Below are 57,671 nucleotides of genomic sequence, written 5' to 3'. Positions count from 1 at the left end.
CCGGTCTGGTTCCAGTATGCCCCATGACGGCGTCAAATGCGCCCTGTGCTGCGTCATGCATCGAGCCCCCAGGCCGCCCCTGCTCAACCGGATGGATTTTTTTCTAGCGTTGGCAGAACGTTGCAGGATTGACGTCCACACCGTCATCTTTTTGTCAACTGGGGTATAGTAAAAGGGCAGTGTCGCGCAGCGTCCTGGATGCCGGCACATTCACTGCATAGGAGAATCGATCATGCGTAATGTCGAAAGGTTATCCTCCGTCAAGAGTGAACTCCTCGACATCTTCATGAGCATGGAAGTCGCCGAACACGAAAGGCGCTCCCGCACCGCGGCCCAACGTAACCTGCGAGCCCGCCGCGGCATCGAGCTTCATCGGGAATTCAAGCGTCTATCCGAAGACATCGCCGAACTGCCGGAAGACGGCAACGACGACGAAATGCACTGACCCGGTAGACTGAACCAGCACGCGTGGCCGCCGGCCCGACGTGCGCCAGACCGCCAACAACGCGGGTCTGTACCATAATTCGGGGCCTGGCCGCTGGCTCGAGCGACGGCCGGCCCATCCCTTGCGAGAATCGCACCGACGAGACTCGCCATCAGGTGTCTGTCGCCTGAAAGCCCCAGGCGCGTCAAAGGCACCGCCAAGCGTCCCTCCTGGCATGCTCTCCCAAATGCATGTCTTTGGCTGCAGGCATCAATGAACAAGCACTGACGTCTCGTTGGGCTCCCGCTGAGGCCCCACTGCCACCTCGTTGACGTCCCCCTTTGGTCACTCTGTACGGGCAGTCTTGCCCTGCCGCCCGGTTCCGATGGATCGTCTGGCATTGCCTGTCAACGCAGAGACCCGGCACAAGGCCGGGTCTCTGGTCTGGCATGCAGCAATGACGCCTGTTACAGGCTGGAGATGAACACCACCGCCACACCGATGGGCGCCACGAAGCGGGTCAAGGCGACCCACAGGGCTTCCTTGCCACCGGACAGACCGAGGTCTTCGGCCACGCCTTCGCGGTTGAGGAACCAGCCCGCGAACAGGATGGCACCCAGGCCGGTCAACGGCAGCATGAACTTGCTGGTCAGCTTGTCCAGCAGGTCGAACACCCCGAGGCCAAACAGTACCGGGTCACTCCACACGTTGAAGGACAGCAGAGCGGCGATACCCAGCGCCCAGGCGCCGATGCCGGAGACCACCGCCGACGCGGAACGCGACAACGGCGTGCGCTCTTCGACAAACTCGACCACCGGCTCGAGCAGCGAAATGGCCGAGGTCAGGGCGGCGAAGGTCAGCAGCAGGAAGAACATCAGACCCAGGATCAGGCCACCGCCCATATTGCCGAAGGCCAGCGGCAGGGTGACGAAGATCAGGCTCGGGCCGGAGGCCAGGTCGAGCTGATTGGCAAACACGATCGGGAAGATCGCCAGGCCCGCGCCGAGTGCGATCACGGTATCCATGATCACCACGGTGCGTGCGGTCTTGATCAGGTCGACCTTCTCGCCGAGGTAGGAACCGTAGGCGATCATGATGCCCATGCCCAGTGACAGGGTGAAGAAGGCGTGTCCCAGCGCTGCCAGTACCACCTCACCATTGAGTGCGGACCAGTCCGGGTTGAACAGATAGTTCAACGCCTCACCGAAGTGGCCGGTGGTCATGCCGTAGCCCACCAGCACCACCAGCAGCAGCGCCAGGGCCGGCATCAACACGTTGACCGCGCCTTCCAGGCCCTTGGTCACGCCGCGAGCAACGATACCGATGACCAGCAGCATGAAGATGGAGTGCCACAGCAGCAGCAGACCGGGGCTTGCCAGCATGCCGCTGAACAAGGCGCCGATACCGTCGGCGTCCTGGCCGCTGAAGTCACCGGTCACGCTGCCGAGGGTGTAGTACAGCGACCAGCCACCGATCACGCTGTAGAACGACAGGATCAGGAAGGCACCGATGACCCCGGCGACGCCGACCAGGGCCCAGACCTTGGGCTGACCGGCCTTGGCCGCGACGCTGGCCATGGCATTGACCGGGTTGCTTTGCCCACGCCGACCGATCATCCACTCGGTGACCAGGATCGGCAGGCCGATCAGGCCGATGCACAGCAGGTAGACGAGCACGAAGGCGGCACCACCGCTCTCGCCCACCATGTAGGGAAACTTCCAAATATTACCAAGCCCGACAGCGGAACCGGTGGCGGCGAGGATAAAGGAAAAGCGCGATGACCACTGCGCGTGTGTCGTTTTGGACATAAATCACCCTTCGGATACGTGTCGTCATCGATCGATCGGATGCAATGACGGCGTTGTGTTTGTAGTCGCCACGTCCTCGATGGTCCGGGTCACGGATCCACCGATGTACAAGGGGTCTGACGGATGTCAGCAGGATCACTGCCGGCACACCACTCTTCCCCAGCGCAGGGTTCGCGCTGGTCGAGACCGGTGGGTCCAGGCGAGTCACCATCCAAGGATAAGGAGGCGACCGTCTCTGGCCCGTGGCAAGTGACGAACAGCCGACAAAACTAGCGTATGACAATAACAAACGCCAGCCAACAATGGTCAAAGCAGCTGATTCTGTCGATCTCCCGGAAACCCGGGCAATGCCTGCCACCCCATTCTATCGGCGACTCTGGCGTACAGGTTTCTGGCCAGTTCCGGAGCCTCGCGATTATCCGCCGTATGCACAAAAAGAAAAGGGGTTTTCCCCTGTTTTATCCACAAGGCGAGCTGGTCTATCCAGGGGGTGAAATAGTGCTCGTTGATGGCGCTGTCAAGATGGCCAATGAAACGTATCACAGGAAATTTTGCTGTAGAGATCACGTGTAGTGGGCGTCTTGGCTTTTCCGCACGAGCCTGGATCAATCCCGAATGGGCCTCGGGCGGTCCGGAAAACAACGGCCTGACATCCAGCATCACGCGATCGGCGCCATGACTTATCAACAGGGCGTTGATATCTCTCTCGGCGCTCCCCTTGTGGAAAAATTCACTGTGGCGCAGTTCTACTGCGCAGGGTACGTCTTGTGGCCAATCTCTTAGAACCTTCTCCAGAGCAGGCACCTCCTCAGGACCAAAGTCCCTGGGGAGCTGAATCATGACCGGCCCGAGGCGGTCCTTCAGTGGCCACAGGGCCTCGACGAAGTCGCCCACATCGGTCTCGACCTGGCGCAATCGTTTTGCATGTGTCAGCGCCTGGGGCAGCTTGAAGCAGAAGCGAAAGCCCGGTGGCGCCTGGCGGGACCAACCTTCCACCGTCCGTGGCCTGGGCGCCCCGCTGTAGAAGGTGGTATTTCCCTCGACGGCGTTGAATACGGCGGCGTAGTCGTCGAGCCAACCCTCGCGCCCGGCGTGGGGTGGATAGAGACCACCACGCCAGTCGGGATTGGCCCACATCGGCAGACCAATGTACATGGGTGGTTGCGCTGATCGATCGTTCAAGAAGGCAGACTCGACGGTTTCAGGGGCGCCAGCATAGCATCGCCCCGCCCGGTGTTGCCGAACGGGGCGATGCTGACAAGCTGCAAGCGGCGCCGAGCGCCGGAGCTTCTCGCCCTCAGCCGGGACTCTGTCCGAAAAGCCGACGGACACAGGGGATTTTCAGCCTCCTAGAAGTCGTACTTGGCGGAGAACTGAACCCTGTCCAGGTCGAAGGTATCGCCGTCCACCTCATCCAGGTCGTAGCGCTGATACTCCGCCGACAGTGTGGTATTGGCAAAGGGCGACCACATCAGGTTGAGAAAGAAGCTGTCGTAGCTGTCGGTGTCATCGCCGGTACCGTTGCTGTCGAGTTCAGTCGCCGAGTAGGCGATGCTCGAGCGCAGCGTGTCGGTCCAGTAGTGACGATAGATGGCCGAGGCGCCCCAGGACTCCACCATCTTGATCTGGCCGTCCTCCACCTTGGCGTTGGGGTAGGCGCCCAGCGCCATGTAGCGTCCCAGGTTGCCATAGTTGGCCTGCAGCATGAGGTCGTCTTTTTCGAACACCGGGAATCGTCCGGTCAGGCTGTAACCGGCCCCCCAGCGACTGTCGTCGTCCTCGGCGTCATCCAGGCTGAAGCGCCTGACCACGGTGGCCGCTGAAACATGCCCCCACTCCTGGTCCACATTGACCCGGGCCACCATGTCCGGGGTGTCCTGGTCGTCGTCGCCGTCCTCGGGGTTCTCCACCGCGAACTGCAGGCTGCCCCAATCCAGCGGATAGGTATAGCGAAGCTGTGGCTGGCGCACGAAGATCGAGCCGGTATGGGTACTGAAGGCGTCGATCTCGCCAAGCCCCTTGAGATCCATGAAGGTTGACCAGTACTGCCCGGCCAGCCAGTTGCCCCAGCTCAGGTAGGCGTGGCGCAGCCGCGGCGCGTAGGAGTGCGAAACAAATTCGTTGGCTTCGTCGTCGGCGCCATAGAAGTCCGTCTCGATATAGGTCTTCATGGTATCGCCACCCAGCGGTGTACTGGTACCAAAGCTCAGACGCGTTTCCCGCGCACTGAAACTGACGCGGTTGTCGGCGTCATCGTCGGTGGCGCGCAACAGCCCCGCCGTCACCGTCTCGTTGGCCTTGCCGTCGCTGAGCCCATTGTCGGAGAACGCCGCCTGAGCCTTGATGTAGCCGCCAAAGGACACCGTGGTATCTCCCACCAGGAAGTCGCCACTATCGGTGCGCTTGACCACGTTCTCGCTGACGTCGGCGACGTCCTGCTGCATGCTGGCCTGCTGGTTGATCAGGTTATCGATCTGGGCCTGCTGCTGTTCAACCAGTTGCATGGCCGCCTGCTGTTGGGCCTTGAGCTGTTCGATCTGGGCCTTCAGGTCATTGAGTTCCTGCATCGACGTCTGCGCCTCGGCCGCGATCGGCATCAGCAGACAAAGGCCCGTTCCCGTCAGCAAGGCGCTTGTGGATCGTAATCCGCTCATCGCCGTCCCCCTTCATTATCGTTGTCGTGGCGGTCGTCATGGCGGCTGTCGCTGAACTGAATCACCGACGCCTGCACGCTCGGAGACTCAGGCATGGCCGGCAAACCACTCGCAGGAATGGCGACCACGTATAACCAAGCGCTTAACTAACGAATATAGGAATGAAGGTTAGAGAACGGTGTTTGATATTGTGCCCAATGAAGCACGAAAAAGAAGCGTCCGAATTAGCAAAACAATAGAAATATATCTTACAAATTCATAATGCTAGAACCGGAAAATATGGAAAATTACGAGCTTTCTTCTTTATCAAGTACCGGTACAGCATATATCGATAGGCAGTAGAAGCGGCGCCTGGCCGACCTCAAGAAAATACCACTGCATCAACGTGCTGTTTTTGTGATCTGGTTCTCGGACCGGCAGCGCGGAGCCTGTCAACACAGATGACACTTGAAATGATTCTGACTCTTTAACACCCTGCCGCCAGGGGCGCCGCATTCCTCTCGGGATTCAGGTGCACTACCTCTGGCAGGCCGAGGTTTCCGATGTCCCAGGACCAACACTCCGGATAAAGCTGCTTTGTCGCCTCAAGACTTCCCGGCGCTGCGCCAGGATACCTTTGGCCTCGCAGCTATGACGCTGACTCGTCGCGCCGTCGGCGATACCTCTCGGCCGACATCACTCTGGAAAGAGCTCTTCGTCACTTCATGTGGATTTGGGCTGCCGGCACCGATCGCGTCACGCTTCTAGCGCCTATCTAGAAAAACTGTGTTCATTACCATCAATGACTTGAACATTGATCTATCGAGCTAGGGGGAGCCATACCCCGGTAGACGGAATATCGCGTTGTCCTCGACCGCACCTCCTGGATCTGCGGCGACACTTGAGCCTACGCTTCCCTCAGCACTACACAACAGGAAGGGAACAAGCCCGACCTCGTGAGGCCGGGCAAAGCTGGATGCAGCAAAACGGGGTCAGTCGACGTTGTTGTGCCAGCAGATAGAGCATCTACAACCAAAGAAAGCCGACAGATTTCGCATGATGAGAGGACTCAGCCACCCCGACGGCGTAACTGACGAAGCTCGCCGTTCAGCGCCTTGATGATGGTGTAGCACATCACAATCATCACCACCGAGAAGGGGATCGCGGTAGCCGTGACTCCGGCCTGGAGCGCCGAGAGTCCGCCGCCGATCAGCAGTACGATGGCAATCAGGCCTTCCACCGTGGCCCAGAACATGCGCTGAGGGCGCGGTGCATCGATCTTGCCACCGGCGGTGATGGTATCGATCACCAGCGAGCCGGAATCCGACGAGGTGACGAAGAAGATCAGCGCCAGGATAATGCCCAGGGTCGACATCAGGCCCGACAGCGGCAGCTCGTTGAGCATGGCGAACAGCGACAGCTCGGGGCTGTAGCTGTCGATCACGTATTCCTTGACCAGGCTACCGGCCGGATTGGCATATAGCTGGTCGAGGGCGGTGGCGCCGAACACGCCCATCCAGATGAAGATGAACAGACTCGGGATCACCAGCACACAGATCACGAACTCACGCACCGTGCGCCCCCGGGAGACGCGGGCGATAAACATGCCGACGAAAGGCGCCCAGCTGATCCACCAGGCCCAGTAGAAGATGGTCCAGGATTGGCGATAGGCGTCGTCCTCGCGGCCGAAGGGGGCCGACAGCGGGATGAACTTCGTCACGTAGGTCTCAAGGCCGGCCCAGAAGCCGGCGAGCGCTGCCAGGGTCGGGCCGGCGAACAGCACGAAGAAGAAGAACAGCACGGCCATTCCCATGTTGATCTCGGAAAGCCGCTTCACGCCACCTTCCAGACCGCGCCACACCGAAACCAGCGCCACTGCGGTGACGGCTGCGATCACGACCACCTGAGTGGTGATGCTGACGTCCAGGCCGAAGACGAAGTTCATGCCGGCGTTGGCCTGCTGAGCGCCGAGGCCGAGCGAGGTGGCCAGGCCAAACAGGGTCGAGAATACCGCCAGGATGTCGATGACGTGGCCCCACCAGCCCCAGACGCGGTCACCCAGCAGCGGGAAGAACGCCGAACGGATGGAGAAGGGCAGGCCCTTGTTGTAGGTAAAGATGGACAGCGCCAGCGCCATCACCACGTAGACGGCCCAGCCGTGGATGCCCCAGTGCAGATAGGTGCCGGCCAGCCCCATGGCGGTGGCGTCGGCGATGGCCTCAGCGTTCAGTTCCCCGTCGCTGCCGAAGGGCGAGGGCGTGCCTAGCGGCGAGGAGACGTTGGCGTGATAGACCGGTTCCAGCACGCCGAAGAACAGCAGGCCGATGCCAATGCCGGCCGCGAACAGCATCGCAAACCAGGACAGGTAGCCATACTCCGGCGTGGCGTCGGGGCCGCCCAGGCGGACCTTGCCGTATGGCAGCACGACCAGTGCCAGACAGAACAGGATGAAGCCGTCCACCACGATCATGAAGTAGCTGTCGAGGGTGCCGGTGGAGAAGCTGACAATGGACTGAAATAGATTACCGGCTCGCTCGGGGAACAGCAGCGTCAGCACGATGAAGACAATCGAGGCCAGCGCCGAGATGGCGAAGACCCGGTTATGTATATCGAAGCCGATAGGCCCCAGGCTGCCCTCGAAGTTGTCCTGCCCGACGGTATAGTCCGTCTGCATGTCGTCCGAAACCGGGGTTGGAGCCTGCTCGCTTTGAGTACTCATGAATGATGCTCCTGTGGATGGAAACACACTGGCCGAGTGAGTCTCGCACACGTCAGCTGTTGCGTGTGACAGGACAAGCGATGAGAGCTGAGGCTCCCTTACCAGTAGCGGAAAGATTGAGCTCTCGGCGTCAATATGTGCACCGGAAACAGCAGCCCTCCCCTGAAACCCTCTACCCCGTGCAGGTCAGCACAACAGGGGGGACCGCAAATAACGCGTGGAAATATCAACGAAAGCGACGCCGCTTTCCGTTCAACGCCTTGATCACTGTATAGCACATCAGAATCATCACCACCGAGAACGCAACGAGATATCGTCAAATCCGGTGCCGGGCTATTTGGCGGCAGTCCTGTCTGATTGATCGGTGACTTGCTCTCCATCCCTGAACTGAAGTGGACCCCATTCCCAAGCAAAAAGAGCGCGGGACACCGGGGTGTCACCGCACTCTCTTTAGCCTCCAAGAACAAGAACGGACTGCATCAACACCTTCTCTGGAGTTGATGGGAAGATTTCCCTTCCGTCACGCCGAGTCTGCGACCGCTGCCATACTATCGCCCGACGGTATGTCTACTCCACCGTCACCGACTTGGCCAGATTGCGCGGCTGATCGACATCGGTCCCCTTGAGCACCGCCACGTGGTACGACAATAGCTGCAGCGGCAGGGTGTAGAGGATCGGCGCCAGTGCCTCGTGGACGTGGGGCAGGTGCAGCACCTGGATGCCCTCGCTGGCGTTCAGGCCGACATTCTCGTCGGCGAACACGTACAACTCGCCGCCTCGAGCCTTGACCTCCTGCAGGTTGGACTTGAGCTTGTCGAGCAATTCGTCGTTGGGCGCCACCGAGATCACCGGCATCTCGCTGTCCACCAGCGCCAGAGGGCCGTGCTTGAGCTCGCCCGCCGGGTAGGCCTCGGCGTGAATGTAGGAAATTTCCTTGAGCTTCAAGGCGCCTTCCTGGGCGATGGGGAAGTGGGCGCCACGTCCCAGGAACAGCGCATGGTGCTTCTCGGCGAAGGCCATGGATAGCCGCTCGATGGCCTCGTCCAGGCCCAGCACCTGGCTGCACAGCGCCGGCAGGGTCCGCAGAGCGGCGACGATCTCGGCCTGCTCGTCCTCGTCCATGCCCCGCACCCGGCCAAGCGCCAGGGCGAACAGCATCAGCGCGGTCAACTGGGTGGTGAAGGCCTTGGTGGAGGCCACACCGATCTCGGGGCCGGCCTGGGTCATCAGGCTCAGGTCGGCCTCGCGCACCAGCGAGCTGCCCGGTACGTTGCAGATACCCAGGCTGCCCAGGTAGTTGTCCTGCTCCATGGCAAACCGCAGCGCGGCCAGGGTGTCGGCGGTCTCGCCGGACTGGGACAGGGTCACGAACAGGGTGCCCTGGGGCACCACCACCTGGCGGTAGCGATACTCGGAGGCGACCTCCACCTGCACCGGGATGCCGGTGTAGCGCTCGAGCCAGTAGCGCGCCACCATGCCGGCGTGATAGCTGGTGCCGCAGGCCACGATATGGATCTGGCGGACCTGCTGGAACAGTCCCTCGGCATCGGGGCCGAAGCTTTCCACCAGCACCGAGCGGTCGCCCAGGCGGCCTTCCAGCGCCGCGGCGATCACCGCCGGCTGTTCGTGGATCTCCTTGAGCATGAAGTGGCGGTACTCGCCCTTGCTGGCGGCGCCGTCACCATGCTCGAAGGTCTGGACCTCACGCTCGACGGCGGTCCCCTCGGCATCGAAGATCTCGATGCGACCATTGGCGGACAGGCGCACCACGTCGCCTTCACGCAGATAGATGAAGCGATCGGTCACCGGCAGCAGCGCCAGCGGGTCAGACGCCAGGAAGGCCTCACCGATGCCGACGCCGACCACCAGCGGGCTGCCCTTGCGCGCGCCGACCACCACATCGGGCTCGTCCACCGCCATGACCCCCAGGGCGTAGGCGCCATCGAGGCCGGCGACGACCCGCTGGAAGGCGCTGAGCAGATCACCGTCGAGGCGAGACTCACGCTCCAGCAGGTGGGCGATCACCTCGGTATCGGTCTCGGACTCGAACACATAGCCCTGATCGGTGAGTTCCCGACGCAGCTGCTCGTGATTCTCGATGATGCCGTTATGCACCACCGCCAGGCGATCACGCGACTGGTGGGGATGGGCGTTGGGCTCGCTGGGGCGACCGTGGGTCGCCCAGCGGGTGTGAGCAATACCGCTGAGCCCCGGCAGCGCCGAATCCTCCAGTCGCGCCTCGAGCGCGGCCACCTTGCCCACCGCGCGCTGGCGCACCAGTTCTCCCTCGGGGCTGCGCACCGCCATGCCGGCACTGTCATAGCCGCGGTACTCGAGGCGCTTGAGGCCTTCGAGCAGAATGTTCTGTACGTTGCGCTGGGCCACCGCGGCGACGATGCCACACATAGGGGTCACTCCTTGAGAGATTCGTTATTGGCTACCGCTGACCAGCAATCGAGAGGGGGCCGCAACGGCAGAATCGGGCGGAAGCGTCCGTCAATCCTCGTCCTTGGTCGGCCGCGGCCAGTTGGCCTTGGCGATCTGGCGGGACCTCGTCACCGCCAGGCTATGATCGGCGACGTCGCGGCTGATGGTGGAGCCGGCACCGACGGTGGCGCCCTCGCCGACACTGACCGGGGCTACCAGCGCCGAATTGGACCCGATGAAGGCGGCGTCACCGATCTCGGTGCGGTGCTTGTTGGCACCGTCATAGTTGCAGGTGATGGTGCCGGCGCCGATATTGACCTCGCGTCCCAGGCGGGCGTCACCCACGTAGCTCAGGTGGTTGATCTTGCTGCCCTCGCCCACTTCGGCGTTCTTGGTTTCGACAAAGTTACCGACCTTGGCCTTGACCGCCAGGCGCGAGCCAGGACGCAGCCGGGCGAAGGGACCGATCTGGTTCAGCCCGGCCAATACTGCACCGTCGACGATGCTGTGGGCCTCGATGACGCTTTCGGCGCCAACATGGCTGTTGCGTACCACCGAGTAGGGGCCGATGCGCACACCTTCTCCGAGCTCCACCTCGCCTTCGAACACACAACCCACGTCGATGAAGACGTCGTGCCCGCAAGTCAGCTTGCCACGCACGTCGAGACGGTCTGGGTCGGCCAGGGCCACGCCCTTTTCCATCAGCGCCTCGGCGATGTCACGCTGGTATGCTCGCTCGAGACGCGCCATCTGGGCGCGATTGTTGACGCCTTCGACCTCCATCGGCCGTGCCGGCTGGGCAGTGGCCACCTCAATGCCCTCGGCGGCGGCCATGGCGATCACATCGGTCAGGTAGTACTCGCCCTGGGCGTTGTCCGACGACAGCTCAGGCAACCAGCGCTTCAGCTGGGCGCTGGTCATGGCCATGATGCCGGTGTTGCACTCGGTGATCGCAAGCTCGCTTTCAGAGGCATCCTTCTGCTCGACGATGGCCACCACCTTGCCTTGGTCGTCACGCACGATGCGGCCGTATCCCGCCGGGTCGTCCAGGGTCACGGTCAGAAGCCCCATATGGCGCTCGTCCACCTGCTCCAGCAAGGCCGCCAGCGTTTGCCGACGGATCAGCGGCACGTCACCGTAGAGCACCAGCACCTTGCCATCGCCAAGCTGGCCCAGCGCCTGGGCGACGGCGTGACCGGTACCCTTCTGCTCGGCCTGATGGGCAAAGCGAACCTCGCTGTCGGCCAGGGCATCGCGAACCCGCTCGCCACCGTGCCCGATGACCACGTGGGTGCGATCCGCATCGAGACCCCGGGCAGTATCGACCACATGACGGACCATCGGCTTGCCCGCCAGGGTATGCAGCACCTTGGGCAGGCTCGAGCGCATGCGGGTGCCCTGTCCGGCGGCGAGAATCACCACATCGAGGCTCATCGTGACTCCTTGTCTAAAACAAAAGATCGAAGCAAATATCGCAACAGTAGCGAACCGACCAACGGTTTCAGTGATCCGTCGTGAGAGGCCAGCGCTACTATTCTAGCGGGGTGTCGACATCCGTCACCACCGTCAGCCCCAGGGTATCGACCATCTCCTGCCCAAAGCGCGTCACAAAGGCGGGGCTGACCCGACTTTCCCAGCCCTCACCCTGACGCACCAGCATCACCACCGGCAACTCCTGGTCGATGGCGGCCTGCATGCCTTCCTCTTCGCCCATCACGCTCAGCGCGGTGGCCCAGGCGTCGGCCCAGGCATTGGACGGATGCACCACCGTCACCGAGGCCAGCCGATGGGTGATGGGGCGCCCTGTGCGGGGGTCGATGGTATGGGAGTAGCGCTTGCCATCGGCCTCGAAGTAGTGACGGTAGTCACCGGAAGTCGCCACCGAGACGTCATCGAGGCCGACCACGTGCTGAGCCTTGGGCGCACCGTTCTCGGGCACCTCGATACCGATGCGCCAAAGCCCCTTGCCACCGTCACGGCGCCCCTTGACCTTGACCTCTCCGCCAAGGTTGACCAGGTAGTTGGCGATACCCTGGCGATCCAGATAGGCCGCCACCTCGTCGGTGGCGAAACCCTTGGCCACCCCTGACAGATCGATGTAGACGTCACGCAGGCGACGGGCCTGGGCCTCGGCGGTGTCGATCTCGAGCGCGTCCATGCCGACCTGAGACAAGCGCTGCTCGAGTACCTCTTCCTCGGGGATTTCCCGGGGCCGGGCCTCGGGGCCAAAACTCCACAGATTGACCAGGCTACCGACGGTGACGTCGAAGGCGCCGTGACTTTGCTGGTTGACCGACTGGCTGATGGCCAGCACCTCCATGAATTCGTCGGAGATCGGCTGCCATTGCCCCAGCGGTGACTGATTGAAGGCGGACAGCTCCGAATCCTCGCGCCAGGTCGACATGGAGGCGTCGACCGCGTGCATCTCGTCGAGTACGCCCTGCTCGATCTCCTCGACCTGCTCGCGTGTCAGCGGATCGGCCAGGGTGATCTGGTAGAAGGTGCCGAAGATGTCGCCTTCCAGGGTGATCGGCGAACGGGTAGTGGTCTCTTCGCTGCAACCGGACACCAGCAGTGCCATCAGGAGGGGCGCCAGCCAGGTTGTCAGCCATCCACGCCGAGCGGTCTTGAATCCAGTCATGAGGGGTCTCTTCAGATATATCAGCCAAACAGCCAGATCAGGGCGATACCAAGCAGCAGGCGATAGACGACGAAGGGCTGCATGCCGATGCGCTTGATGAACGACAGGAAGAAATGGATGCACAGGTAGGCGCTGACGCCGGACAGCAGCGTGCCGAGCGCCATGTCACCCCAGTGCACATCGACACCCGTCTGAATCAGCTCGCAGGCCTCGAGCCCTCCCGCCAGCACGATCACCGGAATCGACAGCAGAAACGAGAAGCGGGCCGCCGCTTCACGCCCCATGCCCAGCATCAGTGCCACGGTGATGGTGATGCCGGAGCGCGAAGTGCCGGGGATCAGCGCCAGCGCCTGGCCGATGCCGATCCACAGGGCATCGCTCCAGCGCAGCTGATACTCGCTGCGCGAGCCCCTGAAGCGCCAGTCGGCCAGCCCCAGCAGCAGGCCGAAGAAGATCAGACCGAACGCCAGCACCATGGGCGAGCGGGCATACTGCTCGATGACGTCCTTGAACAGCAGTCCGGCCAGCCCCACCGGAACGGTGGCGAGGATCACCCACCAGGCCAGCCGAGCGTCCTGATCGGTGCCGCGACCGGCGACGCTGGCACACCAGCTCGTCAGCATGCGCAGGATCTCGTCGCGGAAATAGATGACCACCGCGCCAAGGCTACCCAGATGCAGCGCCACGTCGAAGGCCAGTCCCTGGTCCGGCCAGTCGCTGAACACGGGGACCAGTATCAGGTGGGCGGAGCTCGATACCGGAAGAAATTCGGTGATTCCCTGAATCAGGGAGAGAACGACAATCTGTAGCCAATCCATGGAGTGACCCGTAAGCGAGGGGTAACAGGCAAAACGCCCGCAAGAGCATACACTCCACGGGCGTTCTTGTCCGCTGTCAGGGGGCCCCTGGCCGCCCCCGCTGCGGTCGATCAAGTTCCCATCAGTACCAGCGTGGCGATGGAAAAGTAGATGACCACCCCGGAGGCGTCGATCAGGGTGGTGACCAGCGGTGCCGAGGCGGTGGCCGGATCCCAGCCCAGCCGATCGAGCACGAACGGCAGGCACATGCCGAGCAGGCTGCCGAACAAGACGATGCAGATCATGCTGATGGCCACCACCAAGGCCACCGCCTCACCACCTCTAATGACCCCGATGGGGGCCACCGCCAGGGCCATGGTCAGTCCCAGCGAGCCTGCCACCAGCAGTTCTCGGCCGAGCAGCTTGCTCCAGTCCTTGATGCCGACGTCACCGGTGGCCATGCCTCGCACCATCAGGGTGGCGGCCTGGGCGCCGGCATTGCCACCGCTGCCGATCAACAGCGGCAGAAAGAACACCAGGGTCACCTGGGCGGCGATGGTGTCCTCGAAGTGGGCGATGCCGGCTCCCGAGAAGAGGTTGCCGAACACCAGCAATACCAGCCAGATCACTCGCTTGCGATACAGGCTCCACAGCGGCACCCGGGACACGCCACCTTCCAGCTGACCGATCGACATGCCCTTGTGGATGTCCTCGGTGGCCTCGGACTCGACCACGTCCATGGCGTCGTCGTGGGTGACGATGCCGACCAGTCGCTCGTCGGTGTCCGTCACCGGCAACGCCAGCAGGTCGTAGCGTGCCACCACCCGGGCGACCTCTTCCTGCTCGGCGTCCACACCGATGCTGATGACGTCGTGGATCATCAGCTCGTCGATGATCGCCTGGGGCCGTGCCACCATCAGCTGTCTCAGTGACATGGTGCCGGCCAGGCGGCCGTGCTCGTCCACCACGTACAGCTGGTAGACGGTCTCGGCGTCGGGAGCGGTCTGGCGCACCCGCATCATCGCCCGGGACACGGTGAGCCCCATCGGGATCGCCACATAGTCGGCGGTCATCAGGGCGCCGGCGGTGCCCTCTTCGTAGCTCGCCAGGCGCTTGAGCGCCTCGCGCTCGCGCCGCGCCATGCGCCGTAACAGCGCCTCCTTGCGATCATCTCCCAGCACCTTGAACAGGTCGGCACGTTCATCCGAGCCCATCTTGTCGAGGATTCGCGACAGCCAGGCGTCCTCGATGCGAGACGCCATGGCATCCTGGGCCTCGAATGGCAGGTGACCGAACACGCTGGCCTGGCGCCCCACCGGCAGGCAGGCCAACAGCGCCACGGCGCTGTCCAGGCGGTCCTCATCCTCGATCAGTCGCTCGAGGATCTCGGCCAGATCCGCCGAGCGAATCTCGGGCAGGCGGGCTTCCAGCGTCTTGCTGTCGCGGGGATCGAGGGCACGCAGCAGCACCTGCTTGTGCGCACCCAGGCTGGGGGTCAGATTCATGGACGTCTCCTCATGGCCGGCGTCCTTGCCGCAAATCGCTGAGGCGCAGTGTCCCCAAGAGACGACCTATCGGGGCTGCTCGAAAAGGCGACATGATGCCATGTCTGGATGAACATTAGACACAAGGCAAGCATTGAAGAAGCGTCAGTCGCGGTTCGCTGCCGTCATCACCAACGAAAACGCCCCCCGAATGTCAGCCATTCGGGGGGCGTGGGGCATCGGCGCCAGGGAACTTAGCCCTTGCCGGCCTTCCTGCGCAGCTGCTGGATGGTACGCAGCTGGGCCAGGGCCTCGGAGAGTTCCGCCGCGGCGCGGGTGTAATCCAGCTCCGCCGACTTGTCCTCCATGGCCTTGATGGCCTGCTTGCGGGCCTCTTCGGCGGCCGCTTCATCCAGATCGGATGCGCGAACCGCCGTGTCGGCCAGCACGATCACCTTCTCGGGCTGCACTTCGATAAAGCCGCCGGAGACGTAGAAGTGCTCCTCGCTGCCTTCGTTGAGCACCCGCACAGGGCCCGGAGCCAGCTCGGTCAGCAGCGGCGTGTGGCCGGCCAGGATGCCAAGATCCCCCAGGATGCCAGCCGCCACCACCTGCTCGGCACTACCGGAGTAGACCGAGGCTTCGGCACTGACGATCTCGCATTGGATGGTTTTCGTCATGATGACGTCTCCCGGTTAGAGGGATTACTTCATCTGGTTGGCTTTCTCGACGGCCTCGTCGATGGTGCCGACCATGTAGAAGGCCTGCTCGGGCAGCTCGTCGTACTCGCCGTCCAGGATGCCCTGGAAACCACGGATGGTCTCCTTCAGCGACACGTACTTGCCGGGAGAGCCGGTGAACACCTCGGCAACGAAGAACGGCTGTGACAGGAAGCGCTGGATCTTACGCGCACGTGCCACGATCTGCTTGTCTTCGTCGGACAGCTCGTCCATACCCAGGATGGCGATGATGTCCTTGAGCTCCTTGTAGCGCTGGAGCACGCCCTGAACACCGCGCGCGACGTTGTAGTGCTCGTCGCCCACCACCAGCGGATCAAGCTGGCGAGAGGTGGAGTCCAGCGGGTCGATGGCCGGATAGATACCCAGCTCGGCGATGGAACGCGCCAGCACCACGGTGGCGTCCAGGTGCGAGAAGGTGGTCGCCGGAGACGGGTCGGTCAAGTCATCCGCGGGCACGTAGACGGCCTGCACGGAGGTGATCGAGCCGGTCTTGGTGGAGGTGATACGCTCCTGCAGAACGCCCATCTCCTCGGCCAGGGTCGGCTGGTAACCCACCGCGGACGGCATACGGCCCAGCAGTGCGGACACCTCGGTACCGGCCAGGGTGTAACGGTAGATGTTGTCGACGAACAACAGTACGTCACGACCTTCGTCACGGAACTTCTCGGCGATGGTCAGACCGGTCAGGGCCACACGCAGGCGGTTCCCGGGCGGCTCGTTCATCTGGCCGTAGACCAGTGCCACCTTGTCGAGAACGTTGGACTCCTGCATCTCGTGGTAGAAGTCGTTACCTTCACGAGTACGCTCACCGACACCGGCGAACACGGAGTAACCGCTGTGCTCGGTGGCGATGTTACGGATCAGTTCCATCATGTTGACGGTCTTGCCGACACCGGCACCGCCGAACAGACCGACCTTGCCGCCCTTGGCAAACGGGCACACCAGGTCGATGACCTTGATGCCGGTCTCGAGCAGCTCGTTGGTGGCCGCCTGGTCGGCGTAGCCCGGAGCCTCGCGGTGGATCGGCATGCGCTCCTGCTCGCCGATCTCACCGGCCTCATCGATCGGCTCGCCGAGCACGTTCATGATGCGGCCCAGGGTTTCCTGGCCGACCGGGACGGAGATGGCCGCGCCGGTGTTATCGGTGTTCATGCCGCGCTTGAGCCCTTCGGTCGAGCCCATGGCGATGCAGCGCACCACGCCGTCGCCCAGCTGCTGCTGGACTTCGAGGATGGTCTCCTTTTCGGTGACCTTCAGCGCGTCGTAGACCTTGGGAACATCGTCCCGCGGAAACTCTACGTCAATCACCGCGCCGATGATTTGTACGATACGTCCGCTCATCTTGGTTCCTCTCTAATACCTGCAAATGAAACCTGCATGCCTTAAACAGCGGCGGCACCGCCAACGATCTCGGAGATTTCCTGGGTAATGGCCGCCTGACGGGCCTTGTTGTACACCAGCTCCAGATCGTCGATCAGATTGCCCGCGTTGTCGGTCGCGCTCTTCATGGCAACCATGCGTGCCGCCTGCTCGCACGCTGTGTTCTCGACCACCGCCTGATACACCTGCGCTTCAACGTAGCGCACGAGCAGGCTGTCGAGCAGCGCCTTGGCATCCGGCTCATACAGGTAGTCCCAGCTGCTGGGACGCTTGTTCTCGTCGTCTTCCTCGACCTTTGCGGTGTCCTCGGTCAGCGGTAGCAGCTGACGGACGACCGGCTTCTGGGTCATGGTATTGACGAATTCGTTGTGCACCACGTAAAGACGATCCAGCTTGCCTTCATCGTAGGCATCCAGCATCACCTTCACGCTGCCGATCAGATCATCAAGACTCGGCGTTTCCCCCAGGCCACTCTTGGCGGCGACCAGGCTTCCCCCATACTTGCGGAAGAAGCTGCTGGCCTTGCTGCCGAGGGCACAGAAGTCGAGCTCGGCGCCCTTCTCGTGCCACGCCTGAGCGTCCTTGACCGTCGCCTTGAACAGGTTGACGTTCAAGCCGCCACAGAGACCACGATCGCTGGAGACGACGATGTAACCGACGCGCTTGGCCTCACGCTCTTCCATCCACGGATGCTTGTATTCCGGGTTGGCCTGGGCGAGATGACCCACCACGTGACGGATCTGTTCGGCGTAAGGCTTGCTCGCCGACATCCGTTCCTGGGTCTTGCGCATCTTCGACGCCGCCACCATCTGCATCGCATTGGTGATCTTCTGCGTGTTCTTGATGCTCGCAATCTGCGTGCGAATCTCTTTTCCGACTGCCATGGCGATCTACCCTTGTTCGGTGACCCTCAGAATCCTGTTCGACCACCTGGCCCGCCTTGCGGCGGGCCAGTGGACGTTTACCAGCTCTGAGAGGACTTGAACTTCTCGAGACCCTGCTTCAGGCCGTCCTTGATCTCGTCGTTGTAGTCGCCAGACTCGTTGATCTTGTCGAGCAACTCGCCGTGCTCGGACTTCATGTACTCGTGGAGCGCATGTTCGAAGTCCAGCACCTTGTTGACGTCGACGTCGTCCAGGAAGCCTTCGTTGGCGGCAAACAGGGAGATCGCCATCTCGGCAACCGACATCGGCGAGTACTGCTTCTGCTTCATCAGCTCGGTGACGCGCTGACCGTGCTCGAGCTGCTTGCGGGTGGCTTCGTCCAGGTCGGAGGCGAACTGGGAGAAGGCCGCGAGCTCGCGGTACTGGGCCAGAGCCAGACGCACGCTGCCGCCGAGCTTCTTGATGATCTTGGTCTGTGCCGAGCCACCCACACGAGACACCGACAGACCGGCGTTGATGGCCGGGCGGATGCCTGAGTTGAACAGGTCGGTCTCGAGGAAGATCTGACCGTCGGTGATCGAGATCACGTTGGTCGGAACGAAGGCAGACACGTCGCCGGCCTGGGTCTCGATGATCGGCAGTGCGGTCAGCGAGCCGGTCTTGCCCTTCACTTCACCGTTGGTGAACTTCTCGACGTAGTCGGCGTTGACACGCGCGGCACGCTCGAGCAGACGGGAGTGGAGGTAGAAGACGTCGCCAGGGAAGGCTTCACGGCCCGGCGGACGACGCAGCAGCAGCGACACCTGGCGGTAGGCCACGGCCTGCTTGGACAGATCGTCATAGACGATCAGCGCGTCTTCACCGCGGTCGCGGAAGTACTCGCCCATGGTGCAGCCGGAGTAGGCGGCGAGGAACTGCATCGGGGCCGGATCGGCGGCGCCGGCGGCGACCACGATGGTGTGCTCCATGGCGCCGTGCTCTTCGAGCTTGCGCACCACGTTGGCGATGGTCGACTGCTTCTGACCGATGGCCACGTAGACACAGGTGACGCCGGTGCCCTTCTGGTTGATGATCGCGTCGATGGCGATCGCCGACTTACCGATCTGACGGTCGCCGATGATCAGCTCACGCTGACCGCGGCCGATCGGCACCATGGCATCGATGGACTTGAAACCGGTCTGGATCGGCTCGTCGACGGACTGACGAGTGATGACGCCAGGTGCGACCTTCTCGACCGCGTCGGTTTCCTTGGTGCCCAGGTCGCCCTTGCCGTCGATGGGGTTACCGAGGGCGTCGACCACACGGCCGCGCAGTTCGGGACCCACCGGCACCTCGAGGATGCGACCGGTACACTGGGCAGTCATGCCCTCTTCCAGCTGCAGGTAATCACCCAGAACCACGGCACCGACGTTGTCGCGCTCGAGGTTCAGGGTCATCCCGAAGATGCCGCCGGGGAATTCGATCATCTCACCGAACATTGCGTCGGCGAGGCCGTGAATCTGCACGATACCGTCAGATACGCTGACGATCGTGCCCTGATTACGGGCTTCGGATGCGACGTCAAGCTTCTCGATACGCTGCTTGATGATGTCGCTGATCTCGGAAGGATTCAGTTGCTGCATGCCATGTCCCTCAGACTCAGGCGGAAAGGGCTTCCTGGAGGCGGTTCAATCGACCACGTACCGAACCGTCGATGACGGTGTCGCCGGCACGCAGGATCACGCCGCCCAGGAGCGTCTTGTCCACCTGAGTGGTAATGGAGATTTCGCGGTTCAGACGCTTGGCCAGTGCACTCGCGAGCGATTGTTCCTGGGCTTCGGCCAGCGGGAAGGCAGAAACAATTTCCACCTCTACCCGCTTTTCCTGCTGGGCCTTGAGCACCTCGAACTGCTCGGCGATGGCGCCGAGCGCCGCCAGGCGACCCTTCTGGCCGACCAGGCGAACGAAGTTCTTGAGGTCGTCATTGACGGCGTCACCACAGACGTCGACGACAACATCAGCCTTCTGTGCGCTGGACAGCTTGGGATTGCCGAGCACCCGGGCGCGCATGTCGTCGTCGCCGACGACCTGCGCGACCCTGGCCAGCATGCCGGACCATTCGTCGAGCGCGTCCTTGGCCACGGCGTGCTCAAAGGCAGCCTTGGCGTACGGGCGAGCGATAGTTGACGTTTCCGCCATGGGGCACCTCCTCAGAGCTCTTTGGCGAGTTTGTCGACGATGGCAGCGTGCTGCTTCTCATCGATGGAGGACTCCAGGATTCGCTCAGCGCCCAGGACCGCCAGACGGGACACCTGTGCGCGCAGGTCTTCCTTCGCGCGTGCCACTTCCTGCTCGATCTCGGACTTGGCCTTGGCAATCATGCGCTCGCCTTCAAGGCGGGCGTCTTCGCGTGCCTGCTCGAGCTTCTGGTTGGCCTGTTTCTGGGCCTGTTCCAGGATCTCGGCCGCCTCTTGCTTGCTCTTGCGCAGGGTCTCGTCGGCCTCTTTCTCGGCCACCTCGAGATCACGCGCCGCACGGCTGGCAGCATCCAGACCATCGGCGATCTTCTTCTGGCGTTCCTGCAGAGCTTGCATGACCGGCGGCCATATAAACTTCATGCAGAACCAGACGAAGAACGCAAAGGCGATAGCCTGGCCGACTAGGGTAAGGTTCAGGTTCACGCCAGCACCTCTCGCGTTACGGGTTTGGGGTTAACGGATCGACGGCTCGGGACGAGCGGTCGGACATTAACCGACAAACGGGTTAGCGAAGGTGAAGAACAGCGCGATACCAACACCGATCATGGTCACGGCGTCCAGCAGGCCGGCGACGATGAACATCTTGACCTGCAGCATCGGAACCATTTCCGGCTGACGTGCAGCGCCTTCCAGGAACTTGCCGCCGAGGATACCGAAGCCGATGGCGGTGCCGAGTGCACCCAGGCCGATCAGCAGGGACACGGCGATGGCGGTCATACCCAGAACTTGTGCTTCCATGGTGGTCTCTCCAGTTTTTAGTTGAAACTAAGGTTTATCAGTGGGTTAGGGTTAAGGGTTTAGGGTTGAAGCGAAACCGTCAGTGCTTCTCCACCGCCATGCTCATGTAGACGATGGTCAGCATCATGAAGATGAAGGCCTGCAGGGTGATGACCAGGATATGGAACACCGCCCAGGTGAAGTGCAGCGGCAGCTGCCACAGGCCGATCATCGCGATCAGGATGAAGATCAGCTCACCGGCGTAGAGGTTGCCGAACAGTCGCAGGGCCAGGGAGATCGGCTTGGCGATCAGGGTCACGGTCTCGAGCAGGAAGTTGACCGGGATGAACAGCGCCTGGACCAGCTTGTTGGGTGAGTTGAACGGGTGCAGGGTCAGCTCACCGATGAAGCCGGAGAAGCCCTTGGCACGAATGGTGTAGAAGATGATCAGGCCGAACACGGACAGCGCCATGCCGAGGGTGGCATTGACGTCGGTGGTCGGCACCACCTTGAAGTAGACGTGGGCCGGGTCCGCGCCGAACAGGGCGCCGATCTTGGCCGCCAGCAGCGGCAGGAAGTCCACCGGCACCAGGTCCATCAGGTTCATCAGGAAGACCCAGCAGAAGATGGTCAGCGCCAGCGGCGCGATCAGCTTGCTCTTGCCGTGGAAGGTGTCCTTGACCGAGTTGTCGACGAACTCGACCATCAGCTCGACAAAGTTCTGCAGCGCACCAGGCACGCCGGTGGTAGCGGTGTTGGCCGCCTTCTTGAACAGCCACAGGAAGATCAGACCGAGACCGACGGACCAGCCGAGGGTATCGAGGTGAACGGCCCAGAAGCCCATATCGGAAGCTTCCTGGGCGGAATGGGCGATCGACCAGCCATTGTCCGGGTGCAGCCCGAAGGTCAGGTTCTGCAGGTGGTGCTGGATATATTCCGTCGGAGTCGGATTCGTGCCTGCCATGTCTGCCTCGTTGTCAGGTGTGCGACGGTCGTTTCACCAGCCAGGGCCCCAGCCAATGAACGAACAGCGTCACCACATAAGCGCCAAAGAAAAAAGTCGGGTTTGAGGGAGGCACTGCGATGAACACCAGGGTGAACAGCGCCGCCGTCAAACCGAACTTGCCGGCTTCCGCACGATAGAAATTGTTGACGATGGCCTTGGAGTAGCGCGCGCCCTGCGCCCGGAACACACACCAGGCAAAGAACACATTGGGCAAAAAGGCCACCAGCCCGCCCAGGGCCGCCGAGGAAGCGCCGGAGATACCGTCGATGCCAGCCGCCGCAACGCTGGTCAGCGCCAGCACAGCGAGCTGTGCCATCAGCAGGCGCTGCACCTGGGGTCGTTGGATCCTGGCCGCCAAGTGTTTCTCCCGACGCGCCTCTTGGCGCGAACTCGTCATCCATCGTGATCGCCGGCGACAGACCACCGGCAGACTCCGGCGCGATTATAGGGAAGCCCCCTAACGGCTTCAACCAAAGACGTGACGATTTGTCGTCACTTCGCGCTGGCTTACGACCAAATGCGGAGAAAAGGCCGCTAAAGTGATTAGCGACCTAAGTGGTTTACTGCGCTGATACGCGCAACCCGGTCGCTGTCTCTGGTCGTCGCCACTCAGCGGATGTGGCCCAGGATGCCGTCGAGCTCGTCGAGGCTCGAGTACTGGATGGTGACCTTGCCCTTGCCGGCCTTGCCGTGGCTGATCTTGACCGGGGCGCCGAGCAGATCTGCCAGACGGGTCTCCAGCCGGGCCACGTCCTGATTCGGCGCAGTCTTGGCGGCCTTTGGCTTGCCATTGGCCAGTTGCTTGACCAGCGCCTCGGTGGCGCGCACGGTCAGGTCCTTGTTGACCACCTCATGGGCCGCCTTGCGCTGCTTGGCCGCCGGCAGGGTCAACAGGGCGCGGGCATGGCCCATGTCCAGGTCACCGCGTTCGAGCAGCGTCTGCACCTCGGGGTCCAGCGCCAGCAGGCGCAGCAGGTTGGTCACCTGGGTACGCGAACGGCCCACGGCGTCGGCGACCTGCTGCTGGGTCAGTTCGAATTCGTCGAGCAGACGCTTGAGCGCCAGCGCTTCCTCCACCGGGTTGAGGTTCTCGCGCTGGATGTTCTCGATCAGTGCCAGCGCCAGGGCCACCTCGTCGGTCACCTCGCGGATCACCGCCGGGATGACGTCCAGTTCGGCCAGCTGGGAGGCCCGCCAGCGGCGTTCACCGGCGATGATTTCATAGCGGTCGGGACCGATCGGACGCACCACGATGGGCTGCATCACGCCCTGGGCGCGGATCGAGTCGGCCAGCTCCTCCAGCGCTTCGGGCTGGATATCGCGCCTTGGCTGGTAGCGTCCACGGCTGAGCTGGCCCAGCGGCAGGCGCTCCAGACGTTCCTCCGGCGCGGGAGGCGGCACCACCGTGGCGTCTTCGTCGCCGTCGGTCGTCAGCTCGGCATCCACCTCGGGCAGATCGAGGCTCTCGCGGCGGCGGGCACCGGCCCCGATCAGCGCATCCAGTCCTCGTCCCAGGGCGCGTTTGCGCGTCATCGATTCATCCTCATCACAGCACGCTCAAAAATTCGACACTGCTGGCCCTTGCCACCCTGGCCGGGGCTACAGCGACAGCCGACGAATCAGTTCCTTGGCCAGCACCCGGTGGGCCTGGCTGCCCCGCGAGAAGCGTGCGTACTTGGTGACCGGCAGGCCGTGACTCGGCGCCTCGGCAACCCGCACGTTGCGTGGAATGGTGGTCTTGAGCAGGGCATCGCCGAAGTAGTCCCGCAGCTGCTTGCTGACGTCCCGGGTCAGGCTGTTGCGGGCGTCGAACATGGTGCGCAGGATCCCGAAGATCTCGAGGCCCGGGTTCACGCTGTCCTTGATCTGCTCGACGGTGTCGAGCAGCGCCGACAGGCCTTCCAGGGCATAGAACTCGCACTGCAGCGGTATCAGTACCCCATCGGCGGCGGTCAGCGCATTGACGGTGAGCATGTTCAGCGACGGTGGGCAGTCGATCATCACCACGTCGTACTCGCCGGCGACTTCGTCCAGCGCCTTGGCCAGCGCCCGCTCGCGGCCTTCACCACGATCGAGCAGCTCGACCTCGGCGGCGGTCAGGTCGCCATTGCCGGGCAGCAGGGCGTAGCCCGCCTCGGGGCAGTCGAGGATGACCTCCACCGGGCGCTTGTCGCCCAGGATGACGTCGAGCACGCTGCCCTCGAGGCTGTGCTTGTCGACACCACTGCCCATGGTGGCGTGGCCCTGGGGATCGAGATCGACCAGCAGTACGCGGCGATCCAGCGACGCCAGACTGGCGGCCAGGTTGACGGCAGAGGTGGTCTTGCCGACCCCACCCTTCTGGTTGGTCAAGGCGATGATTTTGGTCACGACGTCATCCTTGCGTGGAAATTCTCGGGTGGCTGGTGGCGGCAAAATCGTGAAACCGAACCCCAAGCCCGAGCCTAGCGGCCCCCGGCCTCGGGTTCCAGCATAACCAGTTCTCGACCCGCTGACTCGTACGGCACCCTCAACGCATGGCGCGAGACACAGCGCACGTCGTCCTCCAGGCGTTCGAGCTCGCCGTCCACCGCCGGCCCCTTCATCGCCAGCCACTGGCCGTGGGGCGCCAGCAGCGGCCGGGTCAGCTCGACGAAGTCCTCGAGGCTGGCAAAGGCCCGCGAGATCAGTTGATCGAACCCGCCGTCGGCCGGGGTATAGGCTTCCACTCGCGCCTGGATCGGGGTCACCCGGGCAAGCCCGAGTTCCATCACCGCCTGACGCTGAAAGCGTACCTTCTTGCCGTTGCTGTCGAGCAGGCTGACGTCGAGCTCGGGGTTGAGGATCGCCAGCACCAGGCCAGGCAGGCCAGGCCCCGCGCCCACGTCGAGCACCCGTGGGCCCTTGACCCAGGGCAGCACCGCGGCGCTGTCGAGCACGTGGCGAGAGACCATGTCCAGCGGATCGCGTACCGCCGTGAGGTTATAGGCCCGGTTCCACTTGTGCAACAGACCCACCAGGGCCAGAAGCTGGTCAAGCTGGGCGGCGGTGGCCGTGATCTCGAGGGCGGCAAGGCCCTCGCTCAAGCGCTCGTGCAGTCGCTGCTGCAGGGCCGGGGACATCGCCTGACTCATCCGCTGGCTACCTCGCGATCATCGAGCAACCGGCGTTTCTTGAGGTGAATCAGCAGGATCGATACCGCCGCCGGGGTCACCCCGCTGATCCGCCCGGCCTGGGCCAGGGTCTCGGGGCGCGCCTCGGCGAGCTTCTGGCGAATCTCGTGGGACAGCCCCTCGACTCGGCTGTAGTCGAGATCGGACGGCAGGGCCATGGACTCGTGACGCTTGAGCTTGTCGATCTCGTCCTGCTGACGATCGATGTAGCCCTGGTACTTGGCCTGGATCTGGACCTGTTCGGCGACCGTCTCGTCGCTCACCGGCTCACCCTTGGCCGCAGCCACGTCGGCATAGCCGAGTTCCGGGCGCTTGAGCAGGTCCATCAGGCTGTACTCGCGGGCCAGCGGCTTGCCGGTGATTCGCTCGATGTCGGCGGCGGCATCGGTCCCGGGCTGCACCCAGGTGGCCTTGAGGCGGGCGCTCTCGCGCTCCACCGCTTCACGCTTGTCGCTGAACCGCGCCCAGCGCTCATCGTCCACCAGCCCCAGTGCGCGACCGTGTTCGGTCAGGCGCATGTCGGCGTTGTCCTCACGCAGCAACAGCCGGTACTCGGCGCGGGAGGTGAACATCCGGTAGGGCTCCTTGGTGCCCAGGGTGATCAGGTCATCCACCAGCACCCCGAGGTAGGCCTCGTCGCGGCGCGGACACCAGGCGTCGAGCGCCTTGGCGCGACGCGCGGCGTTGAGCCCGGCGAGCAGCCCCTGGGCCCCCGCTTCCTCGTAGCCGGTGGTGCCGTTGATCTGGCCGGCGAAAAACAGGTTGTGGATAAATTTGGTTTCCAGCGAGTGCTTCAGGTCCCGCGGATCGAAGAAGTCGTACTCGATGGCGTAGCCCGGACGGGTGATATGGGCCCGCTCGAGACCGTCGATGGAGCGCACCACCTGGAGCTGCACGTCGAAGGGCAAGGAGGTCGAAATACCATTTGGGTATAGCTCATGGGTATCCAGACCTTCCGGCTCGACGAACACCTGATGGCTGGTCTTGTCGGCGAAGCGGTGGACCTTGTCTTCGATGGACGGGCAGTAACGCGGCCCGACCCCTTCGATCACCCCGGAGAACATCGGTGAGCGATCGAGATTGTCGAAGATGATCTCGTGGGTGCGCTCGTTGGTGTGGGCGATGTGGCAGCTGACCTGGCGCGGATGCATGTCCCGCGATCCCAGGTAGGACATCACCGGTGTCGGACTGTCGCCCGGCTGCTCCTCGAGGCGCGAGAAGTCGACGCTCTTGGCGTCGATGCGCGGCGGGGTGCCGGTCTTCAGGCGATCGACCCGAAACGGCAAGGCGCGCAGACGTTCGGCCAGGGCGTTGGAGGGCGGATCCCCGGCACGACCACCACGGCTGTTGTCCAGCCCGATGTGGATCACCCCGCCGAGGAAGGTGCCGGTGCACAGCACCACGGTTTCGGCCAGGAATCGCAGTCCGGTCTCGGTGACCACGCCGCGCACGGTGTCCTGGTCGACGATCAGGTCGCCGGCGGCCTGCTGGAACAGCGTCAGGTTCGGCTGGTTTTCCAGCATGCCACGAATCGCGGCCTTGTAGCGCACACGATCGGCCTGGGCACGGGTCGCCCGTACCGCGGGGCCCTTGCGGGCGTTGAGCACGCGAAACTGGATCCCGCCCAGGTCCGTCGCCAATCCCATGGCGCCGCCGAGGGCGTCGATTTCCTTGACCAGATGACTCTTGCCGATCCCGCCGATGGCGGGATTGCAGGACATCTGGCCCAGGGTCTCGATGTTGTGGGTCAACAGCAGGGTCTGGCAACCCATGCGGGCAGAGGCCAGGGCAGCTTCCGTTCCAGCATGGCCACCGCCGATGACGATGACGTCAAAGCGGTCGGGATACTCCAAGGTTCACCTCGTTCGGCGCAGCGCGCCAGCGGTCTGGATATTGGGTTCGTACGAAAAATAGCCGGCCAGTATAAACCCTCCTGTGGGTAAACGTCAGGGTTTTCCACACCCCGTCTGTCAGGCAGGAGCTTCACTTACCTACCTATAAAAAAATAAAAGAATAAGAAAAGAAGTTCTGTAGTGGTTGTAACTACTAGTGTGGACACTTTCTGTGGAAAAACCATTTAAACCTACAAAAAACAAATAGATACAATGTTGATCCTTTGTTGGACAAGGGACGTACCAGCGTTTGATGGCGTGTTATCTGCCTGTGGACACAATCATGACTTGCCCACAGGGCTCGGCTTCCACCAGTTATCCACCGAGCTCGGGGGCGGTTGTCACCGCGACGGTGAACAACTCGCTGACTTGCCCACAGCCCCCGTGGCAGTGGGCTTCGCAGCAAAATGTGAAAAATCTTGTCCACAGCCCCAAAAAGCCAAAAAAACGCCCTGTCGATCACTCGACAGGGCGTTTCAGAGGCTCGAACGGGCGGTTTTTTCAGTGCTTGAGCACCCGCGCCAGGAAGCTCTGGGTACGTTCATTCTGCGGATTGTCGAAGACGTCTTCGGGCTTGCCCTGCTCGACGATCTCCCCCTTGTGGATGTAGATCACGCGGTCGGCGACCTCCCGGGCGAAGCCCATCTCGTGGGTCACTATCATCATCGTCATGCCTTCTCTGGCGAGCTCACGCATGGCGTCGAGCACCTCACCGATCATCTCCGGGTCCAGCGCCGAGGTGGGCTCGTCGAACAGCATCAGACGGGGCTCCATGGCCAGTGCGCGGGCCAGCGCCACGCGTTGCTGCTGACCGCCGGAGAGCTGGGTCGGGTACTTGTCGGCCTGGTCCTTGATGCCGACCCGATCGAGCAGCCGTTCCGCGGTGGCCTCGGCCTTGTCACGGCTTTCGCCGCGCACCTTCATCGGGGCCAGGGTGACGTTGTCACGCACGCTGAGGTGAGGGAACAGGTTGAACTGCTGGAACACCATGCCGACCTCGGTGCGGATGGTCTGCAGTGCCTGGCTGGCCTTGCCGTCGGGCTTGAGGTCGTTGCCGTCGACCCTGAGGGCGCCCTGCTGGAATTCTTCCAGGCCATTGACGCAACGGATCAGGGTCGACTTGCCGGAGCCACTGGCGCCGATGACGACCACCACTTCGCCCTGAGCCACCTCAAGGTCGATGTTCTTGAGCACGTGGAGCGAGCCGAAGTGCTTGTTGAGTTTGTCGATACGGACGATGGGCTCGCCCTGGGCGTGAGAGGCTGGGTTCATGTCGGAATTTTCCATGGGATGTTGCACCTCACTGGCCCACCAGGCCCTTGCGCTCGAGCATGCGCAGGGCGAAGGACAAGGAAAGGGTGATGGCAAGATAGAGCAGCGCCACCATCAGATAGACCTCCAGGGCGGTGAAGGTGGTGGCGATGTAGATCTGGCCCTGGCGCACCAGCTCGCCCACGCCGATGACGGCGAACAGCGAGGTGTCCTTGATGCTGATGATGGCCTGGTTGCCCAGCGCCGGGATCATGCGGCGGAAGGACTGGGGCCAGATGATGTAGCGGAAGGTCTGGCGGCGGGACAGGCCCAGCGACAGGCCGGCCTCGCGCTGGCCGCGCTCGATGGACTGCACACCACCGCGAACGATCTCCGAGATGTAGGCGCCGGAGTTGACGGCGATGGCAGCGATACCTGCGGTGACCGCATCGATGGGGCCACCAAGGATGCTCGGCAGGCCATAGAAGATGAACAGCACCTGCACCAGTACCGGGGTGCCGCGGAAGATTTCGATGTAGGCCACGGCGGGAACACGCAGCCAGGCGCTCGGGGAAATGCGCAACAGGCCGAAGATGATGCCGATGATAAAGCCGATGGCCAGACCGCCGAAGGAGATCAGCAGGGTATAGGGGATGCCGGTCAGCAGCTGGGGGATGGAGGACAGCGCCGCCGACCAGTCGAATTGGAAGTTGACGTCCACGAGTGGGTCTCCGTCATGCACGTGAAATCAGGACAAGGCGAGAGGCCTTGATGCCGGGGTCGAGACAGTGCCTCGGGGTGACGTCCGGGTAACACCAAGGGGGCCGGTCGTGTACCGGCCCCCATGAATCCCAGGTCGGTTGCCCAGGTCGCTATGGACTGCGATCACTCGCTGGTGGAACCAAACCACTTGGCGTGGATCTCGTCGTAGGTGCCGTCTTCCTTCATCGCCGCCAGGGCCTCGTTGACCGGCTCTACCCACTCGCTGCCCTTGACGAAGACGATGCCGTACTGCTGGCCTTCGTACAGCGGACCAACGACCTTGACCTTGCCTTCGCCACGGGTCTGGGAGAAGTAGCCGACGTTGGGGGCGTCGTAGAAGGCGGCATCGACGCTGCCACCGAGCAGGGCCATGTACATGTCGCTGGTGCCCGGATAGGGGGTGATCTCGGCGTCCTCGCCCAGGTTTTCCTGGAGGAAGTCATAGCTGGTGGAGCCGATCTTGGTGCCGATACGCATACCGGACAGGTCATCGATCTCGCTGACGCCTTCTTCGTCGGCGTTGACCAGGATCTTCAGACCGCTGTCGTAGTAGGGGTCGGAGAAGTCGACGATCTCGGCACGTTCGTCGGTGATGGTGATACCGGCGATGGCGATGTCGACGTTACCGGTCTGGACGGCGGGAATGATGCCGTTGAAGTCCATGGTGCGCAGTTCGTATTCGAAACCGGCACGCTCGGCCAGCTCGGCAATGATGTCCATGTCGAAGCCGACCATTTCGCCGGATTCCTGGTCCATCATCTCGAACGGCACGAAGCTCGGGTCGGTGGCCACTTTCAGGGTCTCGGCCTGGGCGCTGCCGATGACACCGAAGGTGAGCAGGGCGGAGGTAAGAGCGGCAGAAGTAAGGGCGGTTTTCATGATTTTCCCCAGTTGACGTTATTGTGAAATCCTCAACTACCATGGCGAGTTGCGGGGAAGGGGTCAAGTTGGGGGAGAATCCGCTGGGCCAACGCTGGCGGCGCCACAACACAATGCAAGACGCAGCCGGGAGGCTGCGTCGAGGGTGACATCAAGGGCCGCATCAAGCGCTGTCTGGAGAGGCGTGTTGCTGTCGCGTCGGCTGACGCGCAGCAAGGTCGCTACACCATAAAGGAGGCGCCGCAACCACAGGTGGTGGTGGCGTTGGGGTTCTGCACCAGAAAGCGCGCGCCGGCCAGGCCTTCCTCATAGTCGATGGTGGAGCCGACCAGGTACTGGTAGGACAGCGGGTCGACCACCAACGCGACATCGCCGAAGGGAATCTCGGTGTCGTCGTCGTTGACGCCGTCGGCCACGTCGAAGCCGTACTGAAATCCCGAGCAGCCGCCTCCCGTGACATAGACGCGCAGGGCGATGTTGCTGGCGCCGTCTTCGGCCATCAATGCCTTGAGTCGGCGCTGGGCGTTGTCGGACAGCAGTAGCGGGGTGGGGACAAAGGATTCGGCACCGCTCATGAGAGCTCCCGGGGTCGAGAAACAGGGTCAAAGCGGTCGATGTCGCGGATCAGCCGACGTCGACCGCATCGGTCATTATCCCCAAGCCAGAGTAAAAGGGTCAACTTTTCCTCGGAGGTAAGGCGCCTGGTACGTCGACATCCCCCCGCAGCAAGCGGGGGGATAGACCTCAGGGCATCATCGCCGGGGCGTCGAGACCGGCGGTCTCGTCGAAGTCGAACATCAGATTGAGGGCGTGGATGGCCTGGCCGGAGGCACCCTTGACCAGGTTGTCGATGACGGCCAGCACCACCACGGTGTCGCTGTTGCCGGGGCGATGTACGGCGATGCGGCAAAGGTTGGCGCCCTTGACGCTACGGGTCTCGGGGTGGCTGCCGGCGGGCATCACGTCGACGAAAGGCTCGTTGGCGAAGCGGTCTTCGAACAGACGCTGGAGATCACCGGGGTCGCCGGTCAGGCGCCCGTACAGGGTGGCATGGATGCCGCGGATCATCGGCGTCAGGTGGGGCACGAAGGTTAGCCCGACCTCACCCCCGGCGGCGTCGCCGAGCCCCTGGCGAATTTCCGGCAGATGACGATGGCCGGAGGCGCCGTAGGCCTTCATCGATTCACTGGCCTCGGCGAGCAGCGAGGGCACCTTGGCGCCACGGCCGGCACCGGTGACGCCGGACTTGCAGTCGGCGATCAGGTGGTCGGCGTCGATCAGCCCGGCTTCCAGCAGCGGCAGAAAGCCAAGCTGCACCGCGGTGGGATAGCAGCCGGGGACGGCGATCAGGCGGGCCTGGCGAATCTGATCGCGGCTGACCTCGGGCAGGCCGTAGACGGCTTCCTCGAGCAGACCCGGGGCGCCGTGAGGCTGGCCGTACCAGTCGGCCCAGACGCCGGCGTTGCGCAGGCGGAAATCGGCTGACAGATCGATCACCCGGGTGCCTCGCTCCAGCAGGTCGCCGGCCAGCGCGTGGGCGACGCCGTGGGGCGTGGCGAAGAACACCGCATCGCAGCGCGCCAGGCGCTCCGGGTCAGGCTCGGAAAAGCGCAGCTCGTCGTAGTGACCTCGCAGGTTGGGATAGAGTTCGGCCACGCCGAGGCCGGCTTCGCTTCGTGAGGTGATCGCGTCCACCTCCACCTCGGGGTGGCGCGCCAGCAGCCTGAGCAGTTCGACGCCGGTGTAACCGGTGCCGCCGACGATTCCAACCTTGATCACGTAACGCTCCTTTGCACTTTGCTGTTTCAGCGCATTGCCATGGAAATGTGGCCGCCCGCAAGGCGAGCCGAATGGCCTGGCCACAGGCCTGCCTGGAGATTCTCGGGCCAGGCGATGGGGGTTCCGAGAGACGACGATGACGGCGGCCTGGGTGCCAAGTCACGTTCTATGATACACAAGAGATAGTCACCTAAGGTAAGCCTGCCTTTCATCTTGCGTCAGGGACTCGACCCTTCGCTCTCAAGGAAGCGACCCACACCTCCATGCGCCTGCCCGATCTCAGTCTTGATGCCTTCCGTCGCCAGCTGGCGAGCGTCGACGCCCTGCCGCAACTGTGCGTGCTGGGGGTGGTGACGGGGCTGATCACCGGCAGTCTGATGGTGGTCTTCCGGCTGGCGTTGATGGTCGGCGCCATGCTGGTGATGCCCTACGACGATCCCGAAGCCTTCGAGCAGTTGTCTACCGGCCTGCGCATGGTGCTGCCGATCATCGCGGTGACGGTGATTGGTGTGCTGCTGTGGCGTCAGCCACTGGCTGCCCGCAAGATCGGCGTCAGCCATGTGATCGAACGCCTGACCTATCACCAGGGCCGCTTTCCGCTGCGCAACTGGTTGAACCAGTGGTGGGTGGGGGTGGTGTCGGTGGTCGGGGGGCTATCTGCCGGGCGCGAAGGCCCGGCGATCCACCTGGGCGCCGCCGCCTCCAGTGGCCTCGGCCAACTGCTGCGCCTGCCCCACAACAGCCTGCGGGTGCTGGTGGCCTGCGGCACCGCGGCAGGTATCGCCGCCTCCTTCAATACGCCCATCGCCGGGGTCATCTTCGCCATGGAGGTGGTGATGATGGAATACACCATCGTTGGCTTCATGCCGGTCATCCTGGCGGCCTGCATGGGAGCCCTGGTCTCCCAGCTGGTCTATGGCGCCGATCCTGCCTTCGCGGTTCCCGATCTGTCGATGGGCTCGCTGTTCAATATCTACTGGATCGCTGCCATGGCCTTCGGTATCGGTCTGCTGGCGGGGCTGTTCATCCATGTCTCGCGCTCGGAGCGCATCGCCAGTCTGCCGCTGTGGTGGCGCCTGGCACTGGTCGGTGCCCTGGCGGCGCTACTGGCCTGGTGCTACCCCCAGGTCCAGGGCATCGGCTACGACAGCCTGTCCGATGCGCTGTTCAATCGTTTGACGCTGGATATTCTGATGGCGCTGGTGCTGGGCAAGCTGCTGCTGACTGCCTTCGCGGTAGGCTGCGGGGTGCCGGTGAGCATCATCGGCCCGGTGCTGGTGGTCGGCGCGGCCGCCGGGGCGCTGTTCGGCATTGCCGGGGGTTGGATGTGGCCGGACAAGGCGGCAGACCCTGGGCTATTCGCGATGATCGGCATGGCGGCGATGATGGGGGCGGTGCTGCAGGCGCCGCTGGCGGCGCTGATGGCGCTGCTCGAACTGACCCATATGCCGCATATTCTGTTGCCGGGCATGCTGGCGGTGGTGGTGTCCTGCCTGACCGCGCGCCAGCTGTGTCGCTGTGACGGCTTCTTTATCAGCGTCAAGCGCCATGGTCTGCACCCCCTTCAGCAACCGTTGATGCAGGCGTTGTCGCGGGTGTCGGTGCCGGCGGTGATGGAGCGCAGCCTGGTGCGCACCAGGCGACGGATCTCGGAGACCCAGGCTCGGGCATTGCTCGAGGCCAAACCGGTGTGGATCATCATCGAACGTTCCACCGACGACAAGCCGACCCTGGCGCTGAAGGCGGCCGACCTGGCACGTTATCTGCTCGAGCAGCAGGAGCAGGAGCAGCAGCAGGGACAGCGGGAGAAACAGGAACCCAAGGCGGCGCCGGAAGATCAACGCGAAGCCAGCGACGACAATGCCGCCATGGAGGTGTTGATGGACAAGGGGGGCGCCCCCGGTGGCCAGGCAGATGTTATCGCGGGCAAGAACGTCGATCGCTCGCCACCGCCGGTGTCACCAGCGGCGGCCAGCCCCGATGAAGACAAGGAGGCGTTGCTGGACCTGCTGGAAATCCCCGGCCAGCGACTGGACTTGGTGGCCATCCACCTGCAGGCGACCCTGACCGAGGCGCTGAACGTGCTGAACGAAAGCAAGGTGGATGGACTCTACGTGGAACACGGCTATCGACCGAAGCAGAAGCGAATTTCCGGTATCATCACCCGGGATGCCATTGAGCGGTACTACCGCCTGTCTGATCCATCCACAGCCTGAGGAGTCGCCATGTATCTGTGGATAAAAGCCTTTCACCTGATGTCGATCGTGACCTGGTTCGCCGCCATGTTCTATCTGCCACGGCTCTACGTGTACCACGCCATGGCCCGGGACAAGGGCGAGTACGCCAGCATGGATACCTTCATGGTGATGGAACGCAAGCTCTATCGCGGCATCATGACACCTTCGATGGTGGCGGTATTGCTGCTGGGGGCCCTGCTGGTGTGGTTGAACCCGGCCCTGATGAGCCAGGGCTGGCTGCACGCCAAGCTGGCGCTGGTGGTGGCGCTGGTGGCCTATCACCATGTCTGCCTGATCTACCTGAAGCAGCTGGCCGAGGATCGTTGCCGTCGCAGTGCCACCTTCTTTCGTGTGTTCAATGAACTGCCGGTACTGGCACTGGTGGCTATCGTGATCCTGGCCGTGGTGAAACCCTTTTGAATAGCCTGAGTCCTTCGACTTCGCCCCACCTGCCGATGGTGCTGGTGCTGGCCGGGCATGACCCGACCGGCGGTGCCGGCCTGGTGGCCGACGCCGAGAGCGTGGCCGCCTGTGGAGGCTGGGCGCTGACCGTGCCTACCGCACTGACGGTACAGGACCTCGTCGACGTCCAGGCGGTGCACCCGGTGCCGGCCTCGACCATTCGCCAGGCAGCCGCAGCGCTGGAGAGCCTGCCGATCGCGGCGATCAAGATCGGTCTGATCGCCGACCTCGAGGCGCTGGACGCGGTGGTCGATGTGGTGCGCCGCCGGCCCGGTGTGCCGGTGGTTGCCGATCCGGTGCTCAAGGCGGGGGGCGGATCACCGCTTGCGACCCAGGAGCTGATCGACGCCTACTTCGAGCGTCTGCTGCCGAGGGTCGATATCCTGACCCCCAATCGCGGCGAACTGGCACGCCTGGCCGGGCTCGACTACCAGGATGATACCGAGCGCTGTGTCAGTCTGATGCACCAGGGCTGCCAGGCGGTGCTGGTGACCGGCACCGATGATCCCGAGGGCCAGACGGCCAAGGGGCGCGTCGCCCATACCCTGCATACTCCGGACAGCGATCGTCAGTGGACCTGGCCCCGCTTGCCGGCGACCTTCCATGGTTCCGGCTGTACCCTGGCCGCTGCCGTGGCTACGCGACTGGCGGCGGGAGAAAGTCTGGTGCAGGCTTGTGAGCAGGCTCAGGTGTTTGCCTGGCAGGCGTTGGCCCATGGCTGGACGCCCGGCCAGGGGCAGTCGTTGCCTCGCCGGCTGTGGAAAATGCCGACGCCGCGCTTTTCGCCGGACGAGGTCAAGGTATGATGGCGACACGGCAGTCGGCATGAGAGACCCCGATCAGCCCCTGTTGGAAGGTATTGGCGCCCAATTCACCGGGTTATCCCATGCCCTCCACAGGGTTATCCACAGGCGGTGTCGCGCTGAATCGATGTCTGTGGCATCGATGATTGAATTTCACTTTTGGGCAAAGAGGTTGCCATGACCACATCCGCTGAGCTCTTCGAACAGGCCTGTCGGCACATTCCCGGTGGCGTCAACTCACCGGTGCGCGCGTTCAAGGGGCTGCATCGTCCGCCGGTGTTCATGGAGAGCGCAAAGGGCGCCTACCTTTTCGATGTCGAAGGCAAGCGCTACGTCGACTACGTGGGCTCCTGGGGACCGATGATCACCGGCCATGCCGATCCCGACGTGCTGGGCGCGGTGCGCGAGCGCCTCGACAAGGGCCTGTCCTTCGGCACCCCGACCGCGGTCGAGACCACCATGGCGGAGCTGATCTGCGAGATCATCCCGAGCATCGAGATGGTGCGCATGACCAACTCGGGCACCGAGGCGACCATGTCGGCGATTCGCCTGGCCCGTGGTTTTACCGGGCGGGACAAGATCGTCAAGTTCGAGGGCAACTACCATGGCCACAGCGATTCGCTGCTGGTCAAGGCGGGGTCCGGCGCGCTGACTCACGGTGAGCCCAGTTCTCCCGGGGTGCCTGCCGCTCTGGCCGAACATACCATCACGCTGTCCTACAATGACATCGACGAGGTGGAGCGCTGTTTCGAGGAGATCGGCAGTCAGATCGCCTGCATCATCGTCGAGCCGGTGGCCGGCAACATGAACTGCATCCCGCCGAGCGCCGACTTCCTCAAGACCCTGCGCCAGGTCTGTGACCGCCACCAGAGTGTGCTGATCTTCGACGAGGTGATGACCGGTTTCCGTGTCGCCCTGGGCGGCGCCCAGGCACACTTTGGCGTGACCCCGGATCTGACCTGTCTCGGCAAGATCGTCGGTGGCGGCATGCCGGTGGGTGCCTTCGGTGGCAGCCGCGAGATCATGAGCGAACTATCGCCGCTGGGACCGGTGTACCAGGCCGGCACCCTGGCCGGTAATCCGCTGGCCATGGCGGCGGGGGTGGCACTGCTGACCAAGCTGAAAGAGCCGGGCTTTCACAAGGCCCTGGCGCAGCGTGTCGAGACCCTGTGCAACGGGCTTGAAAGCCGGGCACGCGAGGCTGGTATCGACATGATCACCCAGCGCGTGGGAGGGATGTTCGGGGTATTCTTCACCGCCCAGAGCAGCGTCGAGAACTTTGCCCAGGCCACCGCCTGTGACGCCGATGCCTTCCGCCGTTTCTTCACCGCCATGCTCGAGCAGGGAGTCTACCTGGCGCCGTCGGCCTACGAGGCTGGCTTCATGTCCAGTGCACACACGCCGGAGGATATCCAGGTGACCCTGGACGCTGCCGAGAAAGCCTTCGCCCAGATGACGACCCAGGCCTGACAGGAGCCGACCATGACTGGCAATGACGCCGCTTCGCCGGACACCGCGCTGGAGCCATTTACCCTGGAAGAACTGCTGGACGCGCTGGCCGAGTTTCACGCCGAGCCGTTGCCGCCGGAGAGCGATTTGCCGGAACCGCTGACGGTGCTCAAGCACCGCAGCGAGGCCGAGTTCTCGGCCTGTCGATCCCTGCTGACCGGGGACGAGGACGTCGAGCGCCTGGACGCCCTCAAGGTGTGGCTGGATCAGGAATTCGATCGTCTCGCTCCGATCATCGAGGTGCGCAAGGATCGCCTGCGTCCCAGCCGTTGGTACATGGAGTACTCCGATGTACGTCTGTGTGACAACGGGCGTCTGGTAGTCGCCCAGAGTGCCGCCCAAGATCCCAAGCCCTTCGACTATCCCGAGATGGCAGATCCCGGCCATGACCTGGCGAGTCTCAGGGTGGAACTCGAACTGCGTGGCGAGATGACGCTCTCCCATCAGGCTCTGGATGGCTATCTACGTCGCAGTGGCGACTACGAGCTGGCACGGATCCTGTCACTGTTGCAGGTCATCGAGTCCATGGCGGGCATGCGCCGTGCGCTGCAGCGTCGCCAGGTGAGCGGCCAGGAGCGTCCGTCGCTGATGGCCGAGACCATGAACAGTTTCCGCCGCTACCTGACCCTGGCGGAGCGCCACGCGGAGTTCCGCTTTCCGCCGCTGGTGATCGGCGTCGGGGTGTCGGGCAGCGGCAAGAGCCGCTTCACCCGTACCCTGGTGGGACGCCAGGGGGCGGTGCGACTGAGCTCCGATGTTCAGCGCCTGGTGCTGCATGGATTCAATCCACAACAGGGTAGTGACGATCTGCCTGTGGATATCTATACCCGCGAGGCCACCGACAAGACCTACCAGCGCCTGGCCGCCTGCGCCGGGATTCTGCTGGACGCCGGTTACATGGTCTGTGTCGACGGCACCTTCCTCGAGCGCAAGCAGCGCGAGCTGTTGCGCTGGCAGGCCGAGGCCCGGGGACTGCCGGTGCTGCTGGTAAGCTTCGAGGCCGACGACGAGACGCTAAGACGTCGCATCAGCAAACGCGCGGTGCGCAATGAGCGAGACGAATCGTTGAGCCTGGCGGTGCTGGCGGCACAGCAGGACGCCTTCGAAGACTTCACCGACGAGGAACGCCTGCACCTGGTGCGGCTGGACAGCACGGCCGACAACGCGGCGGAGACCTTGGCCAGCCTGATCGAAGAGCACATACGCGTGCTGTGAGAGACCAGCCAGGTATCTTTCTCCACCAACAAGGACGCCGGCGATGCCGGCGTCCTTGTTGGCTGCACCTGTGTTGTCGATGCAGTCGCTTCATTCCATTGCTCGATCTCGGCCGAGAGGCATCCGTGCCCCCGTAGGTCCAGGGCTCGGTCGTCGAGCCTTATCGTGTCGCAGTGGAGCGTCGAGGTGGCGGTGCGCCGAGATTCTGGCGTGCCCAGTTGACCGCCTGCAGGCGATTGCTGACGCGAATCTTCTTGAACACGTTGTACAGGTGAGACTTTACGGTGTGTTCGCTGACGCACAGGCGTTCGGCAATTTCCATGTTGGAGGCGCCGGAGCCCAGCAGGCCGATGATCTCCATCTCGCGCTGGGTCAGGCCACAGGCCGGTCGATAGGCATTGAGCTGCTGGCGGCGGGAGAACTCGATCAGGCGAGTCATCAGTGAGCGCGACATCCATAGATCGTCGGTCTCGAACAGCTTGGCGATGCCCTTGCAGATACTGTCGAGGCTGTCCTGACGATAGAAGACCCCTCGCAGATGCATGAAGGACAGCACCTCCAGCGCATGTTCTTCGTCACGCAGGTTGAAGGCGGTGAGCAACAGGCCGCTGTGGCGTGCACTGACGTCCTGCCAATGCTGCATGGCGGCGTCGTCGACGTGGTCGGCGTCCATCAGTACCAGCACCTGCTGACTGTCATCGATTTCGATGGTGTCGGCGGGGGCGGCGATGGAGACAGGGCAGTGGAATTGGTCCTTGATATAGTTGATGAAGAGCAGTGACTGAGGGTTGTGGTCAGTCACCAGCACTATCTGTCCTGTGTTGTTGCTCATCGTCGTGTCTCCGTGCACCCGCAGACGCCTGCTGACAGGGATGGGTATGACTAGTAAGTGGTGACCATTATGGGCCTATTTCATTCATTTTGTAAGGTTCTGTAACTACTGCACAGTAAAGTTAGGCTTGATACACGGTTGTACCGAAAAATTTCATACCTTGGTCCTAGAAAATAGCGAATTTTCAGACAGTTTCCCGGTATTTTTTGAATCTTTTTTCCAACTTTGTGCTTAAACGGCATTCAAACCGCGCATGATAGAGTATAGGCAAACATGCCGGCATAGTGCCGACGTGTCTTCTATCGAACTACCCATCAAGAGCGACGCCATGAGTCAACTTACCGAACTGGTGCTGGCCAGTGGAAACGCCGGCAAGCTCAAGGAACTGGGCGCGCTGCTGGCGCCACTGGGCATCAAGGTTCACGCCCAGTCGGAGTTTGCCGTTCCCGAGGTCGAGGAAACGGGACTGACCTTTGTCGAAAATGCCCTGCTCAAGGCGAGGGAAGCCAGCCGTATCAGCGGCCTGCCGGCGCTTGCCGACGACTCCGGGCTCGCCGTGGATGCACTCGATGGTCGCCCCGGTATCTATTCCGCCCGCTTTGCCGGTGAACCCAAGGACGACGGTCGCAATAACGACAAGTTGCTCGAGGCCATGGCCGAGGTGCCCGAAGGGAGTCGTGGTGCCAGCTACTGGTGCGTGCTGGTGCTGCTCGAGCATCCCGAGGATCCAGTGCCACTGATCGTCCAGGCCGACTGGCGTGGCGAGATCCTGGCCCATCCGCGCGGTGAGGGCGGCTTTGGCTATGACCCACTGTTCTGGCTGCCGGACCAGGGCGCCAGCGCCGCCGAACTCGGCGCGGCGGAGAAGAACCGACTGAGTCATCGCGGTCGCGCCCTCTCGGCGCTGCTGCTCGAACTCGAGCGTCGGTCGAGTTCGTGATGGTGTCTCGTCTTCCGCCGCTGGCGCTGTATGTCCATGTGCCCTGGTGCGTGCGCAAGTGTCCCTACTGTGACTTCAATTCCCACGGTGTCGGGCGCGGCGCTGAACTCCCCGAAGAGGCCTATCTGGCGGCTTTGATCGACGACCTGCGCAGCGATGCCAGGCTTGCCGACGGACGCGAGCTGGTCAGCATCTTCATCGGCGGCGGCACACCGAGTCTGATGTCTGGAGATTTCTATCGCCGATTGCTGGATACGGCGAGCCAGCTGGTGCCTTTCGCCTCGGATATAGAGATCACCCTCGAAGCCAACCCGGGAACGCTGGAGCGTGGCCGCTTTGCCGACTATCGCCGTGCCGGCATCAACCGGCTGTCGCTTGGCGTGCAGAGTTTTCACGACGAACAGCTTTCGGCGCTGGGTCGTATCCATGGCGGCGAGGACGCCGAGCGCGCCTTCGATGAGGCTCGACGAGCCGGATTCGACAATCTCAATCTGGACTTGATGCATGGCTTGCCAGGGCAGACCCCGGAGCTCGCGCTTGCCGACCTGCAGCGGGCCATCACGCTGGCGCCGGAACACCTGTCCTGGTATCAGCTGACGCTGGAGCCCAATACCGAGTTTCATGCCAAGCCACCGCGGCTACCGGAAGAAGAGGTGCTGTGGGATATCCAGGACCTGGGCCACGAGCGTCTCGAGGCGGCAGGGTTTCAACGCTATGAGATCTCGGCCTACTCGAAGCCCGGACGTTGGGCGCGTCACAACCTCAACTACTGGCGCTTCGGCGACTACCTGGGGATCGGCGCCGGTGCCCACGGCAAGATCAGCCAGCCGGGCGAGTCGGGCTTCCACATCGAGCGTCGCTGGAAGACTCGCCAGCCCGAGGCTTACCTGCGGCGACATCAGGACCCACGCGGTTTCGTGGCCGGTCATCGACGGGTGAAGCCTGACGAGGTGGCGCTGGAATTCGCGATGAACGCACTGAGACTGGTCGACGGGGTATCGCTGGATACCTGGTGTGCACACACAGGACGCTCTGTGGCAGAGTTGTCGCCAAAGGTCGACAAGGCGCGTGAAAAGGGACTTATTGTGCAAGACGCCGCCAGGGTTCAAGCTTCTGCGCAAGGTCTATTATTCTTGAACGACCTTTTGACCCTGTTCAGCGAAGACTGAAAGGGATGATGTACCACATGGAAGGAGACGTTGACGCCATGAGCCGCAAGACTCGACTGATCGCCCCGCTGGCAGCCGCCGTGATTCTGGCTGGCTGCTCCACAACGGATCCTTACACTGGCCAGACCGATCGCAACAACACCGGCATTGGCGCCGCTGTGGGTGCCGCCGTCGGTGCCGCAGCCGGCGCCATCAGTGGCGACGGTAGCACCAGCAAGCGTGACCGTGCCTTGATTGGTGCCGCCGCGGGTGCCGCCGTGGGCGGTGGTATCGGTGTCTATATGGATCGCCAGGAAGAGCAACTGCGTCAGAGCATGCAGGGCACCGGAATCGGCGTGGAGCGCCAGGGTGACAACATCGTGCTCAACATGCCGAGCAGCGTGACCTTCGGCTTCGATTCCGCCGACCTGACCGGCGGTGCCACCAGTGCCCTCAACGACGTGGCCAACGTGCTGACCCAGTATCCGGAAACCCGCGTCAATATCGCCGGCCACACCGACTCTACCGGCGACGCCAGCTACAACCAGCGTCTGTCCGAGCGTCGTGCTCAGTCGGTGGGCAGCTACCTCCAGGGGCAGGGTGTTGCCTCCGGTCGTCTGTACGTGAGCGGCTACGGTGAAAACCAGCCGATCGCCAGCAACAACACCGAAGAAGGTCGCGCCCAGAACCGTCGCGTCGAGATTACCCTGACGCCGACCGGCCAGCAGGGGTAAGGCGACTCGGCCGCCTGTATGAGGGAGGCCCGCCACCTCGGTGGGTTTCTCTCGCTTGCGTCGATAGCCCGTAGCTGAAGTCGCGACGTTGCAGCGACTGCAACGGCAAGGCCCGCACCTCTCGACAGAGGCGCGGGCCTTTTCGATACCTGCCTATCTCTTCATTCCTGCCCGGTCTCTCCAGGACTCGCTAGATATCTCCAGGACTCGCTAGATATCTCCAGGACTCGCTAGATTTCTCGTGGTCTTGTCTGGCCTGGTCTCTCCCAGCCCTGCTGCTGCCCCAACCTTGGTCACAGCGATAACTGGCGACGGCTCAATGATATTCAACGGCTCGGGTTCGTGGGGGTACAGCGTACCTACTCGGATAAAGCCCAATGTCTGTCATGAGTCCATACGTCTGCACGCAGACCCCTACTTGCTGTTATCGTAAAGCCATCGACTCGGCGAACGATTTTCGCCCCACGACCAGGTCAGACCATCCATGCTTTCCTATCAGCACGCCTATCATGCCGGCAATTTCGCCGACGTTCATAAACACTTGTGGCTTTACGCCACGATCGATCACCTATTACGTAAAGATAGTGCCATTACGTTTATAGATACTCACGCCGGGCGAGGAAGCTATCCGTTGGCGGCTGAAGAAACCGCGCGGCTCAAGGAGTACCAGACGGGCGTCAAGCGCTTGTGGGACAGCCGCACCGAGACGGGCAAGGCGGGCGCGCAGAATCCACTGCTGACGACCTGGCTTGAGGCGATCGACTCCGTTCAGCCGCGCCCACAGCAATTGACCCACTACCCGGGCTCGCCCTGGTGGCTGGGTCATCGGCTGCGTGATCAGGACCGATTGACCCTGTTCGAGTTGCACCCGGGTGAGCACGGCCACCTGGCCCGGCAGTCACTGGCAGGCGAAGGGCAGCAGGCGAATATTCGACGCGTGCATGGCGATGGCCTGGCCGGGCTCAGGTCACTGCTCCCGGTAAAGACACCGCGGCTGTGCGTGCTGGTCGACCCGAGTTTCGAGCGCAAGTCGGAGTACCAGGAGGTCGCCGAAACCATGATTCATGCCCTCGGCAAGGTCCGACACGCGGTGCTGCTGCTGTGGTATCCACTGCTGCCCGCCGGGCGCCACCAGGAGCTGTTGGACAGGCTGAGAGCCAGCGGCGTGCGCAAGCTATGGCGCAGCGAGGTGATCCTGCACCCCCCGGGTGGGGCGAGTCACGGCATGTACGGCAGCGGGATGCTGGTGGCCAACCCGCCCTGGGGTGTCAGCGACAGCATGCAGGCCGCCATCGCTGACTGGCTGCCGCTGCTCGGTGACGCAGCGCGCCACGACCAGCGCTGGTGGGTCGAGGAGTAGCGCCTGGTCGTCGGTGATCTGGCCAGACGCCAATCGGGTCATGGTGCCTCGAACATCAAGCGAAAGCCCACCGGTGAGGTTCGGTCGATGGATGAGAGGCCAGCGATTTCCTGCAAGGCGGCGATGCCGTCCTCGAAGCCCAGCGATTCTGCGCTTAGCCATACCGGCTGATCCGATACCACCAGCCAGCGTGTGTCGGCGAGTCTTGCCACCAGTACCTGGGCCTCCTGCTCGGTCGACGCCGAGCCGAGACTGATATCGACCGGGATACTGGTCGCCAGGGTCTCGCCTACGCCAAGTGAATCGAAGCTGGAGGTATCTACCTGGGCCGAGATCGCGAAGCTGGCCGCGGCCAGCAGGTGCTCGAGCATCCGTTCATCACGGATATCGATGCCCGTGTCCAGCGATTCTGTGGCCACCTCGATGGTGACCTTGCCGCTATCGTCGATACCGCCGGACAGACCGTCCAGGTGGTGGGTCTCACCTATGCTCTGGTTTTTCACCGAGCCGAACCACAGGCGTGAATCGTCACCGGACAGCTGCCAGTCCGCCAGGGCGGAAAGCGAGACGCTGCCTAGCGCCATTGCGACAACCAGGGGAAGAGCTTTCATGGGGACTCCTGTGGGCAAGGGGGCACTGCCCACAGTGTAGCGGGTATGACAGATGCCCTGGACGAGCCCTCGGTGCGGCCGGCCCGGGGGCGGATGCCTGGCACCAGTGATGGCGGACGCCTCAGGCGCCCTATGTCGGCGCCAGGCGTGGCTTCGCCGTCACCGAAGGGAAGGCGAGGCGATCGCTGGCGCATGAACGTGGGTAAGTACTCGCTATCGGTAGAGCGTCTACTTTAAAGGCTTTTGTGCATTTTCAGGCATTCACTTGCCGATACAGAAGCTGCCGAAGATCTCACCCAACAGATCGTCGGCGCTGAACTCGCCGGTGATCTCCCCCAGCGCCTGCTGGGCATCACGCAGGTCCTCGGCCAGCAGCTCGCCCGCGCCATAGCCTTCGAGTTGTGCATGGCCGTTGTCGAGGGCCTCGCGAGCGCGGTCAAGGGCGTCCAGGTGACGACGCCGAGCCGAGAAGCGGCCTTCGGTGGTGGACTGAAAGCCCATGATCTCCTTGAGGTGAGACTTGAGGTTATCCACACCCTGGCGTGATCTGGCGGAGAGCCTCAGCGTAGGAGGTGTTGTGGATAAATCGAGTCCCGGTGCTTCACCGCTCTGGTCCACCTTGTTGCGCACCAGGGTCAAGCGTGAGGCGTCCGGCAGGCGCTCGACGAATTCCGGCCAGATGGCCATGGGGTCGGTGGCCTCGGTGGTGGTGGCGTCCACCAGCAGCAGGACCCGGTCGGCCTTCTCGATTTCGCTCCAGGCGCGGGCCACGCCGATCTTTTCCACCGCGTCGGGGGTATCGCGCAGGCCGGCGGTGTCGATGATGTGCAGCGGCATGCCGTCCAGATGGATATGTTCTCGCAACACGTCCCGGGTGGTGCCCTCGATATCGGTGACGATGGCGGTGTCCTGTTCGGTCAGTGCATTGAGCAGGCTCGACTTGCCGGCATTGGGCCGTCCGGCGATGACCACGCTCATGCCCTCGCGCATCAGTGCGCCCTGGCCGGCACTGCGACGCACCTCGGCGAGCTCCGTCATGAGCGCGCCAAGCTTGGCCGCGACATGGCCATCGGCGAGGAAGTCGATCTCCTCCTCGGGGAAGTCGATGGCCGCCTCGACGTACATGCGCAGCTCGATCAGGCCCTGGACCAGCGACTGCACGCGGGTGGAGAACTCGCCCTGCAAGGAACGCAAGGCATTTTCGGCGGCGCCACGCGAGCTGGCGTCGATCAGGTCGGCGATGGCCTCGGCCTGAGCCAGGTCGAGCTTGTCATTGAGAAAGGCGCGCTCGGAGAACTCACCCGGGCGGGCCAGCCGTGCCCCCAGCGCCACACAGCGCTCGAGCAGCATGTCCATGATCACCGGGCCGCCGTGACCCTGAAGTTCCAGCACGTCTTCGCCGGTGAAGGAGTGTGGCCCTTCGAAAAACAGCGCGATGCCTTCGTCGATTACCCCGTTATCGCCCCTGAACGGTCCGTAGAAGGCCTGGCGCGCGTCCGGTACCTGGCCCAGCATGGCGCTGGCAATCGCGCCACAGGCGGGCCCCGAGACGCGTATGATGCCGACGCCGCCCCGACCCGGCGGCGTGGCGAGGGCGCAGATGCTGTCCTGGGTGTAGAGAGGCGTGGTCATGGTCAGACTCCTTGATGATCGGGCGTATTGTCAGGCGCAGCGCCTGGCTTTGCCAGTCCGGCTGGTGTGGCCAACGGCTGTGGCCAGAGGTGCGGGCCCTGAAACGCCAGACCCCCGCCGAAGCGGGGGTCTGGAAGCGTCATGCATGAGGACTTACTTGGTGTTCATGCCCTTGCCGACGCTGGGGTCTTCCTCGATCTTGCGGGTGATCACGTACTGCTGAATGATCGAGATGCAGTTGTTGCACACCCAGTAGATGACCAGACCGGCCGGGAACCACAGGAAGAAGAAGGTGAAGACGATCGGCAGCATCTTCATGATCTTCGCCTGCATCGGGTCCGGAGGCGTCGGGTTGAGCATCTGCTGAACGAACATGGAGGCGCCCATCAGGATCGGCAGGACGAAGTAGGGGTCCTTCACCGACAGGTCCTGGATCCACAGCATGAAGGGCGCGTGACGCAGTTCCACGGACTCCAGCAGCATCCAGTACAGCGCGATGAATACCGGCATCTGTATCAGGATCGGCAGACAGCCGCCCAGCGGATTGATCTTTTCCTTCTGGTAGAACTTCATCATCTCCTGGGACATCTTCTGGCGGTCGTCGCCGAAGCGTTCCTTGAGACGCTGCATTTCCGGGCCAAGCTTGCGCATGCGTGCCATGGACTTGTAGGCCTTGGCAGACAGCGGCCACAGGGCAGCCTTGACCATGATGGTCAGGATGACGATGGACCAGCCCCAGTTGCCGATCAGATCGTGGATGTGATCGAGCAGCCAGAACAGCGGATTGGCGATGAACCACAGCCAGCCGAAGTCAACGGTCAGCTCAAGGTTCGGAGCCACGGCCTCAAGCCGCTCCTGCACCTTGGGGCCCATGTAGAGGGTGGCACCCAGGGTGGCGTCGGCTCCCGGTGCCAGGGTCTGGGCCTGGCCGGCGAAGGCAGCAACGTTGCGGTCCTGACTGTCGGTGGCGGCGTAGAACAGGTTGTCCTGCTGCTGCGGCGGTACCCAGGCGGAGGTGAAGTAGTGCTGGATGATCGCGACCCAGCCGCCCTCGACCTCGCGGTTCTGGAAGTTGCCTGCCTGGATGTCCTCGAAGTCGATCTTCTCGTAGCGGTTCTCCGGTGAGGAGTACGCCGCGCCGAGGAAGGAGCGCATGCCCATCTTGGGGCCAGTGGACGGATCCGGGTTGTTGTCGCGGGCCAGTTGGCCGATGAAGCGTGCGCTGACCGGCTCCTCGCCAGCGTTGGCAAGCAGGTAGCTGACGTCGACTGCGTAGTCGTCACGACTGAAGGTGAAGCGCTTGACGATATCGATGCCATTGACGGTGGCGGTCATGTCCACCTGCAGGCTGTCCTGGCCGTCGGCCAGGCGGTACTCGGTCTTCTCGGGCGAGAAGGCGATACGACCGCTGTTGCCGTCAAGCTGCAGTCCAGAGCGAGCGACGTAGCTCAGGGTGCTGTTGTTGGACAGCAGCACGTAGGGCCGATCCCCATCCTGGCTCATCAGATGCTGGGGGAGGGCGGCGTAGACGATGTCGCCACCCTGGGGGTCGATACGCACGTCGAGGACGTCGGTGATGACCGCAATGAGATCTCGACTGTTGGCAGCGGGCTCGCTGCTGCCGGGCAGCTCGCTGCCGACATCATTGGCCGAGCTGGGTGCCGCCAGGCCTTCCGACGTGGAGGCGTCGGCACCGTTTGAGGTCGCGTTGCTGGTGATCGCCGGAGCATCCGGGGTGCTGGGCGGCTGACCGTAGTCCTGGTTCCACTGCACCATGATCAGGTAGGCGAGCACCGCCAGGGGGATCAGCAGGAGTAGTCGTTTTACGTCCATGAAGGGTCTGCCCGAAGGGAAGTGAACATGCCGATGGCGCCACGCGAGACGCCTACATGAGATACACGAAAGCCTGCCGGAGGCAGGCCAGTATTCGTACGGAAACGTTCCGCGTCGCGAGAGGTGACGTCAAGGGGCCGGAAGAGGGACTCGTTCATGCTCGGACGAAGTGTGTTCGGCATTGAAGAGCCTCTTGCTGCTAGTTACGGCTTTGCTTCGGCTGTGACCGAGTGTCACCCCGGGTGTCACTCGCGTGGCGAGGTGTCGTCGATGTCCGCGAGGGACGAGTCGACTTCTCGGCCTCGCGCTCGAGACGACGCCACATGCCGAACAGCTGGCGCAGCACGGTGTCGTTGTCGACCTCGTTGACGCCACGCCTGGCCAGCAAGACGATATCCACGGCGGGAAGTCGATGCTGTGCATGCCGAACGGACTCACGAGCCAGTCGTTTCAGTCGATTGCGATCGACGGCCCGGCGTACGTTCTTCTTGCTGAAGACCAGGCCCAGGCGAGGGTGTCCCAAGTCATTGGGAATCGCCAACGCCATCAGGCCCTTGCCGTGAACCTTGTAGACCGCCCCATCGAACACCTGGCGGTAGTCCCCGGCAGTCAGCAAGCGGCATTGCCGGGGAAAGGTCAGACAGGCCACGAAGGACCTGCGCTTAGGCGCTCAGGCGCTTGCGGCCCTTGGCACGGCGACGTGCCAGAACGGCGCGGCCGTTTTTGGTGGCCATGCGAGCACGGAAGCCGTGCGCGCGCTTGCGCTTGAGAACGCTCGGTTGAAATGTGCGCTTCATAACTCGTTAATCCCACAGTGGTTTTTTGGAACGGATAGACATCCAGAGGCTCCCGGAATCCGCTCGGGCCCCCGGGGGTATTCGGCTCAAGACCGGATATTTTAGTGATTTCAAGCCCTGGGTGCAATCTTTTCGCGGGCCAGAAAGCAGGTTTCAGGGTGTTCGCTCCTGCCAGTCCTGCCCAGACGGTTGGGGATAACTCTTGCTCGAGCCGAACCGGCGGGTGAACAAGCCAGCCGGGACCGGCCTCGCGACATGACCCACTGCCTACATAACAATAAAGAGAAGTTCTTGACTGATGTTGTTATTACTACTGGGGATAGTTTTTGTGGATAAGCGTGTTCACGTATGAAATTTCAACATGTTGCGTTGCATATAAAAGTGTGGAGAAAACGTTGAGACCGCGGGGAGGAGCGGTGTGGTTCCGGTGGATCAATGATGAGATTGTCCACAGGGACTCGTTCGCCAGCAAGTTGTTCCAGCACAACTCCGAACGGCGTACAAGGGTTTTCCACAGCTAGGTTTCGGTGCCGTTCTCGTGTGGATAACTCGTGGTGACAAGGCTACAATGTGCGGTCGTTCTTCAACCAAGGTAGCTCGCGTGTCGCTCGCTCTCTGGCAACAGTGTCTACAAACCCTTCAGGATGAACTGAGCTCGCAGCAGTTCAACACCTGGATTCGCCCTCTGCAGGCGGAAGAAGGGGAGTCCAATCAGCTCAGGCTGCTGGCACCCAACCGCTTTGTGCGCGATTGGGTCAGTGACAAGTACGCCAAGCGTATCAGTGAACTGATGCGGGAGTTGGCGCCGGCCAAGCCGCCCAAGGTGATGCTGACGGTGGGCAGTCGTCGTGCTGCGCCGGCCCCACCCCAGACTCGCGAACTCGGCGATCCTGTCTCCGCCGCTCCGGCCCGCTCGGCGGCCGTGCACACCAGCTCCCGCGGCGATGTGGGGGATGAGCGCGAGGTCGACCGCCTGCGCGACGAAGGCGGTGAGGCGCCGGTCACGCGTCCACCCGGTGGTGAGCGCCAGGTACAGGTCGAGGGCAGTCTCAAGCACTCCAGTGGCCTGAATCCCAACTTCACCTTCGAGACGTTTGTCGAGGGCAAGTCCAACCAGCTTGCCAGGGCGGCATCCCGCCAGGTGTCGGAGAACCCTGGGGGAGCCTACAACCCGCTGTTTCTGTATGGTGGCGTCGGCCTCGGTAAGACCCACCTGATGCATGCGGTGGGCAATGCCCTGGCGGGGCGTCGCGAGAACGCTCGGGTGGTGTATCTTCACTCGGAGCGCTTCGTCGCCGATATGGTCAAGGCCCTTCAGCTCAACGCCATCAATGACTTCAAGCGCTTCTATCGCAGCGTCGACGCGCTGTTGATCGATGACATCCAGTTCTTCGCCGGCAAGGAGCGCTCCCAGGAGGAGTTCTTCCACACCTTCAATGCCTTGCTTGAGGGTGGCCAGCAGATGATCCTGACCTCGGATCGCTACCCGAAGGAAATTAGCGGCGTCGAGGAGCGCCTCAAGTCCCGTTTTGGCTGGGGGCTGACGGTGGCGATAGAGCCGCCTGAGCTCGAGACTCGGGTGGCGATCCTGATGAAGAAGGCCGACCAGGCCAAGGTGGATCTACCCCATGATGCGGCTTTCTTCATTGCCCAGAAGATTCGCTCCAACGTGCGTGAACTGGAAGGGGCGCTGAAGAAGGTCATCGCCGATTCCCACTTCATGGGCAAGTCGATCACCCAGGACTTCATCCGCGAATCGCTCAAGGATCTGCTCGCTCTGCAGGACAAGCAGGTAGGCGTGGACAACATCCAGCGTACCGTGGCGGAGTACTACAAGATCAAGCTGGCGGACCTGCTGTCCAAGCGGCGTTCACGCTCCGTGGCGCGCCCGCGACAGGTCGCCATGGCCCTGGCCAAGGAACTGACCAATCACAGTCTTCCGGAAATCGGCGACGCCTTCGGCGGCCGAGACCACACCACCGTGCTACATGCCTGTCGCAAGGTGCAGGCGCTGCAGGAAGAAAGCGCCGATATTCGTGAAGACTACAAGAATCTGTTGCGGCTTTTGACCAGTTAACGTCTCTACGTCATCAACCGCGTGACCGTCTCACTCTCCCGGACAAGAAGTGGAGCCGACATGAAATTTTCCATCTCCCGCGAAGCGCTGCTGCGCCCGCTGACGCTGGTGGCCGGTGTGGTCGAGCGCCGTCAGACGTTACCGGTGCTCTCCAACGTGCTGATCCAGGTCGAACAGGACGAGGTCGCCTTGACCGGCACCGACCTGGAAGTCGAACTGGTCGGCCGCACCGTGGCCAGCCAGGTGGATGAGCCTGGTGCCATCACGGTGCCCGCGCGCAAGCTGATGGACATCTGCAAGTCCTTGCCAGACCAGTCCGAGCTGGAGCTGTCCATCGAGGACGGGCGGGCCGTGCTGCGCAGTGGCCGTTCACGCTTTACCCTGTCCACGCTTCCGGTCGCCGAGTTTCCGAATATTGAAGATGGTCAGAGCAGTGTCGAACTGGCGTTGCCGCGGGGGACCCTCAAGCAGCTGATCGACGCCACCTCGTTCGCCATGGCGCAGCAGGACGTTCGCTACTATCTGAATGGCCTGCTGCTGGAGTTCGCCCCGAACCTGGTCCGCACCGTGGCTACCGACGGCCACCGCCTGGCGGTCAGCTCTCGCCCCGTGGAGATCAACATTGAGTCGGCCCAGAAGCTGATCGTTCCGCGCAAGGGTGTACTCGAACTGGTACGGCTGCTCGACGATTCCGAAGAGCCTGTCAGCCTGACCCTGGGCTCTACCCATATCCGTGCTCACACCGGGGACTTCACCTTCACCTCCAAGCTGGTGGACGGCAAGTTCCCGGACTACGAGCGGGTCGTGCCCAAGGGCGGCGACAAGGTCTTCATCGCCGAACGTTCGGAATTGCGTCAGGTGCTGTCGCGTACCGCCATCCTCTCCAACGAGAAGTACCGTGGGGTACGGCTGAATCTGGAAGAGGGCAACCTGAGGGTGATGGCCAACAACCCGGAGCAGGAAGAGGCCGAGGAAAACATCGCCATCGAATACAGCGGGCCGGCCATGGAGATCGGCTTCAACGTCGGCTATCTGATCGATGTGCTCAACGCCGTGGGTGAGGATCGCGTGCAGATGACGCTGGGCGATCCCAACAGCAGCGCGCTGATGGAAGAACCCGGTGGCGGCGATGCCCTCTATGTCGTGATGCCGATGCGCCTGTGACGGTATTCGTTGCCAGCAAGGCCTTTCCATGGCGCTAGACCGCTTGATGTTTCAAGGCCTGCGAAACTTGCAGGCCTTTGATATTTCTCCATCTTCTGGGATCAACCTGATCACTGGAAGCAATGGCAGCGGCAAGACCAGCCTGCTCGAAGGTATCCACCTGCTGGGCATGGGGCGGTCCTTTCGGGCACGTCGGCTATCCCAGGTACTCCACCACGATGCTGACGCCCTTGTCCTGCATGGCCGCCTTGCCGGTGATCCCCCTGTATCGATCGGTTTGCGCCGCCTGCGTCAGGAGCGCGAATTGACGCTGCGCATTGGCGGTGAGCGACTCGACAGGGTATCTCGTCTGGTGGAGACCCTGCCCCTGCAGTTGATCAACCCCGACGCCTTCCGCCTGCTGGAGGGATCTCCCGCCGGCAGGAGGGAGTTCCTGGATTGGGGAGTGTTTCACGTGAAACATGACTTCCTGCAGGCCTGGCAGCGTTTCCGTCGCGCCCTGAAACATCGGAATGCCCTGCTCAGGCATGGTAGAATGGAGCCTCAATCCCTGTCAGTGTGGGAGCATGAGCTGGCGCTTTCGGGCGAGCGCATGGACATCCTGCGCAGGGAATGGATCGATACCTTTATCCCGGTATTCGAGGAAACGCTGGAAGGGCTGATTTCACTGCCATCACTGACGCTGCGCTATAGCCGTGGCTGGGATCGACAGCGAGATCTGGCCGAGGTGCTCGAGCAGGGACGCGACACCGATCGTCAGATGGGGTTTACCCAGCAGGGGCCCCAGCGAGCGGATCTGGCGATTCGACTCGGCAAACGACCAGCGGTCGAAGTGCTTTCACGAGGACAACAGAAACTCGTCGTGAGCGCACTGAAGCTTGCCCAGGGACGGTTACTCGAGAAGATGACAGGCAGGACCTGTCTCTACTTGATCGACGATCTGCCCGCCGAACTGGACCAGAACCACCGAAGGATCTTTTGCCAGTGGCTGGAGCGGATGCGCTGCCAGGCCTTCATCACCAGCGTGGATCACGAGGTACTGGCCGACCTGTGGCAACCCGATACGCCGATGGCAATGTTTCACGTGAAACAAGACGCTGACGGCTTCGGCCAGCTGCAGGCCATAGACAGACAGACTTCACGACGGAGTGGTCAATGAGCGAACATGCTTACGACTCATCGAGCATCAAGGTACTGAAAGGCCTGGATGCCGTACGCAAGCGGCCCGGGATGTACATCGGCGATACCGATGATGGTACCGGCCTGCATCACATGGTGTTCGAGCTGGTGGACAACTCCATCGACGAAGCGCTGGCCGGCCACTGTAGCGAGATCAGGGTGATCATCCATCCGGATGAGTCGATCACCGTCAGTGACAATGGCCGTGGCATTCCTACCGATATTCATGAAGAGGAAGGCGTATCGGCGGCCGAAGTGATCATGACGGTGTTGCACGCGGGCGGTAAGTTCGATGACAACTCTTACAAGGTATCTGGCGGCCTGCACGGCGTCGGTGTCTCGGTGGTCAATGCGCTGTCTGAAGAGCTCAAGCTGACCATCTGGCGTGCTGGCAAGGTCCACGAGCAGATCTATCGTCACGGTGTCCCCGAGTCGCCGCTGGCTGTGGTGGGGCAGACCGAGCAGACCGGTTCGCGGGTGCACTTCCGTCCGTCTCCCGAGACCTTCGCCAATATCGAGTTTCACTACGATATTCTGGCCAAGCGTCTGCGTGAGCTGTCGTTTCTGAATTCTGGTGTGGCTATCCGCCTGCTGGACGAGCGTAGCGGCAAGGAAGAGCTGTTTCACTATGAAGGTGGCCTGAAGGCCTTCGTCGACCACCTCAACACCAACAAGACCGTTCTCAACCCCGTCTTCCACTTCAATGTGGAGCGGGAAGATGGCGTGGCGGTTGAGGTGGCGATGCAGTGGAACGATACCTTCGCCGAGAACATCTTCTGCTACACCAACAACATCCCTCAGCGGGATGGCGGTACCCACCTGGCCGGTTTCCGCGCTTCACTGACTCGTACGCTCAATCACTATATTGAAGCGGAAGGGTTGCTGAAGAAGACCAAGGTGAACACCTCCGGTGACGACGCCCGTGAGGGCCTGACCGCGATCATCTCGGTCAAGGTGCCGGACCCGAAGTTTTCCTCCCAGACCAAGGACAAGCTGGTCTCTTCCGAGGTAAAAACTGCGGTAGAACAAGAACTTGGTCGGTCTTTCTCGGAGTATCTGGTAGAGAAGCCCAACGAAGCCAAGGCCATCGTCAACAAGATGCTGGACGCTGCCAGGGCCCGCGAGGCGGCGCGCAAGGCGCGTGATATGACCCGCCGCAAGGGTGCCCTGGACATCGCAGGGCTGCCCGGCAAACTGGCCGACTGTCAGGAAAAGGACCCCGGTCTGTCCGAACTCTACCTGGTCGAGGGTGACTCGGCCGGGGGTAGTGCCAAGCAGGGGCGTGACCGGCGTACCCAGGCTATCCTGCCGCTCAAGGGCAAGATCCTCAACGTCGAGAAGGCACGCTTCGACAAGATGCTGTCGTCTGCGGAAGTCGGGACGCTCATCACTGCCCTGGGCTGTGGCATTGGCCGTGAGGAGTTCAATCCGGACAAGCTGCGCTATCACTCGATCATCATCATGACCGATGCTGACGTGGACGGTTCGCATATTCGTACCCTGCTGTTGACGTTCTTCTTCCGTCAGATGGCGGAGTTGATCGAGCGCGGGCATGTGTTTATCGCCCAGCCGCCGCTGTACAAGATCAAGCGTGGCAAGCAGGAGCTCTACCTCAAGGATGAGCAGGCGATGATCGACTACCTGACCACCACCGCCCTGGACGGAGCGCGGTTGTGCGTCAGTGAAGATGCGCCAGGAATCAGCGGGGCTCAGCTTGAGACTCTGGTGAACCAGTACCGTGATGTAATGAAGCGCATCGATCGTCTGTCGCGGGTCTATCCCAGCGAGGTGCTGCGCAAGATCGTCCATGCGGCACATCTTGACGGCGAAAACAGCCTTCGTGATCGCGGCACCATGCAGAACTGGATCGAGTTCCTGCAGAAGGAAATGGACGATCTGGTGGCCTACGAGGGCGGACCGCGTTACACCTTCTCGTTGCAGGAAGACAATGAACGCGGGTTCTTCCTGCCGGCGGTAACCTTGATTGCCCATGGCGTGACCACCGACTACGTCTGGGGCCTGGACTTCTTCACCAGCGCCGACTATCGCGCCATCGCTGGCCTCGGTGAGACGCTGGATGGGCTGCTGGAAGAGAGCGCCTATATCGCCCGTGGTGAGCGCAAGAAGCCGGTCAAGACCTTCTATGAGGCGCTGGATTGGCTGATGAACGAGGCACAGCGTGGTCTGTCGATCCAGCGCTACAAGGGCCTGGGCGAGATGAACCCGGAGCAGTTGTGGGAAACCACCATGGATCCCAATACGCGTCGTATGCTGCGGGTTTCCATCGAAGATGCCGTCGCCGCCGACATGATGTTCAACACCCTGATGGGTGATGAAGTCGAACCGCGTCGTGACTTTATCGAGCGCAACGCTCTGGTGGCCAATCTGGACATCTAGTGCAGAAGGAAGACCCAGGCCCATGGCCTCGATGTTTCACGTGAAACATCTCACAACAGAACCCCGATCTTCATGATCGGGGTTTTTTCTTTTTTAATATCAGTGATTTGCCAGCGGCCGGATGGTTGGATGGCTGGGGGACTGGTTTCTTGAAAGGCCCGCTATGAGAGGGCGGGGTGCACCAGGCTTCTATTGCCATCCGGCGAGGGTGTATCGCGAATGTGCAAAGGCAGATCTGACAACACGCCATACGCTGGGGTAGTCCGATTCTGCTGGCGAACGCGGTGAGTGGGTGGTGAGTGGGCGCGGTGTGTCCGATGGAAGTCAGTGGACGTCGATGGACGTCAGTAGAGGAAAGACGAAGGCGCGGTGTCTCCATGGCGGTTGCACGGTGGGCAGGCGCTTGAGGACAGCGGCGCAGCCTGCACGTTTCACGTGAAACATCTGGCGATATAAGGTCCAGCTGCTCAAGCCAGGACTCACGCCTCTTTGATACCAAATGTCTGGTCGATATCAGCATTCGTGCCGACTACGGGGGAGTACCCGAGCTTCAGGAAGATACTCGGAGGAAGGTATCTGGCTTGCGCGATCACATGTGAAGTGTTCGAAGAGGCGGCGTATCGATACTGCTGGCGTCATCTCGAAGAAGGGGATGGAAGGAGGGAATCAGAAAGGGAGGAATGGAGGTGTTGTTGGAAGGATCTGTTGGAAGGGAGGGGGAAGGGTTGGTGGCAAGGGGTGGTAACAGACGAGAGCGTACGACAATCCATCGTCGGGCTGCGTCTATGACCTCGCTCCTCCGCAACGTTTCACGTGAAACATCACGGCATCAGACCTGAGATTCCAAGGCTGGGACCGTGTCTGGCTATCCGCATCTTGCGATCCGCGTCTTGCCATCTGTGTCTTGCTGCCTGGATCTTGTTACCCGCGTCTTGTTATCCACGTCATGTTATTTGGGGCCTGATGAGTCTCACGCTTCAGACTGGGTGCCTTGGTTGTCCGCACTATATGGAACGTGCGGGAGCGTGTCCGGAGGGGGCTCTGTGATACCGGAGGGGGTTCGATACATTGCACACGCAGTCATCAGGGAAGTACCGAAAATTGAGCACCACGACCTCCCGGGCGGGTAAGTCGCAAGAGCTTTCCCGTGCTCTAACCTGTTGTTTGGACGTTGATATACGAAGAATGCGAGCCGCCATGTTTCACGTGAAACATGGGGCTTGGCAGTCGCAGATAGATGAAGGGATAACCACGTCGGCGGCCAGGCTTGGAGGCTCGCCGAGGGGTGGCGAGGGGTGGCGAGGGGTGACGAGGGGGCGAGCCTGATGCAGGGTCGTTTCAGGTATCCAGGTTTCCTTGCAGCAGTTGATCGACAAAACCAGCGAGATCGTCATAGACCTCTGCCTCGCTGTCTGTCCGGCCAAGTTCTGGATGCTTGGCTAGTGTGCGCTCGCCCTTGCCGGTACGCACCAATGCAAGGCGGCAGCCCATGGCAGCGCCTGCCTCGAGATCCCGGTAGCTGTCGCCCACCATCCAGGCGCCTTCCAGGCTGTCGAGTGCAAGCGCATCCTGTATCTGGCGGAGCAGACCGGGCAAGGGTTTGCGGCAATCACAGCGGTCCTCGCTAATGTGAGGGCAGTAGGCGATATGCTCGATCCGACCGCCCTCGGCCTCCACCAGGCTCAGCATCCTGGTGTGCATGGACTCCAGCGTCGCCTCATCGTAGTAGCCGCGCGCGATGCCTGACTGGTTGGTGGCAACAGCGACGGTCCAGCCCTGTTGGGACAAGCGGGCGATGGCGGTGATGGCGCTGGGGTAGGGGACCCACTCGGCGAGCGACTTGATGTAGTTGTCGGAGTCCTGATTGATCACTCCGTCACGGTCGAGAATGACGAGTCGTGGGGCCATGGGTCTACCTAGTCTATGCGATGGGTAAGGGTGGTTGCTGTCACGCAATCGGCCCAGTGTAGGGGCATGTTTCACGTGAAACAATCAGGTGCTGACGAGGCCGTGTCTGTGGCCCAGGTCGCAGTTTTTACCAACCCTGCGCTGTTGCTGCCTGTCTCACCCTTTGCCAGTGGAAGCTCGTGCTATTCCCCCCATGTCGAGGGCGTAACAAGGGTCTCATGCAAGGGTCTCATGCAAGCCCATTCCAGCGACAACCATCCCAGGCTCCTCCGTATTCAGTAAGCCACGGATCGCTGCGATCCCAGCCCCCTTAGCTGTCGCTGGCAACACCCTAGGGCTTGTCTGAAAAGTGCCTGCGCTCGGTAATACGGCGTTAAAAATCGGATCAAAATGCTCATTTACACCCCGTAAACTGCGCTTTCTCACCGATTTTTGCCTTGTCTAACCTTCGCTCGTCGACTTTTCGGACAGCGCCTAGTCCAAAAGTGGTGGCGACGTAGTGTCGGTGTCCAAGCCTGTCGCGCCGGCTGTCGCCAGTGCTGTGGGTATCGAGTCCTTCAGGTGATCGAGCAATGCTCGTACCCGCATTGGCGGATCCCGTCCTGGAAGCAGCGCATGGATGCTGATGTCTGGCAGCGACCAGTCCTCGAGCACGGGGAGCAACCTGCCGGCTTCCAGCGAGGCCCCGACGATGGAACGGGAGGTATGAAGGATGCCGATACCTGCCTCTGCCGCGATCACCAGTGCGTGCCCATAGTTCGCTCTGTAGCTTCCGCTGACCGGCACGTTGTGAACCTCGCCGCCACGGCGAAGTGGCCAGCGCTGAATACCCTGGAAACGTGTGTAGTGAAGGCAGTTGTGGTGCAGCAGGTCCAGTGGATGACGTGGTATGCCGTGGCGTTGAAGATAGACCCTCGACGCCACCAGCATGCGCTGATCTGCGGCCAAGGGATGGGCGACCAAGCGAGAGTCCTCGAGCACCCCGACTCGCACTGCCAGATCGTGCCCGGATGAGGCGATATCGACAAAGCGATCGTCGAAGTCGGCGTCCACTTCAATGTCTGGATGGCGTTCGAGAAATTCGGGGAGGAAGGGCGCAATATGGATTCGGCCGAAATTGACCGGTAGTGATAGGCGGATCAGTCCTCGCGGCCGGTCACTGATGTCCTGCAAGGTATCCGCCGCCTTGTCGAGTAACCGTAGAGCAGGGACAGCGCGTTC

49 protein-coding genes (1 of these 49 running past the window's edge) are annotated in these 57,671 nt (G+C 62.4%); 14 read left to right on the top strand and 35 right to left on the bottom strand.

Features of this window, described 5'->3' with window-relative positions; all coding sequences use genetic code 11:
* The first annotated feature begins 232 nt into the window (after positions 1-232).
* Complete coding sequence (locus EBB56_RS12815; RefSeq protein ID WP_045994480.1) at positions 233-445, top strand: PA3496 family putative envelope integrity protein; 213 nt, start codon at positions 233-235, stop codon at positions 443-445.
* Between the two features lie 446 nt (positions 446-891).
* On the opposite strand, the gene EBB56_RS12810 is transcribed toward EBB56_RS12815, so the two are convergent.
* The 27 genes from EBB56_RS12810 to argC form a co-directional block, all read right to left on the bottom strand.
* Positions 892-2,232, bottom strand: a complete 1,341-nt coding sequence (locus EBB56_RS12810) for a sodium-dependent transporter (protein WP_124804538.1) — start codon at positions 2,230-2,232, stop codon at positions 892-894.
* Positions 2,233-2,538: 306 nt separating this feature from the next.
* Positions 2,539-3,387 carry a DUF72 domain-containing protein gene (locus EBB56_RS12805; protein WP_108131967.1) on the bottom strand — a complete coding sequence of 283 codons (849 nt, stop codon included), beginning with the start codon at positions 3,385-3,387 and terminating at the stop codon, positions 2,539-2,541.
* Positions 3,388-3,581: 194 nt separating this feature from the next.
* Complete coding sequence (locus tag EBB56_RS21895) at positions 3,582-4,886, bottom strand: DcaP family trimeric outer membrane transporter (protein WP_185696434.1); 1,305 nt, start codon at positions 4,884-4,886, stop codon at positions 3,582-3,584.
* Between the two features lie 1,048 nt (positions 4,887-5,934).
* Positions 5,935-7,584, bottom strand: coding sequence for a BCCT family transporter (locus EBB56_RS12795; RefSeq protein ID WP_108131965.1), 1,650 nt, complete (start codon positions 7,582-7,584; stop codon positions 5,935-5,937).
* Positions 7,585-8,151: 567 nt separating this feature from the next.
* A complete protein-coding gene (gene glmS / locus EBB56_RS12790) occupies positions 8,152-9,990 on the bottom strand; it encodes a glutamine--fructose-6-phosphate transaminase (isomerizing) (RefSeq protein WP_045992701.1) in 1,839 nt (612 codons plus the stop codon).
* A 90-nt stretch (positions 9,991-10,080) separates the two neighbouring features.
* Entirely contained in the window at positions 10,081-11,445 is a 1,365-nt protein-coding gene (gene glmU, locus EBB56_RS12785; RefSeq protein WP_108131963.1) for a bifunctional UDP-N-acetylglucosamine diphosphorylase/glucosamine-1-phosphate N-acetyltransferase GlmU, read from the bottom strand.
* Positions 11,446-11,542: 97 nt separating this feature from the next.
* Positions 11,543-12,652 carry an FAD:protein FMN transferase gene (locus EBB56_RS12780; RefSeq protein ID WP_124804537.1) on the bottom strand — a complete coding sequence of 370 codons (1,110 nt, stop codon included), beginning with the start codon at positions 12,650-12,652 and terminating at the stop codon, positions 11,543-11,545.
* A gap of 20 nt (positions 12,653-12,672) precedes the next feature.
* The gene (locus tag EBB56_RS12775) at positions 12,673-13,470 is read right to left on the bottom strand and encodes an undecaprenyl-diphosphate phosphatase (RefSeq protein ID WP_124804536.1); all 798 of its coding nucleotides are present in this window, start codon (positions 13,468-13,470) and stop codon (positions 12,673-12,675) included.
* A gap of 110 nt (positions 13,471-13,580) precedes the next feature.
* The gene (gene mgtE / locus EBB56_RS12770; RefSeq protein ID WP_124804535.1) at positions 13,581-14,954 is read right to left on the bottom strand and encodes a magnesium transporter; all 1,374 of its coding nucleotides are present in this window, start codon (positions 14,952-14,954) and stop codon (positions 13,581-13,583) included.
* A gap of 233 nt (positions 14,955-15,187) precedes the next feature.
* A complete protein-coding gene (locus EBB56_RS12765; protein ID WP_045992706.1) occupies positions 15,188-15,613 on the bottom strand; it encodes a F0F1 ATP synthase subunit epsilon in 426 nt (141 codons plus the stop codon).
* A 24-nt stretch (positions 15,614-15,637) separates the two neighbouring features.
* Entirely contained in the window at positions 15,638-17,014 is a 1,377-nt protein-coding gene (gene atpD / locus EBB56_RS12760) for a F0F1 ATP synthase subunit beta (RefSeq protein ID WP_045992707.1), read from the bottom strand.
* A 41-nt stretch (positions 17,015-17,055) separates the two neighbouring features.
* Positions 17,056-17,937, bottom strand: coding sequence for a F0F1 ATP synthase subunit gamma (gene atpG / locus EBB56_RS12755; RefSeq protein WP_045992708.1), 882 nt, complete (start codon positions 17,935-17,937; stop codon positions 17,056-17,058).
* Between the two features lie 77 nt (positions 17,938-18,014).
* Positions 18,015-19,559 (bottom strand): F0F1 ATP synthase subunit alpha, encoded by a 1,545-nt coding sequence (atpA, locus tag EBB56_RS12750; RefSeq protein WP_045992709.1) that lies wholly within the window; start codon positions 19,557-19,559, stop codon positions 18,015-18,017.
* Between the two features lie 16 nt (positions 19,560-19,575).
* The gene (locus tag EBB56_RS12745) at positions 19,576-20,115 is read right to left on the bottom strand and encodes a F0F1 ATP synthase subunit delta (protein WP_045992710.1); all 540 of its coding nucleotides are present in this window, start codon (positions 20,113-20,115) and stop codon (positions 19,576-19,578) included.
* A gap of 11 nt (positions 20,116-20,126) precedes the next feature.
* The gene (locus EBB56_RS12740; protein ID WP_045992711.1) at positions 20,127-20,597 is read right to left on the bottom strand and encodes a F0F1 ATP synthase subunit B; all 471 of its coding nucleotides are present in this window, start codon (positions 20,595-20,597) and stop codon (positions 20,127-20,129) included.
* A gap of 66 nt (positions 20,598-20,663) precedes the next feature.
* Positions 20,664-20,912: a F0F1 ATP synthase subunit C gene (gene atpE, locus EBB56_RS12735; RefSeq protein ID WP_045992712.1), complete on the bottom strand. Its 249-nt coding sequence runs from the start codon at positions 20,910-20,912 to the stop codon at positions 20,664-20,666.
* 79 nt (positions 20,913-20,991) lie between these two features.
* Complete coding sequence (gene atpB, locus EBB56_RS12730) at positions 20,992-21,855, bottom strand: F0F1 ATP synthase subunit A (RefSeq protein WP_045992713.1); 864 nt, start codon at positions 21,853-21,855, stop codon at positions 20,992-20,994.
* A 13-nt stretch (positions 21,856-21,868) separates the two neighbouring features.
* Positions 21,869-22,228 (bottom strand): ATP synthase subunit I, encoded by a 360-nt coding sequence (locus tag EBB56_RS12725; protein WP_231498561.1) that lies wholly within the window; start codon positions 22,226-22,228, stop codon positions 21,869-21,871.
* A gap of 278 nt (positions 22,229-22,506) precedes the next feature.
* Positions 22,507-23,430 (bottom strand): ParB/RepB/Spo0J family partition protein, encoded by a 924-nt coding sequence (locus EBB56_RS12720; RefSeq protein ID WP_045992715.1) that lies wholly within the window; start codon positions 23,428-23,430, stop codon positions 22,507-22,509.
* A gap of 66 nt (positions 23,431-23,496) precedes the next feature.
* Positions 23,497-24,267 carry a ParA family protein gene (locus EBB56_RS12715; RefSeq protein ID WP_045992716.1) on the bottom strand — a complete coding sequence of 257 codons (771 nt, stop codon included), beginning with the start codon at positions 24,265-24,267 and terminating at the stop codon, positions 23,497-23,499.
* A 74-nt stretch (positions 24,268-24,341) separates the two neighbouring features.
* A complete protein-coding gene (gene rsmG / locus EBB56_RS12710) occupies positions 24,342-24,998 on the bottom strand; it encodes a 16S rRNA (guanine(527)-N(7))-methyltransferase RsmG (RefSeq protein ID WP_260425357.1) in 657 nt (218 codons plus the stop codon).
* Positions 24,999-25,006: 8 nt separating this feature from the next.
* The gene (gene mnmG / locus EBB56_RS12705) at positions 25,007-26,902 is read right to left on the bottom strand and encodes a tRNA uridine-5-carboxymethylaminomethyl(34) synthesis enzyme MnmG (RefSeq protein WP_124804533.1); all 1,896 of its coding nucleotides are present in this window, start codon (positions 26,900-26,902) and stop codon (positions 25,007-25,009) included.
* A gap of 540 nt (positions 26,903-27,442) precedes the next feature.
* The gene (locus tag EBB56_RS12700) at positions 27,443-28,213 is read right to left on the bottom strand and encodes an amino acid ABC transporter ATP-binding protein (RefSeq protein WP_124804532.1); all 771 of its coding nucleotides are present in this window, start codon (positions 28,211-28,213) and stop codon (positions 27,443-27,445) included.
* A 28-nt stretch (positions 28,214-28,241) separates the two neighbouring features.
* A complete protein-coding gene (locus EBB56_RS12695; protein WP_124804531.1) occupies positions 28,242-28,913 on the bottom strand; it encodes an amino acid ABC transporter permease in 672 nt (223 codons plus the stop codon).
* A gap of 164 nt (positions 28,914-29,077) precedes the next feature.
* Positions 29,078-29,833, bottom strand: a complete 756-nt coding sequence (locus tag EBB56_RS12690) for a transporter substrate-binding domain-containing protein (protein ID WP_124804530.1) — start codon at positions 29,831-29,833, stop codon at positions 29,078-29,080.
* A 221-nt stretch (positions 29,834-30,054) separates the two neighbouring features.
* Complete coding sequence (gene erpA / locus EBB56_RS12685) at positions 30,055-30,408, bottom strand: iron-sulfur cluster insertion protein ErpA (RefSeq protein ID WP_108131956.1); 354 nt, start codon at positions 30,406-30,408, stop codon at positions 30,055-30,057.
* A gap of 169 nt (positions 30,409-30,577) precedes the next feature.
* Positions 30,578-31,612 carry an N-acetyl-gamma-glutamyl-phosphate reductase gene (gene argC / locus EBB56_RS12680; RefSeq protein WP_124804529.1) on the bottom strand — a complete coding sequence of 345 codons (1,035 nt, stop codon included), beginning with the start codon at positions 31,610-31,612 and terminating at the stop codon, positions 30,578-30,580.
* 263 nt (positions 31,613-31,875) lie between these two features.
* On the opposite strand from argC, the gene EBB56_RS12675 reads away from it, so the two are divergent.
* The 5 genes from EBB56_RS12675 (at position 31,876) to EBB56_RS12650 (ending at position 37,838) form a co-directional block, all read left to right on the top strand.
* Positions 31,876-33,828 carry a chloride channel protein gene (locus tag EBB56_RS12675; RefSeq protein WP_045992724.1) on the top strand — a complete coding sequence of 651 codons (1,953 nt, stop codon included), beginning with the start codon at positions 31,876-31,878 and terminating at the stop codon, positions 33,826-33,828.
* A gap of 9 nt (positions 33,829-33,837) precedes the next feature.
* Entirely contained in the window at positions 33,838-34,269 is a 432-nt protein-coding gene (hemJ, locus tag EBB56_RS12665; RefSeq protein WP_045992725.1) for a protoporphyrinogen oxidase HemJ, read from the top strand.
* Between the two features lie 35 nt (positions 34,270-34,304).
* On the top strand, positions 34,305-35,117 hold the full coding sequence (locus EBB56_RS12660) for a hydroxymethylpyrimidine/phosphomethylpyrimidine kinase (RefSeq protein ID WP_108131954.1): 813 nt from the start codon (positions 34,305-34,307) through the stop codon (positions 35,115-35,117).
* Between the two features lie 174 nt (positions 35,118-35,291).
* Positions 35,292-36,584, top strand: coding sequence for a glutamate-1-semialdehyde 2,1-aminomutase (gene hemL, locus EBB56_RS12655; protein ID WP_045992727.1), 1,293 nt, complete (start codon positions 35,292-35,294; stop codon positions 36,582-36,584).
* Between the two features lie 12 nt (positions 36,585-36,596).
* A complete protein-coding gene (locus tag EBB56_RS12650; RefSeq protein WP_045992728.1) occupies positions 36,597-37,838 on the top strand; it encodes a bifunctional aminoglycoside phosphotransferase/ATP-binding protein in 1,242 nt (413 codons plus the stop codon).
* 160 nt (positions 37,839-37,998) lie between these two features.
* Here EBB56_RS12650 and EBB56_RS12645 read toward each other — a convergent pair whose 3' ends face one another.
* Entirely contained in the window at positions 37,999-38,670 is a 672-nt protein-coding gene (locus EBB56_RS12645; protein ID WP_045992729.1) for a LuxR C-terminal-related transcriptional regulator, read from the bottom strand.
* 328 nt (positions 38,671-38,998) lie between these two features.
* Between EBB56_RS12645 and rdgB the strand changes: the two genes are divergently transcribed.
* From rdgB to EBB56_RS12625, 4 genes are all read left to right on the top strand, one after another.
* Positions 38,999-39,610 carry an RdgB/HAM1 family non-canonical purine NTP pyrophosphatase gene (rdgB, locus tag EBB56_RS12640; RefSeq protein ID WP_045992730.1) on the top strand — a complete coding sequence of 204 codons (612 nt, stop codon included), beginning with the start codon at positions 38,999-39,001 and terminating at the stop codon, positions 39,608-39,610.
* Positions 39,610-40,779, top strand: a complete 1,170-nt coding sequence (hemW, locus tag EBB56_RS12635; RefSeq protein ID WP_124804528.1) for a radical SAM family heme chaperone HemW — start codon at positions 39,610-39,612, stop codon at positions 40,777-40,779. The genes rdgB and hemW overlap by 1 nt, the downstream gene beginning before the upstream one ends.
* 38 nt (positions 40,780-40,817) lie before the next feature.
* Entirely contained in the window at positions 40,818-41,492 is a 675-nt protein-coding gene (locus EBB56_RS12630; protein ID WP_124804527.1) for an OmpA family protein, read from the top strand.
* 484 nt (positions 41,493-41,976) lie between these two features.
* Positions 41,977-42,852 carry a 23S rRNA (adenine(2030)-N(6))-methyltransferase RlmJ gene (locus EBB56_RS12625; protein ID WP_108131950.1) on the top strand — a complete coding sequence of 292 codons (876 nt, stop codon included), beginning with the start codon at positions 41,977-41,979 and terminating at the stop codon, positions 42,850-42,852.
* A gap of 38 nt (positions 42,853-42,890) precedes the next feature.
* Here the strand turns inward: EBB56_RS12625 and EBB56_RS12620 are convergent, their stop codons facing one another.
* The 5 genes from EBB56_RS12620 to rpmH form a co-directional block, all read right to left on the bottom strand.
* The gene (locus EBB56_RS12620) at positions 42,891-43,463 is read right to left on the bottom strand and encodes a YceI family protein (RefSeq protein WP_124804526.1); all 573 of its coding nucleotides are present in this window, start codon (positions 43,461-43,463) and stop codon (positions 42,891-42,893) included.
* Between the two features lie 261 nt (positions 43,464-43,724).
* Positions 43,725-45,095: a tRNA uridine-5-carboxymethylaminomethyl(34) synthesis GTPase MnmE gene (gene mnmE / locus EBB56_RS12615; RefSeq protein WP_108449589.1), complete on the bottom strand. Its 1,371-nt coding sequence runs from the start codon at positions 45,093-45,095 to the stop codon at positions 43,725-43,727.
* 153 nt (positions 45,096-45,248) lie between these two features.
* Positions 45,249-46,928, bottom strand: coding sequence for a membrane protein insertase YidC (gene yidC / locus EBB56_RS12610; RefSeq protein WP_108131947.1), 1,680 nt, complete (start codon positions 46,926-46,928; stop codon positions 45,249-45,251).
* Positions 46,929-47,127: 199 nt separating this feature from the next.
* Positions 47,128-47,577, bottom strand: coding sequence for a ribonuclease P protein component (gene rnpA, locus EBB56_RS12605; protein WP_083970680.1), 450 nt, complete (start codon positions 47,575-47,577; stop codon positions 47,128-47,130).
* A gap of 13 nt (positions 47,578-47,590) precedes the next feature.
* The gene (gene rpmH, locus EBB56_RS12600; RefSeq protein WP_008959105.1) at positions 47,591-47,725 is read right to left on the bottom strand and encodes a 50S ribosomal protein L34; all 135 of its coding nucleotides are present in this window, start codon (positions 47,723-47,725) and stop codon (positions 47,591-47,593) included.
* A 601-nt stretch (positions 47,726-48,326) separates the two neighbouring features.
* Between rpmH and dnaA the strand changes: the two genes are divergently transcribed.
* From dnaA to gyrB, 4 genes are read left to right on the top strand one after another with little or no spacing between them, the layout of a single operon-like run.
* Entirely contained in the window at positions 48,327-49,802 is a 1,476-nt protein-coding gene (gene dnaA / locus EBB56_RS12595; protein ID WP_045995088.1) for a chromosomal replication initiator protein DnaA, read from the top strand.
* A 60-nt stretch (positions 49,803-49,862) separates the two neighbouring features.
* Positions 49,863-50,966: a DNA polymerase III subunit beta gene (gene dnaN, locus EBB56_RS12590; protein ID WP_045995089.1), complete on the top strand. Its 1,104-nt coding sequence runs from the start codon at positions 49,863-49,865 to the stop codon at positions 50,964-50,966.
* Positions 50,967-50,994: 28 nt separating this feature from the next.
* Complete coding sequence (gene recF, locus EBB56_RS12585) at positions 50,995-52,125, top strand: DNA replication/repair protein RecF (RefSeq protein ID WP_045995090.1); 1,131 nt, start codon at positions 50,995-50,997, stop codon at positions 52,123-52,125.
* Positions 52,122-54,542: a DNA topoisomerase (ATP-hydrolyzing) subunit B gene (gyrB, locus tag EBB56_RS12580; protein ID WP_045995091.1), complete on the top strand. Its 2,421-nt coding sequence runs from the start codon at positions 52,122-52,124 to the stop codon at positions 54,540-54,542. The genes recF and gyrB overlap by 4 nt, the downstream gene beginning before the upstream one ends.
* A gap of 1,338 nt (positions 54,543-55,880) precedes the next feature.
* Here the strand turns inward: gyrB and gmhB are convergent.
* Entirely contained in the window at positions 55,881-56,450 is a 570-nt protein-coding gene (gene gmhB / locus EBB56_RS12575; protein ID WP_124804525.1) for a D-glycero-beta-D-manno-heptose 1,7-bisphosphate 7-phosphatase, read from the bottom strand.
* 474 nt (positions 56,451-56,924) lie between these two features.
* Positions 56,925-57,671, bottom strand: partial view of a LysR family transcriptional regulator gene (locus EBB56_RS12565; RefSeq protein ID WP_124804523.1) — the 3' portion only. 213 nt of this gene lie beyond the right edge of the window; the window shows 747 of its 960 coding nt (coding positions 214-960); the start codon falls outside the window, past its right edge — the gene reads right to left on this strand; its stop codon occupies positions 56,925-56,927.

Origin of the sequence: Halomonas sp. YLB-10 (assembly GCF_003856855.1) — a bacterium.
Classification (GTDB): domain Bacteria; phylum Pseudomonadota; class Gammaproteobacteria; order Pseudomonadales; family Halomonadaceae; genus Halomonas; species Halomonas litopenaei.
Note: the sequence above shows the minus strand (reverse complement) of the source record. Positions and strands in the feature narration are given on the sequence as shown.

Bases quoted from the DNA above. Each gene is read 5' to 3' on its own strand.
- EBB56_RS12675 (WP_045992724.1), top strand. From the start codon at position 31,876: ATGCGCCTGCCCGATCTCAGTCTTGATGCCTTCCGTCGCCAGCTGGCG.
- EBB56_RS12690 (WP_124804530.1), bottom strand. From the start codon at position 29,833: ATGAAAACCGCCCTTACTTCTGCCGCTCTTACCTCCGCCCTGCTCACC.
- EBB56_RS12620 (WP_124804526.1), bottom strand. From the start codon at position 43,463: ATGAAAGCTCTTCCCCTGGTTGTCGCAATGGCGCTAGGCAGCGTCTCG.
- erpA (WP_108131956.1), bottom strand. From the start codon at position 30,408: ATGAGCGGTGCCGAATCCTTTGTCCCCACCCCGCTACTGCTGTCCGAC.
- atpG (WP_045992708.1), bottom strand. From the start codon at position 17,937: ATGGCAGTCGGAAAAGAGATTCGCACGCAGATTGCGAGCATCAAGAAC.
- mnmE (WP_108449589.1), bottom strand. From the start codon at position 45,095: ATGACCACGCCTCTCTACACCCAGGACAGCATCTGCGCCCTCGCCACG.
- recF (WP_045995090.1), top strand. From the start codon at position 50,995: ATGGCGCTAGACCGCTTGATGTTTCAAGGCCTGCGAAACTTGCAGGCC.
- EBB56_RS12815 (WP_045994480.1), top strand. From the start codon at position 233: ATGCGTAATGTCGAAAGGTTATCCTCCGTCAAGAGTGAACTCCTCGAC.
- EBB56_RS12630 (WP_124804527.1), top strand. From the start codon at position 40,818: ATGAGCCGCAAGACTCGACTGATCGCCCCGCTGGCAGCCGCCGTGATT.
- dnaN (WP_045995089.1), top strand. From the start codon at position 49,863: ATGAAATTTTCCATCTCCCGCGAAGCGCTGCTGCGCCCGCTGACGCTG.
- glmS (WP_045992701.1), bottom strand. From the start codon at position 9,990: ATGTGTGGCATCGTCGCCGCGGTGGCCCAGCGCAACGTACAGAACATT.
- EBB56_RS12745 (WP_045992710.1), bottom strand. From the start codon at position 20,115: ATGGCGGAAACGTCAACTATCGCTCGCCCGTACGCCAAGGCTGCCTTT.
- EBB56_RS12765 (WP_045992706.1), bottom strand. From the start codon at position 15,613: ATGACGAAAACCATCCAATGCGAGATCGTCAGTGCCGAAGCCTCGGTC.
- hemJ (WP_045992725.1), top strand. From the start codon at position 33,838: ATGTATCTGTGGATAAAAGCCTTTCACCTGATGTCGATCGTGACCTGG.
- rdgB (WP_045992730.1), top strand. From the start codon at position 38,999: ATGAGTCAACTTACCGAACTGGTGCTGGCCAGTGGAAACGCCGGCAAG.
- hemL (WP_045992727.1), top strand. From the start codon at position 35,292: ATGACCACATCCGCTGAGCTCTTCGAACAGGCCTGTCGGCACATTCCC.
- glmU (WP_108131963.1), bottom strand. From the start codon at position 11,445: ATGAGCCTCGATGTGGTGATTCTCGCCGCCGGACAGGGCACCCGCATG.
- EBB56_RS12795 (WP_108131965.1), bottom strand. From the start codon at position 7,584: ATGAGTACTCAAAGCGAGCAGGCTCCAACCCCGGTTTCGGACGACATG.
- gyrB (WP_045995091.1), top strand. From the start codon at position 52,122: ATGAGCGAACATGCTTACGACTCATCGAGCATCAAGGTACTGAAAGGC.
- rsmG (WP_260425357.1), bottom strand. From the start codon at position 24,998: ATGTCCCCGGCCCTGCAGCAGCGACTGCACGAGCGCTTGAGCGAGGGC.
- atpE (WP_045992712.1), bottom strand. From the start codon at position 20,912: ATGGAAGCACAAGTTCTGGGTATGACCGCCATCGCCGTGTCCCTGCTG.
- mgtE (WP_124804535.1), bottom strand. From the start codon at position 14,954: ATGAATCTGACCCCCAGCCTGGGTGCGCACAAGCAGGTGCTGCTGCGT.
- EBB56_RS12660 (WP_108131954.1), top strand. From the start codon at position 34,305: ATGGTGCTGGTGCTGGCCGGGCATGACCCGACCGGCGGTGCCGGCCTG.
- atpA (WP_045992709.1), bottom strand. From the start codon at position 19,559: ATGCAGCAACTGAATCCTTCCGAGATCAGCGACATCATCAAGCAGCGT.
- atpD (WP_045992707.1), bottom strand. From the start codon at position 17,014: ATGAGCGGACGTATCGTACAAATCATCGGCGCGGTGATTGACGTAGAG.
- EBB56_RS12650 (WP_045992728.1), top strand. From the start codon at position 36,597: ATGACTGGCAATGACGCCGCTTCGCCGGACACCGCGCTGGAGCCATTT.
- EBB56_RS12805 (WP_108131967.1), bottom strand. From the start codon at position 3,387: ATGTACATTGGTCTGCCGATGTGGGCCAATCCCGACTGGCGTGGTGGT.
- rpmH (WP_008959105.1), bottom strand. From the start codon at position 47,725: ATGAAGCGCACATTTCAACCGAGCGTTCTCAAGCGCAAGCGCGCGCAC.
- gmhB (WP_124804525.1), bottom strand. From the start codon at position 56,450: ATGGCCCCACGACTCGTCATTCTCGACCGTGACGGAGTGATCAATCAG.
- EBB56_RS12780 (WP_124804537.1), bottom strand. From the start codon at position 12,652: ATGACTGGATTCAAGACCGCTCGGCGTGGATGGCTGACAACCTGGCTG.
- atpB (WP_045992713.1), bottom strand. From the start codon at position 21,855: ATGGCAGGCACGAATCCGACTCCGACGGAATATATCCAGCACCACCTG.
- EBB56_RS12625 (WP_108131950.1), top strand. From the start codon at position 41,977: ATGCTTTCCTATCAGCACGCCTATCATGCCGGCAATTTCGCCGACGTT.
- EBB56_RS12775 (WP_124804536.1), bottom strand. From the start codon at position 13,470: ATGGATTGGCTACAGATTGTCGTTCTCTCCCTGATTCAGGGAATCACC.
- yidC (WP_108131947.1), bottom strand. From the start codon at position 46,928: ATGGACGTAAAACGACTACTCCTGCTGATCCCCCTGGCGGTGCTCGCC.
- EBB56_RS21895 (WP_185696434.1), bottom strand. From the start codon at position 4,886: ATGAGCGGATTACGATCCACAAGCGCCTTGCTGACGGGAACGGGCCTT.
- EBB56_RS12645 (WP_045992729.1), bottom strand. From the start codon at position 38,670: ATGAGCAACAACACAGGACAGATAGTGCTGGTGACTGACCACAACCCT.
- EBB56_RS12810 (WP_124804538.1), bottom strand. From the start codon at position 2,232: ATGTCCAAAACGACACACGCGCAGTGGTCATCGCGCTTTTCCTTTATC.
- hemW (WP_124804528.1), top strand. From the start codon at position 39,610: ATGGTGTCTCGTCTTCCGCCGCTGGCGCTGTATGTCCATGTGCCCTGG.
- EBB56_RS12700 (WP_124804532.1), bottom strand. From the start codon at position 28,213: ATGAACCCAGCCTCTCACGCCCAGGGCGAGCCCATCGTCCGTATCGAC.
- EBB56_RS12720 (WP_045992715.1), bottom strand. From the start codon at position 23,430: ATGACGCGCAAACGCGCCCTGGGACGAGGACTGGATGCGCTGATCGGG.